Here is a 57671-nt window from a genome sequence, read left to right on the forward strand (position 1 = left end):
AATTAAAGTGCATGGGGCAAAACGCCTGCATCCATGCCTGAAACCACAAAAGTAAGCCCTGAACCGATAGCAAAAAAGAAGCGGGCCTCAAAAATGAAGCCCGCTTGCCGTCCACCCGGTTCCAGGGTCATCCGTACCCGTGGCTGGGATACCTGGTTTTTTGACTTACGGTAATTTTCGGGAATACCCGGTAAGTAGGACCGTAAAGTTTTCATAATTCGAATAATTGCCGTATTATGAGAGGGGAACACTATACCTTTTATGGAAACAGCGAGGGCAAGGCATCTTTCCAATCGACGTTATCAGCTTTTTTTATTGGTAACCGGTCTTTTCCTTTCTGCCCTTTGCCACGCCCAGGAAACCCTGTCCGGTGCACCTCAGGAGCGTGTTGAAACCAATGCCTCAATTCTAAAGCTGGAGCAGGAAACGGGCTACCGTTTTTTCTTCCTGGAAGAATGGACCAGGGATATTCCTGAGGAGGTCGATCTTTCCGGTTTAACATTGTCCGAAGCACTTGACACTTTGTTGGCGAATACCCCCCTGAACTATTACATCCTCGAAGACGAAAAGCGGGTGTTCCTACTTGAGAACACCCTCATTTACGATGAACTCCCCAAACACTTTTTTGGACGAAAAGACACCCTTGCGTCAGAAACTACCGAAGGAATAACGGCACCCCGCCCTGTCCCCTCATTTTTAGCTGAAAGTGTTCAACGCACTGCCAGGAAATACCCAATTGCAAGAATTGGCAAAGCCAGTTCGAACCAGCTACGGCAACGCTATACCCTCAGGGGGAGGGCCACCAATGAAAGCACGGGTGAACCGATTCCCGACCTCACCATTCGGCTTTCGGGCACCAACAGGGTGACCATTACAGACGAACAGGGCAATTACAGCATGGATCTGCCCCCGGGGTATAATGTGCTTTCCATAACGGCCATAGGTATTGAGAACATGGAGCGGGAAATCGTGATGTACAACGATGGGACCCTGAATTTGGCCATGGAAGAAGGCCTGGAACAGTTAGATGAAGTGGTGGTCGAGGCCGATGCCATCAGCAATGTAGAGGAAACCAGTACGGGTAAGGAAACCATTGATTTGGAAGAATCCAGGAACATCCCCCTGGTTTTGGGGGAACGCGATTTATTGCAGGTGGCAAAAGCACTCCCGGGCATTTCATCTGCCGGTGAAGGTGCGACCGGACTAAACGTTCGCGGCGGTAAAACGGACCAAAACCTGGTGCTGTTGGATGATGCCGTAATCTACAATCCGACCCACTTTTTTGGCATTTTTCAGGCCCTGAACCCTTTTACCACCAAGGGAGCGGATATCTACAAGGCAAGCGTGCCCGTGGAGTTTGGGGGGCGTTTGTCCTCGGTCTTCGACATTCGAACCAAGAATGGAAATGTGGAAAGGTTTTCGGGCGAGGGCTCCATAGGACCGGTTACGGGAAACCTGGCCCTGGAAATCCCCGTAAAAAAAGACACTTCTTCCCTGGTGGTCGGTGGGCGTGGGGCCTATGCCGATTGGATCCTGCGCTCTTTGGAGGAAGAGTCCCTTAACAATAGTGAGGCGTCATTCTTTGACGTAATTGCCAAATACCACCATCGCTTCAACGACCAAAGCGAGATCAGGGCAACAGCCTATTTCAGCCGCGATGATTTCAGTATAACGTCCGATTCCCTTTACAATTACACCAATCGGTTGGCTTCCGTACGGTGGGACCACCGGCATAGCAACAAAACCGTTGGCGCTCTAATGGCGGCCAACAGCGATTACCGGTTCGGCATTGATTTCGATGGGCAGGCCAATACCGACTTTGACCTGACCTACCGTATCAATGAGACTGAACTGAAATACAAATTGAATACGCGACTAAACGACAAACATTCTTTGGATTACGGGATTTCCTCCAAATTCTATTCCGTCAATCCCGGAAGCATTGAACCGATGGGCAGTGATTCCGATATAGTTCCCGTATTTATAGATGAAGAACAGGCAATAGAGGGCGCTTTGTTTGTGGGCGATGAAATCGCTTTGACCGATAACCTCAGTTTGGATTTAGGGCTCCGGTATGCCTTTTTTGCCGCCCTGGGTCCGGGAACCCAGCGGACCTATTTTGAAGGCCAACCGAGAAATGAAGCTACAGTGCAAGACACCCTCCGTTACAACAGCGGCGAAGTGGTCGAGACCTATGGAGGCCCCGAAGCGAGGGTATCCCTTCGGTATCTCCTTGCCCCGGATTTTTCGGTGAAGGCCAGCTTCAACAATGCCTATCAGTTCGTTCATACCCTTACAAACAATACCACGGTATCGCCCATTGACACCTGGAAACTTTCCGATTTGAATATTGAGCCCCAAACGGGGTACCAGGCTTCCCTGGGTTTTTACAAAAACTTCAACGACAACATGTATGAGGTCAGTGTGGAGGGCTACTACAAGCGCATGGACAATGTGTTGGACTTCAAAACCGGGGCCGACCTTTTTCTAAATGAGCATGTTGAAACCGAGGTACTGCAAGGGGAGGGAAAAGCCTACGGGATAGAGTTTCTGATCAAAAAGAACCGCGGTAAACTGAACGGGTGGTTGGGGTATACCTATGCGCGGTCCCTATATCGCTTTGACAGCCAATTCAGTGAGGAGCGTATTAATGGAGGGGAGTTCTTTCCGTCAAACTTTGACAAGCCCCATGACCTGAGCCTGATCGCCAATTACAAACTCACCAGGCGATACAGTTTTTCGGTCAATTTCGTGTACCAGACCGGCCGGCCGGTGACCTATCCCATTGGAACATTTCGATTCAACAATGCCGATTTTGTAGCCTTCAGCGATAGGAATGAATTCCGGATACCCGATTTCTACCGATTGGATTTGGGGATCAATATCGAGGGTAACCACAGGAAGAACAAACTGGTCCATAGTTTCTGGACGATCTCGGTATATAACGTTTTGGGGCGCAACAACCCCTATTCGGTGTTTTTTGTGACGGAAGGTGGAGAAGTGAAGGCATTGCAGAGTTCTATATTCGCAATCCCCATACCGTCTATAACTTACAATTTTAAGTTTTAAGGAACTGTTGGCTATGATGAACCCGGGTAAGCGATTTCTATTTTTCAACCTGATAATCCTTTTGGGATTTGTCGCCCAATCCTGCGTAGAAGAAGTGCCTGTTGCTGAAGACATAAAATCGAAGGTGTCCATTGAAGATATCCTAATCGTGGAAGCCACCATCACAGACGAATTCAAATCGCAGGAAATTTTATTGAGCAGGGGTTCAGGCTTCTCCGGCGAAAGTGTTGATAATTTTGAACGGAATGCCACGGTCAGGGTGTTTGATGAATTGGGCAACACCTACATTTTTGAGGAGCAATCTCCGGGCCAATATATATCCCAATCCCCCTTTTCTGCTCAACAGGGCATTGATTACCAGTTGTCGGTAATTACTCAGGACGGTGTTGAGTACCAATCCGAAACCAATCGGCTCAATGGCACTTCCAACATTGAGGACATCTATGCGGAACGTATAATCAGCGACAATGGGGTTGAGGGTATGGCCATATTTGTGGACAGTTCGAATCCTGAAGGAGATTTGAACGATTACCGCTACACGTATGAAGAAACCTATAAAATTATAGCCCCGAACTGGACGGAATTTGAATTCGAAATCCTTTCCGAAGGAGAAGTCCTGGTTGATGACACAACAGGGGAAGTAGAAATTATTTATCCGGATGTTGCCCTGGTTCCAAGGGCGCAGGAAGAACAAACATGTTACAACACGGTATCCTCCAGGGAAATCATCCTGTCTGATGGCCTGCTCGTGGAAGGAACTGAACTGAAGCGAAACCTGATACGATTTATCGGTCGCGATGACGCCATCATTTCCCATCGCTACAGTATTTTGGTGCGGCAATTGCTCCAATCGGTCGAGGCGGCCAAATTTTATCGCACTTTGCTGCAATTTTCGCAAAACCAAAGCCTCTTCAGTGAAGTCCAGCCAGGACTGATTGAAGGCAACATAACCTCAGTATCGGATGAAAACGCCGTGGCCATTGGCCTTTTCAATGTGGCCAGTATTACAGAAAGGCGATTGTTTTTTGATTATGAAGACTTTTTCCCGGGGGAAGCCCTGCCCCCGTACTTTGGAACCGTAAATTGCGAGCGGTATATCGCTCCAATACTGGGAAATCCTGAAAGAGATGGCCCAATTCCGCCAAATGAATCCTGTGGTGAGTCTTTAGTCGATCTGATTAAAGGCGAGCAGATAGAATTTATTGAATCAACTGTTCCCGGAGAGTGCGAAGGCCCGTACCTGGTTACGCAAAGGGCGTGTGGTGATTGTACGGCTTTGGGCAGCAATGTGGTACCTGAATTTTGGGTCGATGAATAGAGGCAAAACTTTTTTAAGTGCAGGGATATTCCTGATTTCCTTTCATGCCTGGTCGCAGTATGTGATCAAATCTGCAGAAGAATTGGCAACCCTTAAAAAAGTACCGCAGGAAAAGGTTTTTGTGAACCATACGGGTCCGGTACTTTTTTCGGGGGAATACCTGTACTACAGCTTTCACTGTTTTAATGCCCAAAACAACAGGTCGTCAACAATAAGCAAAGTGGGTTATGTGGCGCTGGTGAATGAAGACCGGGAATACGTTCTGGAACAAAAAATAAAATTGGATAAAGGTGCGGGCCAGGGCGACTTTTTTGTTTCTGCCGATATCCCCTCTGGAAACTATAAACTGCTGGGGTATACCCAATGGATGAAGAACAATGGGTTGGGGCAGGTTTTTAAAGATGATCTGGTGATCATCAATCCCTACGCTGCCGACCAGTCCGGACTGCTTGATACCGGTGCAGGGAGTGCCGCTATTACAGCCAATAGGCCTGGGCCGGTTAAAATGGATTCCTCCACCATCGGATTGTTTTTGAATAAAAGTGTTTTCGCCAAAAGGGAAAAAGTATCGCTTTCCCTGAGAAATTATAAAGGCTCCCTGGGCTTTGGAACCTATTCCATGAAAGTCAGGAAAAAAAGTCGGTTGAATACCCTCCCTCCCATGAATGCCGTGGCCTATGCTGCACGGTATTTGACGGTGGCCAGGGAAATCGACCTGAAGGTGGGCGACAGTCTTTTCCTTCCGGAGCAACGCGGAGAATTGCTGTACGGAACCGTGACCAGAGCCGATACAGGCGTGCCCCTGGCAGATATTCCCGTGGTGGTATCGCTGCCTGGAGCAGAATTCGTCCTGAATTCTGCCACGACCGATCAGGATGGCAACTTCTATACGTATCTGCGAAAAGATTACAAAGAACCAATAGCCGTTATACAGGTGGCGGATCCCGACCTGGAGGTGGATATTGCGGTCAAAGCGCCTCGTAAGCTCGATGTTTCGGATTTGCAATTCGGCAATTGGCAACTTGATGAAGAATCGGCCGGGGCCATTAAAAAAAGAAGCGTTTACAACCAAATAGAAAACCAGTTCTTCGGCTTGCGACCGGACTCCGTCCTGCTGGGTGACCCCACAGATCCCTTTGACGGGGGTGTGCCCGAAGTATTTATCCTGGATGAGTATACCCGTTTCCCTACCTTTCAGGAAACCCTGGTTGAGATATTAAACAATGCAGGCTATCGAAATAATCCCGGAGGGAATGATTACATCCGAATTGCCCAGGACTTTGAAACCTTTAAGGAAGCCTTCAATAGTTTTCCGGCCATTGTCCTATTTGACGGGGTCTACATTGCGAACCATGAGGCCATGAAGGAGTTTGATGCGAAAAAAATCAAAACCATACGCCTGATTCGCGATCAGTTCCAGTTGGCCAATAAAACCTACCAGGGCATCATGGCCGTGGAAACCTTCGACGGGAATTATTATGAAACGTACAACGCCCAAAACGCTGTAAAGGCGTCGATCACCAAGCCCATTCCCAAAAAAAACTACTATGTTCAAACGTATGGGACAGGCGATTTTGAACGAATTCCCGATTACCGCATGCTGCTGTTCTGGAAACCCTATTTTACCCTGGAGGGAAACAGTGCGAATTTTGAATTCTTTACCTCTGATCTGTCCGGGGAGTTTGAAATTGTGGTGGATGGTTTTACCACATACGGAAAACCAATTTCAGTTTCAACAAGCATCACGGTGGAATGATGTTTTGGGAGGGCCTTAAGAGGAACTAACACATCCCTTGCCCCCACCTGACAGGACCTTCAAGCGTACCTCACCTGGAAAACACAATGCCTTTCCTTCCAGGTGGTGTTGCAGCGAACGGAATACCCAGGGGGAAATCCAGCCCGTCCTTCGGCAGACAGGATTTTTCCTTAAACTCCGCAGGGCATAACCAGAATACCTGGCTAGCAAAAAGAAAGAGCTCCACGGCCGTGGAGCTCCTTTGTACCCCGGGTGGGAATCGAACCCACACGATATTGCTATCACTGGATTTTGAATCCAGCGCGTCTACCAATTCCGCCACCGAGGCATTTTTAATTCGGTTCGCGTCTACCTCCTCCCGATAGCTATCGGGACTATCGGGACCGCCACCGAGGCGTTCCCTGGCCCGGTGCGCCCAGGACCCACAATCTGGTCTGGGGATCGGGAACGCACGAACCGGGGGGCAAAGCTAAAAAATAATTTAATTCCCCCTCCAAATTACCACCAATTATCCTTTAGCAACCCAAATTATTGTTTAAATTTGCACCTCCTTTGAAATGAGGGAGTTCGCGAACCTGACTAATCGATTTCCAGAGGTATGTCCTACACGGTACCGGAACCGAAGATTTTTGCCTGCACCCAGAGTATGGAACTTGGCGAACGCATCGCCATGGCATACGGGGCAAAACTGGGCAATGTCATTATTTCCCGCTACAGCGACGGGGAATTCCAGCCTTCATACGAGGAATCGATACGGGGGGCCCGCATCTTTGTAATCGGGTCGACCCACCCGGGGCCGGAAAACCTCATGGAAATGCTCCTGATGCTCGATGCGGCCAAGCGCGCCTCCGCCAGGCACATCACCGCGGTGATGCCCTACTTCGGATGGGCCCGCCAGGACCGCAAAGACAAACCCAGGGTCCCGATCGCCGGAAAACTGGTCGCGAAAATGCTGGAGGCGGCTGGTGCCACCCGCATCATCACCATGGACCTGCACGCCGACCAGATCCAGGGCTTTTTCGAAAAGCCTGTCGACCATTTATTCGCCTCCACCCTCTTTCTGCCCTACCTTAAAAAAATGAACCTGGAGAACCTGACCATCGCTTCTCCCGACATGGGTGGGTCTAAAAGGGCCTATGCCTATTCCAAGGCGCTGCAAAGCGACGTGGTCATTTGTTACAAACAGCGTGCAAAAGCGAACGTCATTGAGCACATGGAGCTCATTGGAGAGGTAGAAGATAAGAATGTAGTGATGGTCGATGACATGGTGGATACGGCGGGCACCCTGACCCGGGCGGCCGACCTGATGATGGAACGGGGCGCGCGCAGCGTCCGGGCCATTACCACCCACGGGCTTCTTTCAGGCAATGCCCTGGAGCGCATCGAGAAATCAAAACTGGAGCAACTGATCGTGACGGATTCCATCCCTGTAAAGACGGGGAGCAAAAAGATAGAGGTCCTCAGCTGTGCGGATTTATTCGCCGACGTGATGCACCGGGTGCACCACAACACCTCCATCGCCTCCAAATTTATTTTATAAGTATTTATTAATTCAAACCAGATAATGAAATCAATTACAATCAAAGGATCCCAAAGAGAAAGCGTGGGCAAGAAATCGAGTAAAGCCCTACGTAATGCTGGAAAGGTCCCTTGCGTAGTATACGGGGGGGAAACACCATTGCACTTTTCAGCAGAAGAACTGTCATTCAAAGACCTGGTGTATACGCCCAATGCGCATACCGTGGTCATTGAACTCGACAACGGCACCCGCGTAAACGCCGTAATGCAGGACATACAGTTCCACCCGGTAACTGACAGCATCCTGCACGTGGATTTCTATCAACTCTTCGAAGACAAACCGGTAACCCTGAACATCCCGGTGCGCCTGGTGGGAAATTCCCCGGGGGTACGCAACGGGGGGCGCCTGCTGTTCCGCTACCGCAAGCTGCTGATCAAGGCCCTTCCGTCCAATCTGCCTGATTTCTTCAATGTGGACATCTCCAAACTCAAGATTGGGGACCTCATTACTGTAGAATCCCTGAAAAGCGACGATTTCACCATCCTCCACCCCGACAGCACCGTTGTGGTACAGGTGAAAATGGCCCGTACTGCGGTTATGGTGGCCGACGATGATGAAGAAGAAACCGAAGGGGAAGAGGCCGGGGTTGAGGCCCAGGCTGCTGAGGCTCCTGCTGGGGAAGCCGCCGAATAAGGCAGATCCCTTTCCTTTAAAAGCATCCCTCCCGGTTTCCGGTGGGGATGTTTTTTTTATCTTCAACCAAACTGAATTCCATTGAACCGTTGGTTGTCGCGGTGGTTCCTTCCGGGACCCACACTTTTGAAAGAAGATGAGGCCATGAAAAAATACCTTATCGCCGGCCTTGGCAATATCGGGGAAGAATACCGGCACACCCGCCACAACATCGGGTTCCAGGTCCTGGACCTGCTGGCCGGGGAGGCCGGGTTCTCCTTTGAACCCGACCGCCTTGGCGAAGTTGGGCAGTTCCGGCTAAAAGGGCGTTCCGTCCTGTGCCTGAAGCCGGCAACGTATATGAACCGCAGCGGGAAAGCCGTAAAGTACTGGCTGGATAAGGAAAAGATCCCCCTCGAACATTTGCTTGTGGTCACCGATGACCTGAACCTCCCCTTCGGGACCCTGCGCCTGAAAACACGGGGCAGCGATGGCGGGCACAATGGGCTTAGGGACATCCAGCAGGTGCTTGGAACCACTGAATATTCCCGGTTTCGCTTTGGGATCGGGGCAGAGTACCAAAAGGGCCAGCAGGTCGACTACGTACTGGGAAACTGGAACGAAACCGAACAGGAAACCCTCCCGGAAAGGCTCCGGCGGAGCTGTGAGCTCATCCGGTCCTTCGTCCTGGCGGGCCCGGGCCTGACCATGAATACCTTCAACGGCACCTGATCAGAGAACGCGGAAGGAGTACAATCCCGACAGGGAAGTATTTCCCTGGGCATCCCGGGAAAGGACCTGCCAGTAATACACCCCGCCTGGGGTTACCGGAACCCGGAACTGGCTGACCGGATAGCTCAGGGTGGTTAGAAGGCTCAGGGCGGAAGGGTCCTCGCCCAGATAGACCTCGCTTTCCAGCAGGTCATTGTCGACATCGGCAGCCTCCCACCGCAACAAGATCTGCCCGCCGCTGTCGGGTAGTACGGAAGCCCCCGAGGCCGGTTCCAGTACCCGTGCCGGGAAGGGCGGATAGAATTGGGAAGCGCCCGCATTGAAAAACTGCCAGACCGGGCCAGGGGTTTCTTTCCCGCTTTCCTGGTTGATCGCCGTCACCTGCCAGGAATAGGGCGTCCCTTTCTGCAAGACGACCGCAAGACTGAGTCCGGAGGTCACCTGCCGCTGGGTGTTGGAAGTCCCCAGGTGGGTTACCACCAGTTCATAGCGATCGGCATTCGAGGCGGCCAGCCACCTGAAGGTTACCTCGCTGGTGGTTACGCCAAGGGAAACCCCGGTAATGCAAAGGGAATTGTTCCCGGGGAAGACCGGGCTCACCGGACCCGGGGCTGCCGGCGGGTCATCCTTCCCGCACCCCCACAAAAGGGCCACACACAGGCCGATGTACAGGATATTTCTCATTCGCGGTAGACTTTATAGGTGGTTTCCCGGCCCTTTTGGGTAACCTGCAACAGGTACAGGCCCGTTGGCAAGGCGCCGGGTTCCAGGCGCACCCTGCCCCCTGAGTCGGGCAGGCGCCTGCCTTTCCAGACCAGTGACCCGGCGGCATTGAAAACCGCAATATCCACAGGGCCGTCGGGCCTGGGGACAATGAGCTCCAGGGCCTCCGCAAACGGGTTTGGGGAGACCAGGGGCTGTTCGGCCCGAAGGAATTCCGCCTCAAAAGATCCCCTGCAGGCAGGGATACTTTCCACCCGGAGCCGGTTGAACCCCTTTTCCAGTTCCAGGGTAAACGCCGGCCCCTTCACTGTACGGGAGCGGCCGTTGAGGGTTATTTCATACAATTCCGCCCCGTCGAGCAGCAGCTCCACCGAGTTGTAGTCCGGGGCAGTAAAGGCCTGCACGCTCAACGGATCAGGGCTGCCGATGACTACCTGGAAACACTGGGGCTCATACGCGTTGGCCCCGTCGCTGCCCCCGAGGCACACCTGGTAGGTTCCCGGGCGCAGGCCCTCAAGGTCGTAGGTGGTGGTAAAGCCCTCCAACAGGTTGGTGCCGTTGCCCGTTACCCCGATACTATAGTCAAAGGGCTGTGAAGCGGTTACCCCTATAGAACCATCGCCCGCCCCGATACAGCTTTCCGTCGATACAAGGATTTCAAACCGGTCCGATGGGAAACGCCGCACCTCACAGCCGTTGGCGTCGACCTCAGCCCCGGGGGGCGTGCCCGGGCACAGGTCATCCCCGTCATCGAAAACCCCATCGCCATCCTCGTCGGGCCTGAAGGCACCCTCCACGCATAACTCAAGGGAAAAGCCCAGGAGTTGTCCGCCGTCGTTGTCGGCCCCGTCTTCGATGGTGAGGACCCACTCCCCAAAACTGGATTCCCCCACAAAGGAGTTAAGGGAACCTGAAGGCCTGACGGTCCCGGATATGGCCGGATTGTTGGCACATACGAAAGGGGGTGCCTCTGAGTCGAAGGTGGCATTGATATCGTTAGCCTCCCCACAGGCATTCGAGACAAGGGTCACGCGGGTCCCCTGGGGGGAGGTCAGGCTGATAACGAGGTCGGCCAGGTAGCTGTGCGTGAGTTCGAGGTTCACTTTCACCCCTAACAGAAGCCTGTTGTCGGGGATGGTCAGGGAGGCGGTCACCGTTGGGGTGCCTGTGGCCGGGATCGGCACGGGAAGGCCTGAGGCGGTGAGCGTTTTGCAATCGGACTGTAACGTGCTGAAGCTGAAAGGAGTGCCGAACACCCCTTCCCCACAGGCGTTCAGGGGCCTGATCCTCCAGAAATACAAGGTATTTTCCTGCAACCGTCCCGGCTCATAACTCGTAGTGTAAATGCGCTGGCTGGCGATCGGGCTGGCGAAAGTAGGCTCTGTTGCCAATTCCAGGTCATAGGCGGTATACTCTGCTGCCCCTTCCCATTGAAGCTGGGGAAAAAGCCCCACTTCCGCAGCCGTATCTGCCGGGGAAAGCAGCGTTGCCGGCCGGAAGGCCCCGCTGGCCAGGCGCACTTCCAAAGGGACCGAAACAGCCGTAACCCCGTCGGACCCGTTAACTTCGAACGAGTAGGTGCCCGCCGGCACCAAATCGGTATTGCTCAGGGTGAGGCGCAACCGGGTGTCATCGACCTGCACGGTATCTACGGAAAAAGATGCCTGCAAGCCTTCCGGAAGGCCGGTAACCCCGAGGACCACGGGCTCCTCAAAGCCCCCGAAGGTCTGGTAGGTAAAGTCGAAGACGGCATCTGAAGGCTGGCAGGCCTGGGCCTGCAGCGCATCGAAATACAGGAGGAATGGCCGTTCGGCGATTTCGAAATCCACACTATTCAGCGCAAAGAAAATGTTATCCGCTGCCCGGACCACAAACCGCCCGGAGGGGGTGGGCACCCTGGGGATTTGCACTCGGGCCGATCCGGTATTCGGAAGGTTGGAAGCGATCTTCAGGGGGAAGCTCAGCCCCCCGTCAGCGGACAGGTAGAGGTCCACCAGTTGGGCATTGATGGGGGCGCCACCGGTGCCGGCCACGTCCCAGGAGACCTCCTGTACGCTCCCCATGTCGAATGTTTCTGCCTGCGACTGGGAGAGCACCCGGAACGGGCCCGCATCTTCCCTGACGGTTACGGTTGACTCTTCAGATGTGACCTGCCCGCCGCCGGGGGCGTTGTCGCGGACCGTCAGGGCAAAATTCAGCTCCCTCCCGATCGTGGCCACGGTTTCCCAGGCTGTTCCCGGCAGGGGGTCGGTCTGGGTGAGGTTGCCCGAGGCCACCCGGCTGAGCAGGGGGAAGAACCTCCGGGGCTCCCCGGTGGGCCTGCGCGAGCGAAAATTGGCACCGGCCGGATTCTCCGGGCCGAAGGACTCACGGGTCACCACGCCGTCATCGATCTGCTCCCAGGCATAGGTGAGGACGTCTGTCGGGTCTGCATCCGTGGCTGCCCCTTCCAGGACGAAAGCTGTCCCCTTGGGAATCACAAAATCGGGGACCGGGGTGATCTCCGGCGGGGTATTCGCCAGGGGGGTCAGGGCCGCACAACTGGTGCCCGATACGTACTGGCTGATCTGCAGGATGCTGTAATAATGGAAATAATCGTCGCCCACCGATTGCACATCGTCGTTCTGGGTGATCCCGGCGTAGCCCATGATGGTAGACCCGCTGCCGGGCTCGGCCTGCACCCCGGTACCTTCCGACTGGAAGGACCAGGTATGGTTGGCCCCCAGCTGGTGGCCCATTTCATGGGCAACAAAGTCGAGGTCGAACCGGTCGCCCTCAGGGATCACATTCCGGGCAAAGGCGCTTCCCTTTCGGCCATCGATACAGACCGAACCGATAAACCCCGCGTTTCCGGAATCACCTCCCTGGTCGAAGAGGTGGCCGAGATCATAATCCGGGGCCCCGATGAGGGAGTCCAGCGTGGCCTGCACCTCGCTGTTGGGGCTGGATTCAAAAGGGTCTGTTTCCGGGTCCGTAAAAATGACCTGGTCGTTTTCGGGGACGAGTTCCAGGGTGATGGCAAGGTCCCTCTCAAAGACCTCGTTGACCCGGGTGAGGGTGGCATTGATGGCGGCCAGGGCATCGGGGACTGTACCCCCGTGGTATTGGGTGTACTCTCCGCTGGCAGCAATGGCCACCCGGTAGCGCCTCAGCTGCTGGTCGTCCACCAGTTGCGCCGCGGTGGCCGGGGGGAGGTCCTTGCCGGTTTCTGAGGGCGTTTTGCACTTCCATCCCTGGTCGGTGGGTTGGAGGGCTGACCGGGCGAACAGGAGGTATGTGCCCGGCCGGTCCGGGTCCTTTTCCAAATACAGGGTCTGGTTTTCGTAAGGGTCCGTTACGGTGGCCTGCAACCCCTTGTGCGACAAGCTGAACCGAATCCGTGCCGGGTTGCCCTCCATCCCGTACCCGATAAAGGAACGGATGCCCGGGTACCGCCGCTGCAGCTCAGGGGCCATCACAGGGTTTTCCCGCACCCGATAGTTCCTGAGCCTTCCTGAGGCATCGGGGAAAGAGAGGGTTATCTCCCCCTGCCCCCCGGGGGCGAGGGCTTCGAGTTGTTTGCGAAAAGGTGCTTCACTCAGCACGAAAGCCTGGGCAGAACCAGGCTTGAGGACACGACCGGAAAGGGTGGGACGGGCCTGCACCTGGGCGCCGTTTTCCCAATAGATACCAGGCTGTTGGGCGCTTAAAGATAAACAGGCAAAAAGTAGGGGAATTGAGAGAACAAGACGTAACTTTGTCTTCATCAACCGGCATTTGCTGCACAAAATACGCCTTTTTATTATTTTGTATACGTGATCACCGTTCAAGGCCTTACCAACTACGACAACCCGCAACCCAGCATCGTCACCATAGGAACATTTGATGGGGTACACATCGGGCACCGCAGGATCCTGGAACGGCTCATGGAAGAAGGACAAAGGCTCCACCTGCAGGCGACCCTGCTCACCTTTTTTCCCCACCCCAGGATGGTCCTGCAGAAAGACCGGCAGATTAGCCTGCTGAATACCATAGAAGAAAAATCGGATATCCTCGGCCAGCTCGGCCTCGATTGCCTGGTCGTACATCCGTTCACCAAAAACTTCTCCCGCCTTACCGCCACGGAATTTGTACGCGACATCCTGGTCGGCAGGCTGAAGGCCAAAAAGGTGATCATCGGCTACGACCATCGGTTCGGGAGGAACCGCAATGCAAGCATTGAAGATTTAAGGAGTTTCGGGAACCTCCTCGGGTTTGAGGTGGAGGAAATCCCGGCCCAGGAGATCGACGAAGTCTCGGTAAGCTCCACCAAGATCCGCGCTGCCCTGGAAGCGGGGGACCTGGAGACGGCCAATGCCTACCTGGGCTATGCCTACATGCTCTCCGGGACCGTAGAACGGGGAAAAGGCCTCGGCCGCGACCTGGGCTTCCCCACGGCCAACCTGAAGATCGGGGCAGTGTACAAACTCATCCCTGCAGGAGGGGTATACCTGATCCGCAGTGACCTTGGGGGACGGGAGGTTTACGGGATGATGAATATCGGTACCAACCCCACGGTGGACGGGAGCCGCCAACACATCGAAGTCCATTTTTTCGATTACCAGGGCGACCTCTACGGCGCTTCCCTGAAGGTGCATTTGCTCAGCCGCCTCCGCGATGAACAAAAATTCGCTTCCCTGGAGGCGCTGAAAACCCAACTGGTACGAGACCAGGCCAGGGCGCGTGAACTCATCGGAAAACAGCCATGACCCGCCTGCTTTTTTCGCGCATCGACAACACCCCGCTCATCCTTTTCCGTGTTTTTTTTGGCCTCCTGATCAGCCTGGAGTGTTTTGGGGCGCTGGCTACCGGGTGGGTGAGGACCAACCTGGCAGAACCCGAATACACCTTTCCCTTTATCGGTTTTGAATGGCTGCAAGCCCTGGCCGGGCCCGGGATGTACCTCTACTTTTTCCTGATGGGCAGCCTGGGGATCGCGGTCACCCTGGGGTATAGGTACCGCCTGAGCATGGCTGCATTCACCCTGCTTTGGACCGGGGCCTACCTGATGCAGAAAACCTCCTACAACAACCACTACTACCTGCTGGTCCTGGTAAGCGCACTGATGTGTTTCTTCCCGGCCCACCGCGATTTCAGCCTCGACAGCCGGAGGAACCCGGCCTTGCGGGAACACCACATGTACGCCCTGGTGAAATGGATCGTCGTAGGGCAGTTGTTGGTGGTCTACACCTATGCCGCCATCGCCAAGCTGTATGGCGACTGGTTCGATTTCAGCGTGATTGCCCGGCTCCTGGAACCGAAAAAGGGGTATATCCTGATCGGGCCGCTGCTCCAGGACCACACCATCCACCAGGCCATCGGGTTTTTCGGGATCGCCTTCGATTTCCTGATTATCCCCCTGTTGCTTTTCAAACCCACCCGAAAAGCAGCCTTTGCAGCCTCCCTGTTTTTCCATGGTTTTAATTCGGTGGTCTTCCAAATCGGCATCTTCCCCTTCCTCTCCCTGGCCTTTACCGTCTTTTTCTTCGAGGCGGAAACCCTGCGCAGGATCTTTTTCCGCAGGAAAACAAACCCTGTTCCCCCACCCTTCAAAAAACCGCGCTGGGCCCGGGCGGCCACCCTGGTCCTCGGCCTCTATTTTATCGTGCAGGTGGTCCTGCCGGTCAGGCACCACTTCATTGAAGGGGACGTACTCTGGACCGAAGAAGGGCACCGGCTGAGCTGGCGCATGATGCTGCGCGTGCGCAGCGGCAACCTCCGGTTCAGGGTCGTGGACCGGGAAACAGGCCAATCCTGGCAGGTTTCCCCCGGGGAATGGGTAACCCCCAAGCAAGCCCGGAAAGTGGGGGCTTACCCCGATTTCGCCTGGCAATTCGCCCAAATCCTCAAAAAACAATACGCCCGGAAGGGCCAACAGGTGGCCGTTTATGCCCGGGGCCAGGTACAGGTGAACGGCCATGCCCCGGCCCCCCTTATCGACCCGGAAACCGACCTGGCTTCTGAACCCTGGGACCCCTGGAGGCACCACCCCTGGATCCTCCCCCCGCCACCCTGGCTGCAGGCTGACACCCCGGGGGCCGGGGAATAATCCTCCTTTAACAATTGCCGATTTGTCGCTACCTTTGGCGGCGAAACCCGTAGAAGACCATGTTGCCATTACAAACCATCCGCGAAAGAGCCGAAGCACTGGCCATAGCCCTTGACAAACGGGGCCTTGATGCCCGCCCCCTGCTCTCCAGGGCCCTGGGGCTGGACCAGGAACGCAGGAACCTGCAAACCCGCCTGGACCAAACCCTGGCCGAAGCCAACCGGCTGTCGAAGGAGATTGGGGTCCTGTTCAAATCCGGAAAAGGGGAAGAAGCCCAGGCGCTTCGCGAAGAATCGGCCCGGCTGAAGGAGGTGGCAAAAGAGCTGCAGGACCAGTTGGGGACTGCCGCGGAAGCCCTGCAGGAAACCCTCTACCTGTTGCCCAACATCCCCCACGCTTCCGTGCGACCAGGGCAAAGCGAGGCCGACAACGAGGTTGTTTTCGAATCGGGGGAGATCCCCAAGCTGCCCGAAGGCGCCCAGCCCCACTGGGAACTCGCAAAGCAGTACGACCTGATCGATTTTGAACTGGGCGTAAAAATAACCGGGGCCGGCTTTCCGGTCTATAAAGGCAAGGGGGCCCGCCTGCAGCGTGCCCTGATCTCCTATTTTCTGGACTGCAATACCGCAGCCGGGTATCAGGAACTCCAGGTCCCGCACCTGGTCAACGAAGCATCCGGGTATGGCACCGGCCAGCTCCCCGATAAGGAAGGGCAGATGTACCAGGTGCCGGAAGACGGCCTATACCTGATCCCCACAGCCGAGGTGCCGGTGACCAACCTGCTTCGGGACGTTATCCTGGACCGGTCGGAACTGCCCGTAAAATACACCGCCTATTCCCCCTGTTTCCGAAGGGAAGCCGGAAGTTACGGGGCCCACGTGCGCGGCCTGAACCGCCTGCACCAGTTTGACAAGGTGGAAATCGTAAGGGTGGAAGAACCTGAAAATTCCTATGCGGCCCTCGAGGCCATGGTGGAACATGTAAAGGGTATCCTGGATGCCCTCAGGCTGCCGTACCGCATCCTCAGGCTCTGCGGGGGGGACCTCGGGTTTACCTCAGCCCTTACCTACGATTTCGAAGTGTATTCCACCGCCCAGGAGCGCTGGCTGGAGGTCAGTTCGGTTTCCAATTTCGAAGCCTTCCAGGCCAACCGGCTCAAACTCCGATACCGCGATGCAGGGAACAAGCCGCAACTGGCCCATACCCTGAATGGCAGTGCCCTGGCCCTTCCCAGGATCCTGGCCGGGATCCTGGAAAACTACCAGGATGCGGAAGGGATCCGTATCCCGGAAGTCCTGGTGCCCTACACGGGCTTCGACCGCATAGGGTAAGGCCCGCCCACCCTTTTGAGATTCTTAACGCCGGGCAGGGCTTCAAGTTCGTATCTTTGCGAAAAGCCCTGTTGTGAAGCGTGCCCTTGCCTTACTGCTTTTCCTCCTGGCCCTGCCCCCCCTGCAGGGACAGCAGGATTTTTTGGCCAAGCAGTATTACGCCGATGGCGAATTCGACAAGGCAGTGGTCTTTTACGAAAAACTGGTAAGCGCCAACCCAAGGCGGATGGAGTATTTGGAACAGCTGGTCAGTTGCTACCACCAGCTCGAGCAGTACGATAAGGCGATTTCCATGCTCCGGGAGCGGATTGAAAACGGGACGGCCCATCCCACAACGTACATCGACCTGGGGTACACCCATTTCCTTAAAGGAGACCCGCAGGAAGCGGAACGGTGGTACGAAAGCGGCATGGAACTCATAGAGGCCAACCCGGGCTACGGGTATATGCTGGGTTTTAAATTCCAGCGCTACACCCTGCTCGATTACGCCCTCCGGGCCTATCGGAGGGCCATGGAACTCAACCCGGAACTGGATTACAATACCCAGGTAGCCCGCATTTATGGGGAACAGGGGAACATCGGGGCCATGTTCGGGGCCTATCTCGACCTGATGGCCGAACGGGAAGCCATCAAGCCTAATGTGCTGCGCATCCTGGAGGATTTCGTCTCCACCGACCCCGGGGCAGAGAACAATGTGCTGCTGAAACAGGCGCTGCTGGGCAGGGCCCAGGAAAACCCGGATCCGCTTTGGAATGAAGTCCTCAGCTGGCTCTTTGTGCGCCAGCAGCAATTTGGCAGTGCCCTGGTCCAGGAGAAAGCGCTGTACCGCCGCCTGGAAGGAGCAGGCCTCGACCGGCTATCCACCCTCGGCCGGATTGCAGAAGGCGCCGGCGATTATACTGCCGCCCGGGCTGCCTTCGATTTCGTGGTAAAGGAAAGTTCGGACCCGGTGGCCCGCCTTAACGCCCAACTCCACCTTCTCGACATCACCCTGGAGGAGCGACCGGACCCCAACCTGAAACAGGTGCAAAAATCCTATGAAGACCTGATGGAGGCGTATGGGTACAATCCCGGTACCCTGCAACTGCAAATCAGTTATGCCAACTTCCTTACCTTCCGGCTGGGGGAGCCCCTGGAGGCTATCGCCATCCTCAAGAAAAGCCTGGAACTTCCCATCTCGAATTACACGGAGGGCTACCTGAAAACCACCCTTGGGGATGTGCTGGTCTATACCCGGTCCTTCAACGAGGCGCTGATCCTGTATTCCCAGGTACAGAAGCTCCTGAAAAACGACGTGATGGGGCAACAGGCGCGCTTCAAGGTGGCCCAGACCAGCTTTTACAAAGGCGATTTTGAGTGGGCCCAGACCCAGTTGAAGGTACTGAGGAATTCCACCTCCCAGCTCATTGCAAACGACGCCATGCAACTCAGTTTGGTCATTTCGGATAACTCCCTGGAAGATTCCACCCAGGCCGCCCTGCGCAAATACGCCCGGGCAGACCTGTTGGCCTATCAGCAAAATCGCAGGGAAGCCCTGGCCCTGCTCGATGAACTGCTGCTCCAACACAAAGGGGAACGCATCGAAGACGAAGCCCTGCTGATGCAGGGAAGGTTGTTGGAGGCCGAAGGGGACTACGCCGGGGCGCGCTTCAGCTATCTTAAAATCATTGAATTCTACGGGCAGGACATCCTTGCCGATGATGCGCATTTTGCCCTGGGGGAACTTTACCGTACCCGCCTGGGGGAACCCGAAAAAGCCATGGAACAGTATCAGGAAATCCTGTTCCGCTACCAGGACAGCTATTATTTCCCGGAAGCCCGAAAACAATTCCGAACCCTCCGGGGTGACCCGGTCCAGTAACCTGCAAGCCAAATAGCCCCGACCATGTATATCTACAATGTAACCGTCCATGTCGCCCACCCCATCCGGGATGCCTGGCTGGAGTGGATGCGGCACACCCACATCCCCCAGATGCTTGCCACCGGAAAATTCAATGAGGCCCGGCTTTGCAGAGTCCTTTCGGAAGAACAGACCGGGGGGGTTACCTACGCCGTCCAGTACCGGACGGAGCACCGGGAACTCCTCGAACGGTATTACCGGGAAGACGCCCCCCGCCTTAGGCGGGAAAGCGAAGAACGTTTCGGCGACCAGTGCCTGGCCTTCCGCACCGAACTGGAACTCATCAGCGAGCACTGATGGCCGGTGAACAGGAATTCCTCTTTGCCTATGGCACCCTGTTGGAAAACCGGGTGCAACAGGCGGTCTTCGGCCGCCTGATAGAAGGGGAGCCCGATATCCTCCCCGGGTACGAAAAGCAGGATGGCATGGTGCTGGGGACCTATCCGGGCCTGTTCCGTGCCCCGGGCACGAAGGGCCGGGTAGCCGGCAGGCGGCTGCCCCTTACGGCAGGGGAGTTCCGGCAGGCCGATGCCTATGAAGGGGCCCTTTACCGCAGGGCCTACCTGGAACTGGCCTCAGGGCACAGGGCCTGGGTATACCTCCCTGTGGCAAACACTGCATTATGAGAAAAAAAAGCGACAGGTCGACCGGAAGAAAACCCGCGGGAAAAAAAGACCCGGCAGGGGTCCGTCCAAAAAAACAGCTCGGCCAGCATTTCCTGACAGACCTTGGCATTGCCCGAAAAATCGCCGGCACCCTTTCCCTGGAGGCGACCTCTAACGTAGTTGAAATAGGGCCGGGCACAGGGGTATTGACCCGCCTGTTGCTGGAACGGCCCGTAAGCCTGCTGGCAGTGGAACTCGACCCGGAAGCCGCGGGCTACCTGCAGCATTCCTTTATCCCCGGCCTTGCCGGACAGGAGCTCCCCTACCAAAGCTTCGAAGTACTGCAGGCCGATTTCCTCAGGATGGACCTGGAAGGCCTTTTCCCCGGCGAACCCTTCGCCATCACGGGGAATTTCCCTTATAATATATCCACCCAAATCGTCTTCCGTTTACTGGAAGCCCGTGCCCGTGTCCCCGAATTCAGCGGGATGTTCCAGAAGGAGGTTGCCGAACGGATCTGTGCAGGCCCGGGGAGCAAAGCCTACGGCATCCTTTCGGTTTTGGTGCAGGCCTATTACGAGGCCACCTATTGTTTTACCGTCCCGCCCGATGTATTCCACCCTCCCCCCAAGGTCGACTCCGGGGTCCTGTACCTGAACCGGAAAGCCATCTCCCTGCCGGGCCTGGATGAAGCCTTTTTTTTCCGCCTCGTGAAAACGGCCTTCAACCAGCGGCGCAAAACCCTCCGCAACAGCCTTAAGGGCCTTGGCCTTTCCGATAATCTAAAAGAAGATGCTATCTTTGACAGGCGCCCCGAACAACTGAGCGTTACAGAATTCATCGCCCTTTCAAAGAGAATCTCGGATGATCCCGTTTAAACTGACCGAGGAGCTGCTCAGTGAAATCGAACAGCTCATCGACGACCGCCAGGATGATGCCCTCCATACCATGATGGAGGAGGTCCACTATGCGGATATCGCCGAGATCATCAATGAACTGAACGAGGACCAGGCCACCTACCTTATCAAGCTCCTCGACAGCGGTAAAACTTCAGACGTCCTTACCGAACTGGATGAGGATGTGCGCGAAGCCATCCTGGGGAACCTCTCTTCCAAGGAAATCGCCGGGGAGCTGGAGGAACTCGATACGGACGATGCGGCCGACATCATTGCCGAACTCCCAAGGGAAATCGTGCAGGAGGTCATTTCGGAAATCACCGACCGGGAACATGCCCGCGATATCGTGGACCTGCTCCGCTATGACGAGAATTCGGCCGGGGGGCTTATGGCCAAGGAACTGGTAAAGGTCAATGAGAACTGGACCGTGCTCACCTGCGTGCGGGAAATGCGGCACCAGGCCGAAAACGTCACCCGGGTACATTCCATCTACGTGGTCGACGACGAAGGCATCCTGAAAGGGCGCCTGTCGCTGAAAGACCTGCTGACTGCTTCTACCAAAGCACCCATCCGGGAGGTGTACATCCCGAAAGTGGATTTTGTGAATGTGAATGAAAAACCGGAGGAGGTGGCCAAAATCATGTCGAAGTACGACCTCGAGGCCATCCCCGTGGTGGACGAGATCGGGCGCCTGGTAGGCCGCATTACCATTGACGACATCGTGGACGTGATCCGTGAGGAAGCCGACAAGGACTACCAGCTGGCGGCGGGGATTTCCCAGGACGTGGAAGCCGACGACAGCATCTGGGAACTCACCCGGGCCCGGCTGCCCTGGTTGTTCCTGGGCCTGGTGGGCGGGGTCGGGGCGGCTGCCATTATGGGTGGCTTTGAATCCCTGATCAGCCAGCATGCCATCCTCTTTTTCTTTACGCCCCTGATCGCGGCCATGGCGGGTAACGTGGGGGTGCAGTCGAGCGCAATCATCGTGCAGGGTCTGGCCAATGACGACCTCAAGGGGAGCATTACCCAGAGGCTGGTGAAGGAAATGATGCTGGCAGCCCTGAACGGGTTAATCCTGGCGGCCGTTCTGCTGCTCTTTACCTGGTTCTGGAAGGGGAACCTCCCAACGGCCCTTGCCATTTCGATCTCCCTGATTGCCGTAATTGTAGTGGCGGGGATCGTGGGTACCTTTATCCCCCTTTTCCTGCACAGGAGGGGCATCGACCCGGCCATCGCCACGGGGCCGTTCATCACCACGAGTAATGATATTTTCGGGATCCTGATCTACTTCTGGATTGCCAAACTGCTGCTGGGCATCGGATAGGGCCCGGCAGGCGTAAAACCCATACCGCTGTGTCAACCCCAAAAGTACTCCACCTTGACGAAAACCACCCCTTCCTGCTGCAGGGGCTGGAACAACTCGGCTTCGAGAACCACCTCGACTACACCGGAACCCGGGAAACCATCCTTGGCAAAATCGGTCACTACCAGGGACTGGTGTTGCGCAGCCGGATGCCCGTGGACCGGGAACTCCTCGACCGGGCCACTGAGCTGAAATTCATTGGGCGGGTCGGGGCAGGCCTGGAAAACATCGACGTGGCCTATGCCCGGGAAAAAGGGATTTACCTGGCTGCCGCCCCGGAAGGAAACCGGACCGCTGTGGGGGAGCATACCCTGGGCATGCTGCTCGCCCTGTTCAACAAGCTTCATACGGCCGATGCCGAGGTACGGAGGGGGCTCTGGAGGAGGGAAGAAAACCGCGGCTGCGAAATAGAGGGGAAAACCATCGGCATTATCGGGTATGGGCACATGGGCAAGGCTTTTGCCCGCCGCCTGAGGGGTTTTGATGCCGAGGTGATCTGCTATGATATTGTCGGGGGGGTTGGCAACGAGGATGCGCGGCAGGTGGGCATCCTGGAGCTGCGGAAAAAGGCCGATGTGATAAGCCTCCATGTCCCGGAAACCCCGGAAACCATCAGCATGGTCGATGAAGCCTTCATCAACGCCTTCCAAAAACCCTTCTGGCTGCTAAACACGGCCCGGGGAAAATGCGTGCGCACTGCAGACCTGGTACAGGCCCTGCGCAGGGGAAAGGTGCTCGGGGCTGGGCTCGATGTGCTCGAATATGAGAAAAGCTCTTTTGAATCGCTCTTTAAGGAAGGGGAAATGCCGGAGGACTTCCGGTACCTCATCGAAGCCCCGAACGTCCTGTTGAGCCCTCATATCGCAGGGTGGACCCTGGAAAGCAAGGAAAAGCTGGCGCGAACCCTGGTGGTGAAAATTAGGGAACACTTTTCCTATCTTTCAGGAAACTAAGCCCCCGGCAAAGGCCGGAAGTGGCATCCGCCTTATGAAAAATATCCTGTTGATCCCTGCCCTGCTCCTGTGTGCGGGAAGCCTTGCCCAGGGCAAGGACCGTCCCCTGTTTGTGAGGGACAGCCTCTTCCAAACCCTTTCGGAGCGCTGGGAAATCGATCCTGAACACTATTTGGGAAACTTCCGGATCACCCCGTACAAACCTACCTATATCGTGCTTACCCGGTGGACTTCTGACACCAACCGGCAGCCGGCGAGTTTCAATCCCGACTATGTCGCAGAATCCCCCCTGGACCTCAATGCCACGGAACTGCGCTTCCAGATCAGCTTCAAGACCAAAATCATCAGGAGCTTCCTTCTGAGGAACCTCGATTTATGGGTAGCCTATACACAGAAGTCCCACTGGCAGGTGTATAATGCGGAAACCTCCCGCCCTTTTCGGGAAACCAATTATGAACCGGAATTGATCCTCAATTACGGCATGAGGGTCCCTGTGCTGGGTTTTGACCTCAGGATGGCCGGCCTTTCTTTCACCCACCAGTCCAACGGCCGGTCCCTCCCCCTTTCCCGAAGCTGGAACCGCATCATCTTCCATCTGGCCATGGAACGCGAAAACTGGCAAGTGACCCTAAGGCCCTGGATCCGCATCCCGGATTCGGATGATGAAAACCCGCTGATCGAGGACTATTACGGCCGGATGGAAGGAATCGTGACCCGCCAGCTGGGGAACCACCTGATTACCCTGGAGGGAACCCACTCCCTGAGGTTTGGTCCTGACAACCGGGGCAGCCTGCGCCTGGGCTGGGTCTTCCCCATCGATGGGTTCCTCAGGGGGCATATTGAAGTCTTTGAAGGATACGGGGAAACCCTCATCGATTATAACCACCGGCAATTTACCATAGGGCTGGGGTTATCCCTGGTGGAATGGCGTTAATTTAAGCCGGTTGTTTTCCCTCGCATGCAAGCTTTTCCTGCTACCCTTCCAGGCCGGGTTAAATAACGGTTAAGAACAGGACGGGGTTTCAGGAATAGAAATATTTTTCTACATTGTATGGGAAATCAACCAATCATACACCACCATGTCAGACGAAAAGAAAGACCTGGGCGATCAGGCCGAAGAAGCCTTCGACAAAGCCCGGGAAAAAGCCAAAGAAATCAAGGACGAAGCCAAAGATAAGGCCGAAGAGCTCAAGGGCGAAGCCCGGGAGACCTTCGAAAAAGCAAAGGAAAAAGCCAGGGAATTCAAGGAGGAGGCCAAAGAAACAGGCAGTGAATTCAAGAAGGAAACCAAAAAGACGGCCGAGGAGTTCCGGGAGGGCCTTCGCAGCGCCGGGGGCGACAACAAGAAAATCCTGGCCGGAATCCTTGGCATCGTAGTCGGTTGGGCAGGGGTACACAAGTTCGTCCTGGGGTACCAGAAGGAGGGGATCATCTTACTGGTGATTTCCATTGTGGGCTTCGTGCTGAGCTGTATCGGCATCGGGGTTTTCCTGGTCTGGGCCACCGCCCTGATAGGCCTCATTGAGGGCATCATCTACCTGACCAAATCAGACGAGGAATTCTATAACACCTATCAGGTGGGCCGCAAACCCTGGTTCTGACCGGGGGAAACACCATTGTATTTCAACAGGCACAGGGCACAGGGGATTCAGATAAGGGCATACAAGCCCTTTAGTCCCCTGCATGTCCTTCTGCCACCTTGCGCTCCAATTCGGCCTGGAATTCTTCCATCACCGGCTTTACCGTGCTCTCGGGGAGGTCCGAGATTTTAATGTACATCAGGCCGTCCACGGCATTGTTGAAGAGGGGGTCGACGTTAAAGGCCACCACCCGGGCATTCTGTTTGATGTATTTCTTGATCAGTACCGGAAGGCGGAGGTTCCCGGGTTCCACCTCCTCGATCAGTTTGTCGAATTTGTTCAGGTCGGCGCGGGCCTCGTCGAACACGAACTCTTTGTCCGCATCCTTCAGCTTTACCTTGAACTCCTTTTTGGGCCGGATGTACTGGGCCACGTAGGGATCCCAGTAATTCGACTTCATAAATTCGATCATCAGCGACTTGGAAAAATTGGAGAACTGGTTGCTGATGCTTACCCCCCCAATGAGGTATTTGTGCTCCGGGAACCTCAGGGTGGTGTGCACAATGCCCTTCCACAACAGGAAGAGGGGCATGGGGCGTTGCTGGTATTCTGCGATGATATAGGCCCTTCCCATTTCTATGGAACGGCTCATCATGGGGTAGAGTTCCGGCTCGAAGCGGAACAGGTCCTGCAGGTAGAACCCGTCTATCCCGTATTTCTCGAAAATTTCTGCCCCCAGGCCCATCCGGTAAGCCCCGACGATTTTTTTCTCGGCATCGTCCCAGAGGAACAAATGGTGGTAATATTCATCGAAGCGGTCCAGGTCGACCGATTTGTTCGTCCCCTCCCCAATGGCGCGGAAGGTAAGCTCCCGCTGCCTGCCGATCTCCTGGAGGATAAAGGGGATATCCCTTTTCTGGGCAAGGAACACTTCGTAGTTGCGGCTTTGAAGCAGCCGGCATTCCTTCTCCCTGAGTATTTCAATTTCGCCCTCTATGACCTCGGTACGCACTGCCGAGGCAATACGCCTTGGGGTTTTGGGGATTTTAATGGTCCCGGGGAGCTGGTCGATCAGCCGTTCCTTTTCATAAGCATGCGACAGGATATAGGTCTTGCGGCGCAGGAGTTCGGTGAATTCTTCCAGCGTCTCCTGTTCCTCCTGCATCTCCACCGTAATTGGCTGCCCGATCCGGACCTTTATGCTCCGGTTGCGCTGGCTGGAAAGCTCGGAAGGGAGCTTTGCCGTGCGGAAGATATGGTGCAGGCGCGAGAGGTAGTAAAACAAGCGGCTGTTGCGCGCGTGGAAATAGATGGGCACTACCGGCACCCCTGCCCTTCGGATGAGTTTAAGGGCCGCCTCTTCCCAGGGTTTGTCGACAATCAGCCGCCCGTCCTTGTAGGTGGAAACTTCCCCGGCAGGGAAAATCCCAAGGGGGTGCCCCTGGTGCAGGTGTTCCAGGGCGCGCTTGAATCCGGCCACGGAATTATTGGCGTCCTTCCGGCCTTCAAACGGGTTCACAGGAAGGATATAGGGCTTCAGGGGGGCGATCCGGTGCAACAGGAAATTTGCGATGATCTTGTAATCGGGCCGTTTCTCTAACAACAGCTTAAGGAGCAACACCCCGTCTATCCCGCCCAGGGGGTGGTTGCTGATGGTGATGAAAGGGCCTTCTTTAGGAAGCCTTTTGAAATCTTCCTCGGGGATTTCAAAATCGATCTCATAGTATTCCAGGATGGCCTCCAGGAATTCCGGGCCGGGGAGGTCCCTGTGTTTGTCGTATACCCGGTTGATAGAGGTTATTCGGGTTAACCGCATCAAAACCCAGCCCATAAACGTACCCAGGGGTCCATATCGGTCCAGGTGGATGGCCCGCGCTACTTCCTTGGCAGTGACTAAACTCATTGGGGATGTTTGTTGCAGGGGTTAAAGATAGGAAAATTGGCCGCGGCTCGGAGGTATTTTCCCATCTGAGGCGTTGCCTGACTTAGCGGACCACCAGTTGTACGGTTTCCTTGCTGCGCTGTTCAAGCAGCACTTCCTTTCCATTCTGCAGGCTTTCAATGGCCCGGGAGTTGAAATGCCGGATGGTGTACAGGGAGACCCCCTCGTGGTGGTCTACCTTGTATTTGCCGCTGAGCTGTTGCAGCAGTTCAGGAAGGCGGCCGAACCGGTTATCCACACAAACCGAAAAGCTGATCGCGGAATTCTGGATCAAATCCACCTTCATCCGGTGGTCGTGGAGTAGCCTGAACAATTCGCTGATGTTATCTTCCACCATAAAGGAAAAGTCAAGGGCGGAAAGCTTCATGAGCACCTGGTTTTTCTTCACGATGAAGCAGGGGGTCAGGGGCTGGATCCCCTTACCCTTGCCCACCGTGGTCCCCGGGTTTCCAGGGTTCATAAACGACCTTACATGAAGGGGGATTTCCTTTCGCTGCAGGGGCTGCAGCGTTTTGGGGTGGATCACGCTTGCCCCGTAGAAGGCCAGCTCGATGGCTTCCTGGTAGGAAATCTGCTCCAGTAGCTGCGCTTCCTTGAAATACCGGGGGTCTGCACTGAGCACACCAGGCACGTCCTTCCAGATCGTTACCGACTCGGCATTCAGGCAATAGGCAATGATCGCAGCGGTATAATCGGAGCCCTCCCTGCCCAGGGTGGTGGTAAAGTTGTTGTCATCACTGCCCAGGAAGCCCTGGGTAATGAACAACTCGGAACGGCCCGAAAGGGAGGCCATGGCTTCCTGGGTGCGGTCCCAGATGACCCTGACATCGCGGTAGTTGGCATCCGTTTTGAGGTACTGCCTGATGTCGAGCCAGGTATTGGAAATCCTGGCCTGCTGGAGGTAATGGCTTACGATGGTGGTGGAGAGCAGCTCCCCGTAGCCCACAACCTGGTCGTAGACAAAGCCGTAATTCGGCGACTTGTTCCAGGCCAGGAACCCCCTTACCTCCTCAAACAGGGCCCGGGTGCGCGCGTATACGGGGTGGGTGGCCGAGGGGAAAAGGTCGGCGATGATTTTGAGGTGGTAGTCCTCCACGTCCTGCAGCAACCCCGGGTAAGCGGCCCGGTCGCCAAAATAGGCATCTACCACCGCTTCCATGGCATTGGTGGTTTTACCCATGGCAGAAACCACCAGGAAGGTATGGTCTGTGCCGGTGTGCTCCAGTACCCGTACCAGGTTGCGGACCCCCTCGGCGTCCTTAACCGAGGCACCCCCAAATTTAAATATCCGCATAGCGTTCAAGATAGGATTTCATTCCACGGGCATCGAGTTGGACCACATCCCAGTCGCGGAGCACCCTTGCGCCCCGGGACTCATAAAAGTCGATCGCCGGCTCATTCCAGTCCAGGACCTCCCAACTCACCCTTTTTGCACCCTGTTGTTGGGCGTACCGCACCACGGCGGTGAGCAGGGCGGAACCCAGGCCCAGGCCCCTGCGGGCTTCGGTGACAATCAGGTCCTCGAGGTGGATGACCAGCCCCTTCCATGTGGAATACCTGGGGTAACACAGCGACATGCCCGCGATCTTCCCGTTTACTTCCGCAACAAAACACTGGAAGCGGGGACCGGGACCAAAGCCATCCCGTTCCAGGTCGGACCGGGTGACCTCAACGGCGTGGGGTTCCCTTTCATATACAGCCAGTTCCCGGATCAGCTCCAGGACGGCCCCCATGTCTTCCCGTTGTGCCGGGCGAATACTATAATTCTCCATTTGTTACAAATAAAACATAAAGTTATATAACTAAAAAAGTGGCCGGGTCCGAAATCGATTTAGTTTCACAAAATAAGCGATATTTGTGGGGATATTAACGGAACCTGTTCCCATGACCAAAAAGAACAAAACCCTGGGGGAATTCATTATTGAAAACCAGGCGGAATTCCAGTATTCCTCCGGGGAGCTTTCCAAACTCATCAACGCCATCCGACTTGCCGCAAAGGTAGTGAACCACGAGGTGAACAAGGCCGGGCTGATCGATATCCTTGGTGCGGCCGGGGACACCAACGTGCAGGGCGAAAGCCAGCAGAAGCTCGATGTGCTGGCCAATGAAAAATTTATTCAGGCCCTTAAAAACCGTGAAATCGTCTGCGGGATCGCTTCCGAGGAAGAAGAAGACTTCATCAGCATCAACAGCCAGGACCACCGGCACCAGAACAAGTACGTAGTGCTGATCGACCCCCTGGACGGGTCGTCCAATATCGATGTAAACGTTTCTGTCGGTACCATTTTCTCGATTTACCGCCGGGTAACCCCCATCGGGACCCCGGTTACCCTGGAGGACTTCCTCCAGCCGGGCGTCAATCAGGTAGCCGCCGGCTACATTATCTACGGCACCTCCACGATGCTGGTTTACACCACCGGTCACGGGGTGAACGGGTTCACCCTGAACCCGGCAATCGGCACCTTTTACCTCTCCCACCCGAACATGACTTTCCCGCAAACCGGCAAGATCTATTCCATCAACGAGGGGAATTACATCCACTTCCCGCAGGGGGTGAAGGACTACATCAAATACTGCCAGATGGAAGAAGGGGACCGCCCCTATACCTCGCGCTATATCGGTTCCCTGGTGTCGGATTTCCACCGGAACATGATCAAAGGGGGCATCTACATCTACCCGAAAAGCAGCCTCAACTCCGATGGCAAACTCCGGTTGCTCTACGAATGCAACCCCATGGCCCTGTTGGCCGAACAGGCCGGGGGGAAAGCCTCGGACGGCTACGGCAGGATCCTGGAAATCGAACCCACCGAACTGCACCAGCGGGTACCCTTTTTCTGCGGGAGCCTGAAAATGGTGGAAAAGGCGGAGGAATTCATGGCGCGGTACGCCTGAATGAACCCCCGATTATTTGGAGATCAGGTACAGGTAATCGTCAAAGGAAATCCGTCCGGTAAAAATATCGATGGTCTTCTGAACCACGATTTTGGCTTGCTTGGGCGAGAACCCCAGGGCAATGGCGTACTTTTCAACCATCCCTAACTGCTCGTCCTGAATATCGAGGTCCGAAACGATCACGCGGAAGAAATCAAACAGCCGTTCCAGGCGTTCCTCCCGGGTCAGGGGTGATTCTATGGGGTATTTGTTTTCCTCCTTCATCACCTCCTTGTATTCCGCCTCCGTGATCCCGAGTTTTTCAGCGAAATAATCCAGGATATTCCTCTCTTCCGGGGTAATGATCCCGTCCGCTGCGGCAAGGGAAGCCATGGCGGCAAAATGGGCGAGGTTGCTCCGCCCCTGCCCGTGTTTATATAAATCGATGATAGGCATCTTGGAACTATTTTGGGGGCAAATATACCGCTTTCGGGGCGTATCCGCACAGGGCGGGAGGCCATTTCTTTAAGATGCCCCCTAAGGCGCCCCTGTTTTCCGGGGAGGAGAATATTGTGTAACTTTCCCCAGCTATGAAAAGCCCCCTCCTGGAATTTACCGAAAAGGGGATCTATTGCCCCCCTGCCGACGTATACCTCGACCCCTGGAAACCAGTGGACCGGGCCCTGATCACCCATGGCCATGCCGACCACAGCCGCCCGGGCCATGGCCATTATATCACACACCACAGCAACATCCCCATCCTGCGGCACCGCCTGGGAGGGCTTTCAGCCCGGGGGCTTGAATGGGGGGAATCGCTGCGGGTCCGTGGGGTTCGCTTCAGCTTCCACCCCGCCGGCCATATCGTGGGTTCTGCGCAAATCAGGGTCGAATCCCGGGGGGAGGTCTGGGTGTTTTCCGGGGATTACAAAACCGGGGTGGACGGCCTGTCCACCCCGTTTGAACCCCTTCCCTGCCATACCTTTATCACGGAATGCACCTTTGGCCTCCCGGCCTTTTCCTGGCGCCCCCAGGACGAGGTCATGGGGGAAATCAACTCCTGGTGGGCACGGGTGAAGGCAGAGGGAAAGACCGCTGTCCTTTTTGCATATTCCCTCGGAAAGGCGCAGCGCCTGCTGGCCCACCTGGACCCCTCCCTCGGGACCGTGTTTACCCACGGGGCCATTGAAAACATGAACGAAGTCGTCAGGGGGCTTGTGCCCCTGCCGCCTACCCGGAGGATTACCCCGGAAACAGGGTCCGGGGAGTTGGCCGGCAACCTGGTCCTGGCCCCGCCCGGCGCCCACGGCAGCGCCTGGATCAGGAAGATGGCCCCTTTCGAAACCGGCATGGCCAGCGGCTGGATGGCCTTCCGGGGCGCCCGCCGCAGGCGGGCTGTCGACCGGGGTTTCGCACTTAGCGACCACTGCGACTGGCAGGGGCTGCTGGACAGCATATCGGCCACAGGGGCCGAACGCATCATCTGCACCCACGGGTATTCCGACATCCTGTCGCGCTACCTCCGGGAACAGGGTTTCGATGCCCGGACAGAAGCCACCCAGTACAGGGACGAAGACGGGGAGCCGGAAGGGGAGCTAAAACCCGGAGAGCCATCATGAAAGCCTTTGCCCACCTGGTAAAAACCCTCGACGGGACCAACAAAACCAACGCCCGCGTGGCGGCCCTGGCCGCATACTTCCGGGAGGCCCCCGATGCAGACAAGGTGTGGGCCATCGCCATCCTGTCACACCGCCGGCCCCCGAGGCCCGTCAATACCCGCCTGCTCCGGGAATGGGCCGCCGAACTGGCCGGCATTCCCCTGTGGCTCTTTGAGGAAAGCTACCATATCGTGGGTGACTTGGCGGAGACCATCGCCCTGGTGGCCCCCATCAAACAAGGCCCTGCAGGGGGCACCCCTTCCCTGGCCCGGTACCTCGAAGACCTGATCGTCCTGAAGGGGCAACCCGAAGAAGCTAAAAAGGCATACCTCCAAAAACAGTGGCAGCAACTGGATTACTATGAACGCTTCGTGTTTACCAAGCTTTTTACGGGGGGCTTTCGCATCGGCATCAGCCAGAAACTGATGACCCGGGCCCTTTCCCTGGCCACCGGCATCGACCCGGATGTCCTGGCCTATCGCCTGATGGGCGGCTGGGACCCTTCGAAGACCTCTTTTCGGTCGCTGGTGCTGGAACCCCAGGAAGAGGAACGGGATTCCCGGCCCTATCCCTTTTACCTGGCCTATGCCCTGGAAGGGGAGCCGGAAGCCCTGGGCGACCCTGCTGACTGGATCATGGAACACAAATGGGACGGAATCCGGGCACAACTCATCGTTCGCAACCGCAACCTGTACCTCTGGAGCCGGGGGGAGGAGCTGGTGACCCCATCCTTCCCGGAATTCCAGGCCCTGCGGGATGCCCTCCCCGATGGGACTGTACTCGACGGGGAAATCCTCCCCTATCCCCGGGGGCAGGTGGGCAGTTTCAACGACCTGCAGAAAAGGCTGGGGAGGAAAACCATAAGCAAGGCCCTCCTGAAAAACGTCCCCGTCATCCTCAGGGCCTACGACCTGCTCGAGTGGCAGGGGGAAGACCTGCGGCAACAGCCCTTTTTAAACCGCAACCGCCTGCTTACCACCCTGGTCGCCCCCCTGGCCGGCGACCCCGCCCTGCCCCTGGACCTCTCCCCCGCCCTGGAAATCCCCGGTTGGGATGCCGTCCACAAGGAACGCGGGCGCTCCAGGGATTGGCGCTCGGAGGGGCTAATGCTCAAAAAAAAGGACGCCCCCTACCAGGTAGGGCGCAAAAAAGGGGACTGGTGGAAGTGGAAGGTGGCGCCCCTGACGGTGGACGCGGTACTCATCTATGCCATGCGCGGGCACGGGCGGCGGAGCAACCTCTTTACCGATTATACCTTTGCCGTCTGGGACGAAAAGACAGACGGGCAGCGTGAGTTGGTCACCTTTGCCAAGGCCTATTCCGGGTTGACTGATGCAGAATTCAGGGAAGTGGATGCGTGGATCAAAAAAAACACCCTGGAGCGGTTCGGGCCGGTGCGCTCGGTGACACCCACGCACGTTTTTGAGATCGCCTTCGAGGGGATTGCCCGCTCAAACCGGCATAAGAGCGGCGTGGCCACCCGATTTCCGCGCATAGTCCGCTGGCGGAAAGACAAGCCCATCGAGGAAGCCAATACCCTGGCGGACGTCGTAAACCTGATCCCATGAAAGAAGGCGAAAAACCAGGCCTCGAAGCCCTGGTTGGGCAGGCAAAACAGTGGTTCCGGAGCCAGGGGTGGGAGCCCTTCCCCTTCCAGGAGCAAACCTGGCAAGCCTTCCTGCAGGGAAAGCACGGCCTGCTCAATGCCCCGACGGGCAGCGGGAAGACTTATGCCCTTTGGTTTCCCATCCTGCTGCATTACCTCAGGGAGTTCCCCGATGCCAGGGAACGCCCCCGGCCGGGCCTGAAAGCCATTTGGGTAACGCCCCTCCGGGCTTTGAGCCAGGAGATCCGGCAGTCGGCTGAACGGATCACCGCAGACCTGGAAATCCCCTTTTCCGTCGGGATCCGCACCGGAGACACCCCCCAGCCGGAAAGGGCCCGGCAGCGCAAAAGCATGCCCGACCTGCTGATCACCACCCCGGAAAGCCTGCAGCTGTTGCTGGCCACCCCTGGGTACCCCAAACTCTTCAACTCCTGCTATGCCGTGGTGGTGGATGAATGGCACGAACTGCTGGGCAGCAAGCGCGGGGTGCAGATGGAACTCGGCCTTTCCCGCATGAAGAGCGTCTGCCCGGCCCTTCGGATCTGGGGGATTTCCGCCACCATCGGCAACCTGGAACAGGCCCGGGAAGTGCTCCTCGGGCCGGGTTCCGAAGCCCTTCAAAACTCCACCCTGATCCGGGCGCGGCTAAACAAAAAGATCACCGTCAAAAGCCTGCTTCCCGACCGGATGGAGACCTTCCCCTGGAGGGGGCACCTCGGGCTGCACCTGTTGGAGGCGGTAATGCCGATCCTCCGGGAAAGCAAAACCACCCTGATCTTTACCAATACCCGCAGCCAGTGCGAGATCTGGTTCCAGAAACTCCTCGAACACCATCCGGAACTGGCCGGGGAAATCGCCATGCACCACGGGAGCATCGACAAAGACACCCGCCTGTGGGTGGAACAGGCCATCCGCCGCGAAAGCCTGAGGGCCGTGGTGTGCACATCCAGCCTTGACCTGGGCGTAGACTTCGCCCCGGTGGAAACCGTCGTGCAGATCGGCGGGCCCAAAGGCGTGGCCCGCTTCCTGCAACGGGCGGGCCGCAGCGGGCACAGGCCAGGAAAGGAGAGCCGCATTTATTTCCTGCCCACCCACGCCATTGAACTGGTTGAGGCGGCCGCCCTGCAACGCACCGTGGAGGGGGAAGGGGTGGAAGACCGCATCCCCTACCTGAACAGTTTCGACGTCCTGGCCCAGTACCTGACCACCCTGGCCGTTTCCGACGGCTTCCTGCCCGAAGAAACCTACCGGGAAGTAGCACAGACCTTTTGCTTTCAGGCCATGACGCGGGACCAGTGGGAATGGCTGCTGAACTTCCTGGTCCTGGGCAGCCAGAGCCTGCAGACCTACGATGAATACAAAAAGGTGGAACGCCTCGGGAACGGGATTTTAAAGGTAACCAACAGGGGGGTGGCCATGCGTCACCGGTTCCAGATTGGCACCATTGTGGGCGATACCGACCTGGTGGTCCGCTACCAGAAGGGCGGGTATATCGGCACCATCGAAGAGTGGTTCATCTCCCAACTGCAGCAGGGCGATGTCTTTACCTTTGCCGGTCGCAACCTGGAATTCATCCGCATCCGCGAAATGCAGGCGCTGGTGCGAAATACCTCCAAAAAGTCAGGGAAGGTGCCCAGCTGGATGGGGGGAAGGCTAACCCTCTCGGCCCAGATGTCGCAACTGCTTCGGGAGGAACTGTATTCGGCTTCCCTGCCCCCTGAGCAGCAGTCGGAGGAGATCCGCGCCCTCGCCCCCCTTTTTGAGTGGCAGCGAAGCGAAAGCATCGTGCCGGGGCCTGGGGAATTCCTGATCGAAACCTTTAAGACGCGGGAAGGATGCCACCACCTTTTTTACCCGTTCGAAGGGCGCTTCGTGCACGAGGCCATGGCCAGCTTGCTGAGTTACCGCATCAGCCTGCTTTCGCCCATCACGTTTTCCCTGGCCTATAACGACTATGGGTTTGAACTGCTTTCAGACCAGGAGGTGGACATCGGCCTTGTGCTGGACAATGACCTGTTGAGCCCCCTATACCTGGCAGATGACTTGCAGAAAAGCCTGAATGCCACCGAAATGGCGCGGAGGAAATTCCGCGATATCGCCGTGATCAGCGGGCTGGTCTTTACAGGCTACCCCAACAAGGGCATCAAAATGAAACACCTGCAGAGCAATTCCCAATTGCTTTTTGAGGTGTTCCGCGACTGCGAACCCGACCACCTCCTTTTCCAGCAAGCCTTCAGCGAAACCTTCGAGCACCAGCTGGAAGAAGGCCGGCTCCGCCAGGCCCTGGAGCGCATTGCCACCCAGGAGGTGGTGTGGAAGGCCTGTGAAAGCCCCACCCCCTTCTCCTTCCCCATCATCACCGACCGGCTTCGGGAGAAGCTCTCCAGCGAAAAACTGGCCGACCGAATCCGCCGGATGACCAGGGCCCTTACCCGCCCGAAAAAACGCTGAACGCCCCGGGCCTTTCCCAACGCCCGATTTTGATACCTTTGCCCCATGACCCATACCCTGGAATTCGGAGGGGAACTCCTGGAGCTCCACCCATGGGGGGTCCTGTACTGGAAACGGGAATCCCTCCTGATCGTCAGCGATGTGCACTTCGGAAAAGTAACCCATTTCCGGAAGTACGGTGCTGCCGTACCCCAAAAGGCGCTTGAGCGGAATTTCATCCGGATGGATTGCCTCTTGCAGGATTTTCGCCCGGCACGGGTTTGCTTTTTGGGCGACCTGTTCCACTCGCACCTCAACCGGGAATGGGACCTGTTCAGCCAGTGGGCCGTCGGGTGCCCGGCTGCCCTCGAACTGGTGCTGGGGAACCACGACATCCTCTCCCCGACGCGGTATGAAGCCCTGGGGATCCGCTGCGGGGAATCCTTCCGGGAAGGGCCCTTCCTGTTCACCCATTATCCGATGGACGCCTTTGAGGGTTTCAATATTGCCGGGCATATACACCCGGCCGTTCGACTGAAAGGCCCGGGGAAGGAACGGCTGCGGCTGCCCTGTTTTTTCATCCGGGGGCGACAGCTGATCGTGCCGGCATTCGGGGCATTTACGGGCAGCCATGTGCTGGAACCCCGCAAAGGGGACCGCGCCTTTGCCCTGGCAGGGGAGGCCGTAATCGCGCTTGACGAAGCTGCTCCGGGGAGGCCCTGACCGTAAATTTGGGTCAGGTTTTGCCGGGGCGGGAAATGCCTTGTATTTTTGCACAAATTTTATGGCCTTTTGAGTCTGGAAAACATCCGGCAGCGTTTTATACAGGCCCCTGCATTCAGGGATCTGCAGGAGGCGCTTGCCCGGCCCCAATGCCGCATCAGGCTTTCCGGCCTCAGCGGGTCGGCCCTCTCGCTGCTGGTGGCCGAGTCGTTCCGGGAACAGCAGCTCCCATTTTTACTGGTGCTGGACGACAAGGAAGAAGCCGCCTACCACCTGAACGACCTCGAGCAACTCCTTGGGCCACAGGAAGTGCTATTCTACCCCGGAAGTTACCGCAGGCCCTACGAAATCGAAGAAACGGACAACGCCAACGTCCTGCTGCGGGCTGAGGTGCTCAACCGGATCAATTCCCGGAAAAAGCCCGCCCTGATCGTGAGCTACCCCGATGCCCTTTTTGAAAAGGTGGTCACCCGGAAACAGCTCGAGAAGAATACCCTGAAGGTACATACCGGCGATACGATCTCCCTGGATTTTCTCAATGAGGTCCTCTTCGAGTATCACTTCAAACGGGTGGATTTTGTCACCGAGCCCGGGGAATTCTCCGTGCGCGGCGGCATTGTGGATGTGTTCTCCTTCTCCCACGACGAGCCGTACCGGATCGAGTTTTTCGGGGAGGAGGTAGACAGCATCCGCACCTTTGACGTGGAGACCCAGCTCTCCACCGAACGGGTGAAGAAAATCTCCATTATCCCCAACCTGGCCGACAAGGTCTTCCTGGAGGTTCGGGAATCCTTCCTGGAGTATATTTCCGCCAACACCGTCCTCCTGGTGAAAAACCTGGCCCTGTGCGAAGGGCGCCTCGACCAGCTCTTCGCAAAAGCCCGGGAAGCCCACGAAAAAACCAGCGGGGAAGTCCGCCACGCACAGCCGGAAGCCCTTTTCCTGAGCGGGGCGCAACTTGGCGACGCCGTCAGGAAGTTCCGCCTGGTCGGCCTGGAAGGCCCATTGCCGGAAGGCGCTTTGGAAGTCTCTCTGCCCACCCGTCCGCAGCCCGCCTTCAACAAGCATTTTGAGCTGTTGCTGGATACCCTGAAAAAAAACCACCGGGAAGGGATGGAAAACTACCTCTTCTGCGCCTCGCAGCAACAGGCTCAGAGGTTTCGCGACATCTTCGGGGAAATCGGGCAGGAGGTCCCGTACACCACGATCGTCCAACCGCTGTACCAGGGGTTTGAAGCCCCGGGCCTTGGCCTGTGTTGCTATACCGACCACCAGATCTTCGAGCGGTACCACCGCTTCCACCTGCGCAACGGATACGCCAAGAAACAGGCCATTACCCTGAAAGACCTCAACAAGCTGGAGGTAGGGGATTACGTCACCCATATCGACCATGGGATCGGGAAATTCGGGGGTTTGCAGAAAATAGACGTTGAAGGCAGGAAACAGGAAGCCATAAAACTGGTGTACGGAGACCGCGATATCCTCTACGTAAGCATCCATTCCCTCCACAAGATCGCCAAATACAACGGGAAGGACGGCACCACCCCCAAAATCTACAAACTGGGCTCCGGCGCCTGGAAAAAACTCAAGCAAAAGACCAAAAGCAGGGTCCGGGAAATCGCGTTTGACCTGATCCAGCTCTACGCCAAAAGGCGGCTGGAACAAGGCTATGCCTACGGGCCCGACAGCTACCTGCAGCACGAACTGGAGGCTTCCTTCCTCTTTGAGGACACCCCTGACCAGAGTTCGGCCACGGCAGACATCAAAAAAGATATGGAAAGCCCGCAGCCCATGGACCGCCTGGTTTGCGGGGACGTTGGGTTTGGGAAGACCGAAGTGGCCATCAGGGCTGCCTTCAAGGCCGTGGATAATGGGAAGCAGGTGGCCGTGCTGGTCCCAACCACGATCCTGGCGTTCCAGCATTTCCGGACCTTTTCGCAGCGCCTGGGCGACATGCCCGTTACGGTGGATTACCTCAACCGGTTTCGCACCGCAAGGGAACGCAAGGACCTGCTCGAGCGGCTGGCCTCCGGAACGCTGGACATCGTTATCGGGACCCACCAGCTGGTGGGCAGGAACGTCGCCTTCAAAGACCTGGGCCTGCTGATCGTGGACGAGGAACAAAAATTTGGCGTGGCCGTCAAGGACAAGCTCAAGGCCCTGAAAGAAAATGTGGACGTACTGACCCTGACGGCCACCCCCATCCCGCGGACCCTGCAATTCAGCCTCATGGCCGCCCGGGACCTCTCGGTCATCAATACCCCGCCCCCCAACCGCTACCCTATTGAAAGCCATGTCATCCGGTTTGAAGAGGCGGCCATCCGCGATGCGATCTCCTATGAGATCCAAAGGGGCGGGCAGGTGTTTTTCGTGCACAACCGGATCGAGAACATCCGGGAAGTCGCCGGGATGCTGCAGCGCCTGGTCCCGGACGCCAAAATCGGGATCGGGCACGGGCAAATGGAGGGAAAACGCCTGGAACAGCTCATGCTTTCGTTTATGAACGGGGAGTTCGACGTGCTGGTATCGACCACCATCGTCGAAAGCGGGCTGGATGTTACCAATGCAAACACCATCTTCATCAATAATGCGAACAACTTCGGCCTTAGCGACCTCCACCAGATGCGGGGCCGGGTGGGGCGGAGCAACAAAAAGGCGTTCTGCTATTTCATCACCCCGCCCTATGAGGTAATGACCCCGGAAGCGCGCAAGCGGATGCAGGCCCTGGAGCAATTCACCGAGCTGGGCAGCGGCTTCCACATTGCCATGAAGGACCTTGAAATCCGGGGGGCGGGAGACCTGCTGGGGGGGGAGCAAAGCGGCTTCATCAACGAAATCGGGTTTGAAACCTACCAGAAGATCCTTGCAGAAGCCGTGGAGGAGCTCAAGGAGAACGAATTTAAGGAGCTTTACAGCGGCGTTTCCGATGGCAAAAAGAACTACGTGAAGGATATCCAGGTCGACACCGATTTTGAACTGCTCTTTCCCGACGACTATATCAACAATGTTTCGGAACGGCTCAGCCTGTACACGGAACTAAATGACCTGAAGGACGACGCAGGGTTAGCCAGCTTCCGGGAACACCTGTCGGACCGTTTCGGGCCCCTTCCCTCCCAGGCGGAGGACCTGCTCGATTCCGTTCGCCTGAAATGGATCGCCGCAGGCATCGGCCTGGAGAAACTGGTGTTGAAACAGGGGAAATTGCTGGGCTACTTCCTCGGGGAGCAGGACGCCCCATTCTACCAGTCGGAAGGTTTTTCCCGCCTGTTGCAAACCGTACAGCGCTACCCGGGGCAATTCCGGTTGAAGGAAAAACAAACCCGACAGGGGTTGCGGCTGATGCTTATCCTGGAACCCGTGAAGTCCATCGGGCAGGCCCTGGAAAAAATTGCCCCCCTCCAGGCTGCATTTGAAGGCGTCACCCAGACGGCCTAAAGCGATTTGAGGTCCTTGATCACGGTAAAGGCGCGGTCGACCTGCTCCTCGTCGACCAGGATGGTAAATTCATTGGTTGTGGAAATCACTTCGTACAGGATAATTCCTTCCCAGGCAAGGCGCTGGAAAATAAAGTAATAAATCCCGGGGACCGAAACGTTTTCGGCGGGCAATTTGACCGAGATGGAGGAAAGGTTTTCGGCCTTCTGGGTCAACCGCTCCTGTTCAAAAAAGGCTTCCACCAGGGAATTCAGGCTGCTGCTGACCACAATGTTCAATTCGTTGACCCCCCTGGAGGAGGTATAGAACGCATCCTTTTGCGGATGGATTTCCCTGAGCAGGCGCATCTGGTTCTGCAGGATGGACTCGGAGACCAGGAAGGTGTAGTCTGTAAGGGCAGACCTTACCGTAATCTCCCCGATATCCTTCAATACTTTTATAATCCGGTGGGTGGCCCGGAATTCCAGGTCGTCCGACAGGCGCTTAAGGGCCATCACCACGGCCCCGTTGCGGACCTCCTTCCCCAGCTGGGCCTCGATGTCGGGCTTCACCTGACGGGCCAGGGAAGTGAGGTTGATGATCCCCTGGGACAGGGCCGTTTGTAAAAAAGGTTTCCCTTTGATGTACTGCTCCACGGCCGACGAGATGGTTTTCATGCTCCCTGTTTTGAACAAATATAACAATTTGTTATACCGTGAACAATTCCTCAGAAAAAGTAGAAGGCATCCGGGATGTGGACCAGGCAAAACCTCCCCGGGCTCCCGGTGATCTGTATAATATCGAAACGCACTTCCACGTCCAGGCCCGAATGCCGCACAAAATGGTCGGCTGCCATCACCAGCCGCCTCACCTTTGCCCGGGGCACGCTGTCCGCAAGGGATTCGTAAAAAGGCCCTTTGCGGGTCTTCACCTCCACCACGGCAAGGCAATTGCCGTGTAATGCCAGCACATCGATTTCTGCCTTGCGGTACCGGTAATTTCGCCCCAGGATCCGGTACCCTTCGGAGAGGAGGTACCTTACGGCTTCCTCCTCCCCGGCCATTCCCCGGTCATAACTGGCCAAATGGTCCTGTTCCTCCATACGTTTCGGATCGCTTATGCATTTCATCGAAAAAAAATGCATTTCACCGCAATTTTATAGCAAGGACGATATCTTTAGGAGGTATTCATCGAAAACTTAATTCATGAAATACTAACCCCCGAACCCCTGGCGTTCAACTGTAGCCCCAATTGCATGGACGCCCTGAAAGCCTACTACTATGGAATACTTTGTGAATTGTAACACGGCGCCTCTGACGCCGTTTACAACTCCGTTGGACCGATCCCGGGTACAGCACCTTTTCAGGAGGGTCGGATTCAGCGCCACTATAGCCCGCGTCAACCAGGCCATTGGCCAGGATGCCGGAACACTGGTCGACCAAATCATAGCCGATGCCCTGAGCCTGCCACCCCAGGCCGCCCCGCCCTGGGCAGGCTGGAACCGCGACAACTACCCTGAAGATGACGACCTCGCCCGGCAGACGGTCCGCACCCAGACATCCAGCTGGGCCCTGGACTATACCCGCGGCCTGCTGAACAACACCCTTCGCGACCGGTTGAGCTTTTTCTGGAGCAACCACTTTGTTACGGAGCTCGACTTTTACGAAAGTCCGGGCTTTTTGCATGAATACACCGAGTGCCTGCAACGCAATGCCCTGGGGAACTTCAAGACCTTCGTTTCGGAAATCGGCCTCACCAATGCCATGTTGTTTTATCTGGACGGTGCCTTCAACAACGGCAACAACCCCAATGAAAACTATGCCAGGGAGCTCTATGAACTCTTTACCCTCGGGGAGGGCAACGGGTATACCGAAGAAGACGTCATTGAAACCTCCAGGGCCCTTTCCGGCTACACGGAGCGGGGCGATGTCCGCTGGACCCCGGTTACCTTCGACCCGACCAGCTTCGATGCCGGCACCAAAACCATCCTGGGCCAGACCGGGAACTGGGGATACGACGACGTAATCGACATCCTCTTCGAGCAGCGCCAGAATGAAATTGCCCGCTTTATCTGCGGGAAGCTCTACGAATTTTTTGTGCACCCCGATTCCGATGACCTGGAGGGCAATGCCCAGCAGATCATCTCCGGGATGGCCAGCACGTTTATCTCAAACAACTTTGAAATCGCCCCGGTGCTGTCGCAGCTATTTAAAAGCCAGCACTTCTTTGATGAAAACGCCATAGGGGTTATTATCAAGAGCCCGTTTGACCTGTTCCTTAATTTCATCAACGAAAGCGGCTTTCCATATACCGACACCACCCTGTCCTTTGCGATGGAATCGTCGCGCCTGCTGGGGCAGGAAGTATTCGACCCCTATGACGTGGCCGGCTGGCAACGCGACCGCAGCTGGATCAACACCAATTTCATCATTGGGCGGTGGCTGACCAGCGAAGTGCTCATCCAGGGCTTTTTCCAGGAAAACCCGGAACAATTCCGAAACCTGGCCATGGAAGTCGTTGGCCCGGCCGAGAGCAATACGAGCAACCCGGAAACGGTGGTGGCCGCCCTGGTAAACAAATTCCTGCCCAAGGGGTTGCTGACCCCCCAGGATTTTGAGAATGCCCTGTCTGTTTTCAAAATTGAGGATGTGCCCGGCAATTATTACGGCCCCGACTATGTAGAAGGGGGCCTCGGCCTGTGGATGCTGGCCGTGAGCATGGAGGTGCCCCAACAGGTATTCCTCCTGCTGATGCACCTTTCCCGCCAACCCGAATTCCAGCTAAAATAAACCTACTGCTATGTGCAATACCCATGTAACCCCACCGAATCACCGGCTCACCGCCCATGACCAGGAACACAAATACTGGAGCCGCCGCTCCTTTTTGCAGGCCCTGGGGATCGCGGGGTCCGGATCGCTGATGCTGGGCAGCAACGTGCTGACCGCTTCTGCCCCATCACCCCTTACCGCGGCCATCGCCGGGGCAGAGGGAGACGGCATCCTGATCCTAATCCGCCTGTCAGGGGGGAATGACGGATTGAGTACCGTAATCCCCATCGAGCAGTACGACACCTATGCAAATGCCCGGCCGAACATCTATATCCCTGAGAGCAAGGTGCTTAAGCTCACCGATTCCTACGGGATTCCCTCCTATATGCAGGCCCTGCAAGGGCTGTGGGGGGAAGGGCAGTTTAAGGCCGTCCATGGGGTTGGCTATGAAAACCAAAGCTTGTCGCATTTTACAGGGTCGGATATCTATGCCAATACGGACCTCACCACCACGGGCTTTTCCGGCCTGAATACGGGGTGGATGGGACGCCACTTCGAAAACCTGTACCCCGACTACCTTATCAACCCCCCGGCGGCCCCTGCCGCCATCCAGATCGGAAATTTCGGGAACCTGGTTTTCCAGGGGGAGGAAACCAATTACGCCTTTGTGACCTCCAACATCAACCAGCTCGAGGAAATTGCGGAATCGGGGGTGCAGTACAGCCTCGATGCCCAGCTATTCGGGGATTGCATGTACGGCGACCAGCTCCGCTTCCTGCGGGGGGTGGCGAATACGACCTACGAGTACGCCGGGATCATCCACCAGGCCTATGAGCGCGGACAAAACCAGGTGGAATACCAGGACAACGGCTTCGCCCGCCAGCTGGCATTGCTCGCCCGGCTGATCAAGGGGAACCTGGGCACCCGGGTCTACATGATTTCCATGGGGGGCTTCGACACCCACGGCAACCAGCCCCTGGTGCACGAGCGCCTGATGACCAACCTTTCGGTGGCGGTAAGGGATTTCTACGAAGACCTTACTTTTACCCAGCAGGACGACAAGGTGCTGAGCATGACCTTCTCGGAATTCGGCCGCCGGATCTTCGAAAACGGCTCCAACGGCACCGACCACGGCAAGGCCGCCCCCACCCTGTTCTTCGGGTCCGGGCTCAACGGCAGTGCTTTTGTGGGGGAACACCCCTCCCTGGCCGACCCGAACGGCCGGGGGAACCTGGAATACACCATGGATTTCCGCGACCTGTACGCCACCGTGCTGGCCGAATGGCTTTGTGTACCCATCCCCCTGGTGGAACAACACCTGCTCGGGCATGCCTACAACCCCGTGAACCTCGGGTTCAATTGCAGCGGGGTGGAATTCCCCGACATCGCCTACAATGACGAGCCCTTTACGCCCCCCACGACGCCCGGGGACAACCCGAATACCCCTCCCCCGGGAGACCCGCTGCTGGACGCCATCGTACACCGCCCCTTCTACCCGACCGATTCGAACCCGCACATCCACGTGGAATTGCCCTTTACGGCCCATGTCGACATCACCCTGTTCAATATCCTGGGCCAGAAAGTGGCTACCCTTTACAACGAGATGATGTTCGAGGGCCAGCTGGACCTCAATATCCGCGACCGGGTGCCGCACCACCTGGCCACGGGGAAATATATCTACCGCATTGAGGTACAGGACCGCCGCCTCGCCAAGTCGATTATGGTAGCCTGAGGCATGCCCTGACCTTACGCCAATACCCCCGGACACCGGATGCCCCCTGATCTTCGGATCAGTCCGGTGTTTCCGGGGTTTTTTCTTTCCTTCCCGGAGGGGATAGGCCCCCGTCCAAATTTGGTTATTTTTGCAGAACCATAACCGAATCAAATGCCAACTCCTCCCGGTACCTGTAAACGGACCACCGTTACCGCCGCCCTTCCCTATACCAACGGACCCATCCATATCGGGCACCTGGCCGGGGTATATGTGCCCGCCGACATCTATTGCCGCTACCTGCGACTCCGGAATGCCGATGTCCTGTTCGTGTGCGGGAGCGATGAGCATGGGGTGGCCATCCCCATGAAGGCAAAAAAGGAGGGGATCAGCCCCCGGGAACTGATCGATAAGTACCACCATATCATTAAGGATTCCTTCGCCCGTTTTGGAATTTCCTTCGACAACTATTCCCGTACCTCGGCGGAGATCCACCATGAAACGGCTTCCGAATTCTTCAAAAAGCTGTACCGGCAGGGCGACTTTATCGAAGAAACCGGGGAACAGCTATACGATGCAGAGGCCGGGCAATTCCTGGCCGACCGCTTTGTGACGGGGACCTGCCCGAAATGCGGGTACGACCAGGCGTATGGCGACCAGTGCGAGCAATGCGGTACCTCCCTGAACGCCACGGACCTGATCGGGCCGCGTTCGGTGCTTACCGGGGCCACCCCCGTGCTTAAAAAAACCAAACACTGGTTCCTGCCCCTCGACCGCTATGAGGGGTTCCTGAAAGAGTGGATCCTGGAAGGGCACCAGGCCGACTGGAAACCCAACGTATACGGGCAGTGCAAGTCCTGGATTGACGATGGCCTGAAACCCAGGGCGGTCACCCGCGACCTGGACTGGGGCATCCCGGTGCCCGTGGAAGGGGCCGAAGGCAAGGTTCTTTACGTGTGGTTTGACGCCCCCATCGGCTACATTTCGTCTACCCGTGAATGGGCCCAGCGGGAAGGCAAAGACTGGGAACCCTACTGGAAGGACCCGCAAACCCGGCTGCTACACTTTATCGGGAAGGACAATATCGTATTCCACTGCATCATTTTCCCCAGCATGCTGAAGGCCCATGGCGGCTACATCCTTCCGGACAACGTACCGGCCAACGAATTCCTGAACCTCGAAGGGCAAAAGCTTTCCACCTCGCGCAACTGGGCGGTGTGGCTTCATGAGTACCTGGAGGATTTCCCCGACATGCAGGATGTGCTCCGGTACGTGCTGACGGCCAATGCCCCGGAAACCAAAGACAACGATTTTACCTGGAAGGATTTCCAGGCGCGCAACAACAATGAACTGGTCGCCATTTTCGGGAACTTCATCAACCGGGTTGCCGTACTCACCCAGAACTATTTCGGGGGAAAAGTCCCCCCCGCCGCCCAGTTGCAGCAAACAGACTTGGATACCCTGGGCCAGCTCAGGGAATATCCCGGGCGCATCGGCGATTGCCTGGAACGGTTCCGATTCCGGGAGGGCCTGCAGGAATTGATGAACCTCGCCCGGTTGGGCAACAAATACCTGGCGGAGGAAGAACCCTGGAAGGTAATCAGGGAAGACCCTGAACGGGTAGGCACCATTCTCAATACGGCCCTGCAACTGGCAGGGGGGCTGGCCGTGCTGGCCGAACCCTTCCTCCCCTTTACGGCAGTAAAACTCCGCAAAATGCTTGGTTTTAAGGCCCTTGACCCCCTACCTGACTGGGGATCTGTGGGAAGCGACGCTACCCCTGTACTGCCTGAAGGGCATTTGCTCGGGGAATCGCGGCTGCTGTTCCGTAAAATAGAGGACGCTGAAATACAGGCGCAACTGGAAAAACTGGAAAACACCAAAAAACAGAATGCCATGTCGGATACCCCGCTCCCTTCCCAAAAGGAAACCATTGTATATGAAGATTTTGCGAAAATGGACCTCCGGGTCGGCACCATCCTTACAGCCGAAAAAATGCCCAAGGCCAATAAACTCATGGTCATGCAGGTAGACACAGGCCTCGACACCCGCACCATCGTCTCGGGCATTGCCGAACACTTCACCCCGCAAGAACTGGTGGGGAAAAAAGTCACCGTACTGGTCAACCTCGCCCCCAGGTCCCTGAGGGGGGTGGAAAGCCAGGGGATGATCCTGCTGGCGGAAAAACCAGACGGAAAACTGGTATTCGTGGGCCCGGAAGATGCCGATACGGGCAGCGGGTCGACGATAACCTGAAACCACCCGGGTCGGCGTCCCGTTTTGTGGGTCACCCGGGCGCACGTTACATAGCCAAGGGACCAGTGGGTAATGCTTTTTTCTGTATCGCATATAATTTATATCTTTAAGAAAAAAAGCTATGACCCTGATAAAGGCTTGCCTGCTGCAGTTGGTCCTCCTTTCCTTCATTCCCCAAGGGCACGCACAGCAACTGGACGTGCTGGACCGGATTCTCGATGACTTTACGCTGTATAGCGAACTTCCCCGGGAAGTCGCCTTTGTGCACCTGAATAAATCGGTCTTTATCAAGGGGGAAAACCTCGGTTTCAAAGCGTATGTCCTCGACAAAGGCGCCAAAAAGCCCTCCCTGGAAACCCGGAATCTGTATTGTGTGTTAGCCGACTCCAACGATCGCATGATAAAGTCCCAAATGGTCCGCATTACCGGGGGGGTCGGGCAGGGGGTTTTTGAGCTTGACAGCCTTTTCCATACCGGGAAGTATACCTTCAAGGCCTACACCAACTGGATGCGCAACTTTTCGGAAGCGAACTATTTTCAGCAGTCCATCGACCTGTTGGACCCGGAAACCCATCCCACCCTGCCCGTCACCCCACAACCCGCTGACCTGGAGGTCCAAATCCTCCCGGAAGGCGGCCATGCCGTGGCGGGCCTCCCTGCGGTCTACGGGATAATCATCAAGGATACCGGGGGATTTGGGGTCCCCGGGGTGGAAGGCCACATTACGGACGGTTCCGGGATAGAAATCACCCGATTTAAGGTAAACCCGTTCGGGATCGGGCGCATAGGGTTAACCCCAGACAAGGGAACCTTGTATTTTGCCCACTTCCGCTATGGAAACCGCGAACACCGCATTCCCTTCCCCCCTGCACAGCCTGAAGGGGTGGGCCTTCGGCTGACCGAAGTCAATGACAAGGTCGCCATCGAACTGAATGCCCGTTTCAGGGACCCTTCTTGGGCAGAAACCCCCTTTTTCCTGACCATCCATAATGGGGACAACCTGAAGGGAATCCCGGTTTCCTTCCGGGATGGCCTGGAACAGCTAAAGGTGTTCCCGAAAGAAGACCTCTACCCCGGCATGAATGTGTTTACCCTGTTTGACCCGACCGGGAAACCCCTGCTGGAGCGCCTTTTCTTTAACCCCCTGGGGCTGGCCTTTCATGAAAATGTCGTCGCATACCCAAGCCCGGCGGGCGATTCCCTGGACATCCGACTGGGAATCCCCGGGTTGCAACCGGGCACCTTCAACAGCCTGAGCGTTTCCATCCTTCCCGCCGGAAGCCAGTCGAACCGGAGCCACCACAACCTGGGGTCCTATACCCTGTTACAACCTTACGTCAGGGGCCCTATCCAAAACGCGGGGTATTATTTTCAGGAGGGAAGTGCCGTTAAACGCCGCGAACTGGATGACCTCCTGCTCACGCAGGGGTGGAGCAGCTACGACTGGAACACCGTTTTCAACCATCCCCCCCGGTACCGGTTCGATTTCGAAAAAGGGGTTTCCTACACGGTAGGGTTCAATGCGCGCAGCAGCGATGCCTTTTATATCTTCCCGACCTTCAACAACCCTTCGCAGCTCCTGGAACTGGAGCCCGGACAGGAGGAATTCACCGTGGAAAACTTTTATCCCCTGGAAGGGGAAAAACTGGCGCTTACCGAAATCCGGGGGAATTTGAAGTCAAGCCCTGCCGGGGCTTATGTACATTTCAAGCCCGCAGGGGTGCCCCGGATGGATTCCCATAAGGCCACCCTCTTACCCAACCGACTGGGGCCGCGGTTCGCAGCCATAGAAGTGCCTCCCGTCTCCTTCGAAAACCTGAAAAGGCTTCAGATGCTCGATGAAGTGGTGGTCTCTGAAGTAAGGAGGATACAGCGACTGGAGCAATTGCGCGACCGTTCCCCGGGTCGGGTGGACATCTTCGCGAAAGACGACCCCAGGCGGATGATGTTCCTCGACGCCTACCTGAGCGGACGCGGGTATAGAGTCATAGAAGGGCTTGGAACCCTCGATATTCTGGCCGGAAACCCCAATTCCCCAAGTAACCCCCGCCCGATCGTCTACCTCGACGGGGTCCTGCTTACCGATTTTGACCTTCTTTGGCGGTTCCGCCTCGATATTGTGGATTATATAGAGATAAATCCCACAGGGATTGGCTCGGGGATTTATGGCGGGGGAGGTGTCATCCGCATCGTGACGAACCCGGCGATGGCCAGGGACCCCCTGGCCACCAAGGCCTTCCAGTCATACGCGATCCCCCTGGTTTTTGGGCAAAAGAAACAGTTTTACACCCCGGTGTATTCCTCCTACAGCAGCGATTTTTTCAGGGCCTTTGGGACCCTGGGCTGGGTTCCTGACCTTCAGGCAGACCCCACGGGGGCCATTGCCTTTAAGGCTAAGCCCCATGGCGTGGAAGCGTTGGAGCTTTATGTGGAAGGGATCATCAACGGGAATGAATTTGTCTCAAGCCGGGTTTTGCTTGAAACGAAGGCCCCTTAGGTTCCCTCCGGTTACATGCTGAAAATAGCCTTCCACCCGCTTTACACGCACCCCCTCCCGGACGGGCATCGCTTCCCGATGCAGAAATACGACTTGCTTCCGCGGCAGTTGCTGCACGAGGGTACCTGCCGGGCCGAAAATTTTTTCGACCCCGGCCTCCCGGCAACGGAAGACCTGTTGCGGGCACACCGTCAGGAATATTACCAGGCACTTTGCGAGGGGACCCTTTCGCCCCGTGAAATGCGGAAAGTGGGGTTCCCATGGAGCCGGGAGTTGGTCCTTCGGGAGCGCACCATTGCCCAGGGGACCATCCGGGGATGCCACTATGCCCTGGAGTACGGGGTCGCCATGAATATTGCCGGGGGCACCCACCACGCCTATTCCAACAGGGGCGAAGCCTTCTGTATGCTCAACGACCAGGCCATAGGCGCCCATTACCTGCTGGCCCATTCCCTGGCAAGCCGGATCCTGATCCTCGACCTGGACGTGCACCAGGGCAATGGCACGGCCGAGATCTTCCAGGGGGTACCGGAGGTTTTTACCTTCTCAATGCACGGGCGCACCAATTACCCGTTTCGAAAGGAAACCTCCGACAGGGATGTGGCCCTGGAGCCGGGGACCTCCGACCGGGAATACCTCGACCTTTTGGAGGTCCACCTTGCCGCGCTCAGGACGGAATGGAAACCCGATTTTATCTTCTACCTCAGTGGCGTGGATGTCCTGAAAACCGACAAATTGGGCACCCTGGGCCTGACCCTGCAAGGGTGCCGGCAACGGGACGAAATGGTTTTCCGTTGGTGCCGGGACCTGGGGGTGCCCGTGCAATGCAGTATGGGCGGGGGCTATTCCCCCCAGCTCAGGACCATCGTGGAGGCCCATGCAGCCACTTTTCGCCTGGCCCGGGCGCTTTACTTCTAAAAGCGATCCCCACACCCTCCCTCGAAGCAAAAAGCCCGGACGCAAGAATATTCCCGATCTGCACTGGCAGGAACACGCAGATACGGCTGGTTTTTGTACCTTTATACAAACTTTATTCACGATGTTAACCGAAAAAATGGAAAAGGCCCTGAACGCGCAAATCAGGGTAGAAGCAGAGTCGTCCCAAACCTACCTCTCAATGGCCTCCTATGCGGAAGTCAAAGGCCTTGAGGGGATTGCCACCTTCATGTACAAGCACTCCGATGAGGAACGCATGCATATGCTGAAACTCATCAAATATGTGAACGAACGGGGAGGACATGCCGTGGTCTCAGAGCTCAAGGCCCCAAAATCGGATTTCGGATCCTTCCAGGATATGTTCCGCGAGCTGCTGGAGCACGAGATCTACGTCTCCCAAAGCATTAATGAGCTGGTGCACATCACCCTTCAGGAGAAGGACTATGCCACCCACAACTTCCTCCAGTGGTACGTGGCTGAACAGATCGAGGAAGAAGCCCTTGCCCGCAACATCCTCGACAAAATCAACCTTATCGGGAATGACAAGGGGGGTCTGTACCTCTTCGACCGCGACGTGCAGCAGATTACCGTGGAAAGTGCCGCGGGAGCCCCCGGCGCCTAGAGTGTTAAATTTTATTTAGATTTAATTTAAATTGATAGCTTTGTGGGAGTCTATCCAACCTCCCATGGGCAAAAAGAAGGACAAAGCGCCGGAAAAGCTGCAGAAGAAGCGGGAAAAAAGGCTTCAGGAGCTCGCCCAGACCCAGTGCCCGCCTGAGGGCTGCAAGACGAAATGCTGCAAAAAATATAAAAAGTGCGAGAGCAAACGCTGTAAAAAATGCCCGTGCCTGGATTTGCTCAAACAAATCCGAAGCACTGCCCCCGGGCTTCAGCGGGTAGCCTGATCCTGCGACCCCAGCAAAAAAAAAGGGCTATCCAGCCCTTTTAACCCATCAAGCCAAAAGCGTTCATTTGCCCAGCAGGAGCAATTCCATGCAGCGGACTTCCGTGACGTACTTTTTTTCCCCTTCTGGAGTATCGTAGGCCCTGTGGATGAGCTTTCCCTCCACGGCCACCTCCTTACCCCGGGCCAGGTAATTTTCGACAATTTCTGCGGTTTTGCCCCAGGCAACCACCTGGTGCCACTGGGTGTCTGTCACCTTCTCCCCCTTGGCATTCCGGTAGGTTTCATTGGTGGCAATGGAAAATTTCGCCAGTTTGTTCCCGCTCTCCAGGACCAGGACCTCGGGATCCTTCCCCAAATTGCCGATCAGCAAGACTTTGTTTCTAAGTGCATTCATAACTTTAAGGTTTACGTTCCGGGCAAAAGTCGCAGCGTATCCTGCCAAGCCAAAGCAGGGAAAAACGGATTTTATTGCCCGAATGCGTATCTTTAAGAACTTCAAAAACCAACCCCCTTTTATGAAAAACCGGATCCAAACCCTCCTGATCGCACTCAGCTTACTGATACAACCCCTGTCCGGCATCAGGGCGCAAGGCGTAGAGGCAGTCGTATCCCAAATTGAAACCGAAGCCACGGAAAATTCACAGTTGCAGGCGCTTGCCCATGAGCTCATGGATGTTATTGGCCCACGGCTGGTGGGCACCCCACAAATGAAAAAAGCCCATGACTGGGCCGTCCAGACCTTTTCTGGCTGGGGCATTGAGGCCTCCAACGAACCCTGGGGCACCTGGCGCGGCTGGGAACGCGGGATTTGCCACATCGACCTGCTGGCCCCCAGGGTAGTATCCCTGCACGGCAGGCAACTGGCCTGGAGCCCGGCCACCCCGCCAGGCGGGATCACCGCCGGGGTCATTACCCTGCCCATGGTTGCGGACTCCCTTGCCTTTGCACGGTGGCTCCCCCAGGCCCGCGGGAAATGGGTTTGCGTTTCCATGCCCCAGATTACGGGGCGGCCCGATGAGAACTGGGAAGAGTTTGCCACAGAGGAATCGTTTGAAAAAATGAAAAGCCGCCGGGAAGCGGAAACCGCCGCCTGGCAACAAAACCTGCGCAATTCCGGGTATACCGCCCAAACCCTGAATCAGGCCCTGGAAGCCGCCGGGGCAGCCGGCATCCTGCAATCGAGGTGGTCCAATGCCTTCGGGGCCAATAAAATCTTCAGTGCGAACACCGAAAAAATCGCGGTAGTGGACCTGTCCCTGGAAGATTATGGTATGGTGTACCGTATGGCGGAGCATGGGGATGAGCCCAAAATCCGGGTTGTGGCGGAATCCAGGGAACTCGGCAGGGTGCCGACCTTCAACACCATTGCGGTGCTGCCCGGAAAGGAGCTTCCCGATGAATACGTGGTTCTGTCGGCCCATTTCGATTCCTGGGACGGGGGCACCGGCGCCACCGACAACGGTACCGGGACCCTGACGATGATGGAAGCGGCCCGGATCCTGAAAAAAGTATACCCCAACCCCAGGCGCACCATTGTGGTGGGGCTCTGGGGCAGCGAAGAACAGGGGTTGAATGGCTCCAGGGCCTACGTGGAGGACCACCCCGAAGTAGTCGCCGGGTTGCAGGCGCTTTTTAACCAGGACAACGGTACCGGAAGGGTGGTGCGCATAAACGGGCAGGGATTCCTCCATGCCTATGCCTTCCTGGGGCGCTGGCTTGGGGCCGTCCCCGACTCCATCACCCGGCATATCGAAACCACCTTTCCCGGCAACCCTGGGCGCGGGGGGTCTGATTACGCTTCATTCGTCGCCCACGGGGCCCCGGCCTTCTCGCTGTCTTCCCTGAGCTGGAGCTACTGGAATTACACCTGGCATACCAACCTTGACACGTATGACAAGATCGTCTTTGACGACGTGCGGAACAATGTGATCCTTACTGCTGTTCTGGCCTACATGGCCAGCGAAGACCCGCAGCGCACCTCCCGGGAACAGGCGGAATTGCCGCTGGACCCCGAAACGGGCAAACCGCGCGAATGGCCGACCCCCAGGGCGCCAAACCGGGAAGGAGGCAGGGAATAAGGCGGCCGGCAATTTTCAACAAATGCCCAGGGGCCCCTCGGGCATCCTTCAATGATCGAATAACCTTAAATCTTCAAGTATGAGAAAACTTTTCCTCACGGCTTCGGCCCTCCTGATGGTCCTTGCGGTAGCCTATCCCCAGCGCAGAAAACAGAATCCCGCCCCAGCCGTTTTGGCAGATACCCTTTTCCATGGGATGAAATGGCGCAACATCGGCCCCTTCAGGGGTGGGAGGTCTGTGGCAGCCACCGGGGTTGCCAGCCAGCCGGGAACCTATTATATGGGCAGCACCGGGGGTGGCGTATGGAAAACCACCGATGACGGCCTGCACTGGAAAAACATCTCTGACGGTTTTTTCAAAACGGGCACGGTTGGGGACATCGCCGTGAGCGAAAGCAACCCCAACCTGGTGCTGGTAGGCATGGGCGAACACGCCGCACGCGGGGTGATGACCTCCATGGGCGACGGGGTCTACCTGTCAAGGGACGCCGGACAGACCTGGACGCACCTTGGACTCGACAAGAGCCGGCACATTTCGGATGTGATCATACACCCCAGGGATGAAAATACCTTCTATGTCGCGGTACAGGGGCCCCAATACGGGCCCGGCGAAGAAAGGGGCGTATACCGGTCTACCGACGGGGGGGCTAGCTGGGAGCGGGTACTCTATGTTAACCCGACCACGGGAGCCTCTTCCCTCAGCATGGACCCGAACAACCCCCTGGTGCTGTATGCAGCCCTGTGGGACCACCAGCGCTATCCATGGACCATGAAGTCAGGGGGGGCAGGATCCGGGCTGTACAAATCCACGGACGGGGGCACCCGGTGGGAAAAACTTAAGGAAGGACTCCCTGAAGCCTTTGGGAAAGCGGGGATTTCCGCTTCCGGGGCCCAACCGGGCCTGGTTTACGCCGTAATTGAGGCGGAAGGCGAGAAATCAGGGGTTTACCGCTCCGACGATTGGGGAAAAAAGTGGCGGCAGGTGAACCGCGACCGCATCAACGTGACCCGTTCCTGGTACTATATGGAAATCTTTGCAGACCCGCAACAGGCCGAAACAGTCTATGTCCTCAATGCGCCCGTGACACGCTCCATTGACGGGGGCAAGACCTTCCAGCCCCTGCCTACTCCCCACGGCGACAACCACGACCTCTGGATCAACCCTTCCGACAACCGGAAGATGATCAATGCCAATGACGGCGGGGCAAACATCTCCAACAATGCCGGCAAAAGCTGGAGCACCCAGGAAAACCAGCCTACCGCCCAGTTTTACCGGGTCATCACCGACAACCTCTTCCCGTACCAGGTATACGGCGGGCAACAGGACAATTCCGCCATCGCCATCGTGAGCCGCACCAACGACGGGGGGATTGACTGGAAGGACTGGCATTCCGTGGCCGGTTGTGAAAGCGCCTACCTGGCCTTTGACCCCGACAACCCTGAGGTGGTCTTTGGCGGGTGTTACCAGGGGATCATCGAAAAATGGGTGAAGGCGACCCGCGAAGGCAAGCCCATAAAGGAATACCCGGAGCTTTCCCTGGGGAATGCCCCTGAAAATTTCAAATACCGCTATAACTGGAATGCCCCAATATTGGCCGACCCACATGACCCTTCGATCATCTACCACGCCGGGAACGTGGTCTTCCGGTCTGAAGATGCCGGCCAGCACTGGACGGTGATCAGCCCCGACCTGACCCGGGACGAGCCCGAAAAGCAGGGGCCCGGGGGAATTCCTTACACCAATGAGGCCGCGGGGGGCGAAAACTACAATACCATCATGTACCTGGCCGCCTCGCCCCACGAAAAAGGGGTGCTCTGGGCCGGCAGCGATGACGGGCTGGTACACCTGACCCGAAACGGGGGAACTTCCTGGGAAAACGTAACCCCCGAAGGCATGGAAGAAGGCATCGTCAACAGCATTGAGGTGTCTCCCCACGACCCGGCCACGGCGTACCTGGTGCTGATGCGCTATAAATTCATGGACCTCAACCCTTATGTCTACAAGACTACGGATTACGGCAAAAGCTGGTCGCTGCAGGTGCGCGGGCTGGAAGACCCCAACGGCTTTGTAAGGGTAGTCCGCGAAGACCCCAACAGGCCCGGCCTCCTTTACGCCGGTACTGAAACAGGGTTATACCTTTCTTTCAACGGCGGGGGGTACTGGCAACCCTTCCAGTTGAACCTGCCCGTGGTCCCCATCACGGACCTAACCTTTCGCCACAACGACCTGATCGCATCAACCGCAGGCCGTGCCTTCTGGATCCTGGACGACCTTTCTGTCCTGCAGCAGCAAAGGCAGGAAGGCAGCGGGATATTCCTGGCGGCCCCCAGGGACACCTACCGCTTCGAGGGGGGATATTCCGAAACCCCGGCCCCGGGCCTCGGACAAAACCCCAGATCGGGGGTAATCCTAGACTACTACCTCCCCAAGGCGCCTGATTCCACCGGGGTGACCCTGGAAATACTGCAGGGTGACCAGGTGGTCCGGACCTATTCCAGCCTGCCCGAAAAGGACTTCAAAACCTGGCCCGGGGGCCCGCCAAAACCCGAAGTCCTCCCTGCCAAACCAGGCTATAACCGCTTTGTCTGGGATTTTCGAAGGGATGCCCTGCCAGCGGTCGAAAAGGTTTTTGTAATGGGTGACTACCGGGGTTCCCGCCTGGCTCCAGGGCGCTACACGGCACGACTGAGCTCAGGAGCTGAAAAAATCGAGCGCGAATTTACCCTTTTGCCGCATCCGGGGGTGGAGGCCAGCCCTGCAGACTACCAGGAGCAACAGGCTACCCTGTTGGCCATCGAAGGGGCCATTGGGGAGATGCACCAGGGGGTGAACCGCCTCCGCTCGGTAAGCCGGCAATTAAAGGCCCAGGAGAAGCTCCTGGCCGGAAACCCGGAAGCCGCGGCCCTGGTGGAAAAAGGGAAGGCCCTGATGGAACGCATCAGCGCCTGGGAGGAATCCCTTATACAGCCGAAGCAGGAAACCTTCCAGGACGTCATCAATTTCAACAACCGCCTCAATGCGGAATTAATGGAATTAAAGGCATTTGTAGATGTTGCCGAACCCAAGGTTACCCAAGGGGCAAAGGAACGCCTGGCCGACCTGCTGAAGGAGTGGGAAAGCCTCAAAACGGAACAGCAGGGGATCGTCCGCGAGGGGATGGCCGAATATAACCAGCTGTATCTCCAGCTGGGACTGCCTGCCCTGATCATGGAAGAAGAGTAGCCCGCCCCGGACAGGAAAAAGCCGGGCCCCGGGAGGTAATTCCCTCCGGGGCCCGGCTTATCTTTTTTTACCCCTGGTTATTTCCAGTTCTGGGCGTTGAGCTTAAGGGCCGCAATAACGATGTCCTTACGGCTGATCTGCCCGATCAGCAGGCCGTCCTTCATGACCGGCAGCCGCCGGCGGTTGTTTTTATGGAAAACCCCTGCGGCATCGAAAATACTCATGTCGTGCGGGATGGTATCCACATTTTTGGTCATAAAGGATTCCACGCTTTTGTCCAGGATAGGCTGGTTGAAATAACGGCTCTCCGAAATCTGTTTCATGCAGTCGGCCTCAGAAATGATCCCTACCAGAAACCCATTATCATCCAAGACAGGCCCCCCGGAGATCCGGTGTTTCGTGAACGCCTCCATTACCTCCAGAATCGACTGGTCGGGCCTGAAGGTCACGAGCTTTCTGGACATATAGTCGGTAACCAGGATGGGGGCGTCATATTCCTTCTTTGACGCCTCCCTGGACCTGCGGCCCTGAAAACTTTTTATGCCCATACTATTGCTTTTTAAAGGATTAGGTAATTACTAAAGATACCAATTTCCCCTGTACTTCCTAAAATTAAGTCGATAAAATACAACGGGCCTTGAGAATTTCATACTTTTAAAAGTCAAAGCACACCCATGAAGCCAACCGTTTCCGTCCTAACTTTTCTGGGGTTCCTGGGCCTTTCCTATTGGGCCTTCCTGGCAGCCACCCCCCCCTATACCCCCGACTCAGGGCTGCCGGAATCTGAATTTTCGACCGACCGGGCCATGGAGCACGTCAAAAGCATTTCCACCCGGCCCCATGGGGTCGGCTTCCCGGCCCACAGCGAGGTACGCCGGTATCTTGTGGAACAATTGAAGGCCATGGGCCTGGAGCCACAGATCCAGAGCGGCTACACTGCCGGGGACTGGGGAAACCTCAGCAAGGCTGTCAACATCCTGGCGCGGATTCCGGGGACGAAACGGGGCAAAGCCCTGGTCCTCCTCTCCCACTACGACAGCAGCCCTCACTCCTCCTTTGGGGCCAGCGATGCGGGCAGCGGGGTAGCGACCATCCTGGAGGGGGTACGGGCCTCTCTCGCCCGGGGCAAAGCCCACCAAAACGATATCATAATCCTCTTCACCGATGCAGAAGAACTGGGCCTGAACGGGGCCGACCTCTTTGTGAACCAACACCCATGGACCAGGGATGCCGGCCTGGTCCTGAATTTTGAAGCCCGGGGCAGCGGAGGCGCCTCCTACATGCTGATCGAGACCAACCGGGGCAATGCCAAACTGATCGAGGCCTTCTCCGAAGCAGACCCCCCCTACCCGGTGGCGAATTCCCTGGCCTACAGCATCTATAAAATGCTGCCCAACGACACGGACCTCACGGTGTTCCGCGAAGATGCCGACATAGAAGGCTTCAATTTTGCCTTTATCGACGACCATTACGACTACCACACCGCCCTTGACCGGGCCGACCGCCTCGACCCGGGCACCCTGGCCCACCAGGGGTCGTACCTGATGCCCCTGCTGGCGTATTTCGCAGAGGCAGACCTCTCGGCCCTAAAAAGCCTCGACGACCGGATCTATTTCAATGTACCCCTTTTCGGGCAGGTTTCCTATCCCTTCGAATGGATCTGGCCCCTGATGGCCCTGGCTGGAGTCCTTTTCCTGTCCATCCTGGGGTATGGTTTCAGGAGCGGTAAATTGCGCCTGAAAGGGGTCGCCGCAGGCTTTGCCCCCCTGGGGCTTCTCCTGGCTTTGAACGGCCTGGCCGGATATTTCGCCTGGCCCCTCCTGAAAGCCCTGTATCCGGCCTATGCCGATATGCTCCACGGCTTCACCTACAACGGCCACCTTTACATCGCGGCCTGGAGCGCCCTGGCCCTGGGGCTTTGTTTCTGGGCCTACTCTCTCTTCCAGAAAATCGCCCTGCGCGACCTCCTGGTGGCCCCCACCCTTTTTGTCCTGTTGCTTTGTGCAGGGCTCAGCGCATATTTGCCCGGGGCGGCCTTTTTCCTCATCCCGGCCTTCGGCCTGCTCCTCGGGTGGATGATCGTGCTCTCGCAGGACTACCCCAACCCCTACCTCCTCGCATTCCTGGGCCTTCCCGCCCTGTGGGTGTTTGCGCCTTTTGTGCAGATGTT

General features: G+C 56.7%; 42 protein-coding genes and 1 tRNA gene (1 of these 43 cut by a window edge). 32 read left to right on the plus strand and 11 right to left on the minus strand.

All coding sequences use genetic code 11. The features are described 5' to 3' along the window. The first annotated feature begins 261 nt into the window (after positions 1-261). Genes NG653_RS09425 through NG653_RS09435 form a run of 3 tightly spaced genes read left to right on the plus strand, consistent with a single transcriptional unit; the run spans position 262 to position 6143 of the window. Entirely contained in the window at positions 262-3069 is a 2808-nt protein-coding gene (locus NG653_RS09425; protein WP_252741446.1) for a TonB-dependent receptor, read from the plus strand. 13 nt (positions 3070-3082) lie between these two features. Beyond that, the gene (locus NG653_RS09430) at positions 3083-4387 is read left to right on the plus strand and encodes a DUF4249 domain-containing protein (protein WP_252741447.1); all 1305 of its coding nucleotides are present in this window, start codon (positions 3083-3085) and stop codon (positions 4385-4387) included. Beyond that, on the plus strand, positions 4380-6143 hold the full coding sequence (locus NG653_RS09435) for a hypothetical protein (protein ID WP_252741448.1): 1764 nt from the start codon (positions 4380-4382) through the stop codon (positions 6141-6143). The genes NG653_RS09430 and NG653_RS09435 overlap by 8 nt, the downstream gene beginning before the upstream one ends. Before the next feature lie 244 nt (positions 6144-6387). Here NG653_RS09435 and NG653_RS09440 read toward each other — a convergent pair. Continuing rightward, positions 6388-6471 (minus strand) — tRNA-Leu (locus tag NG653_RS09440). A gap of 270 nt (positions 6472-6741) precedes the next feature. Between NG653_RS09440 and NG653_RS09445 the strand changes: the two genes are divergently transcribed. The 3 genes from NG653_RS09445 (at position 6742) to pth (ending at position 9066) form a co-directional block, all read left to right on the plus strand. Next, positions 6742-7683, plus strand: a complete 942-nt coding sequence (locus NG653_RS09445) for a ribose-phosphate pyrophosphokinase (RefSeq protein ID WP_252741449.1) — start codon at positions 6742-6744, stop codon at positions 7681-7683. A 24-nt stretch (positions 7684-7707) separates the two neighbouring features. After that, the gene (locus NG653_RS09450) at positions 7708-8355 is read left to right on the plus strand and encodes a 50S ribosomal protein L25/general stress protein Ctc (protein ID WP_252741450.1); all 648 of its coding nucleotides are present in this window, start codon (positions 7708-7710) and stop codon (positions 8353-8355) included. Positions 8356-8499: 144 nt separating this feature from the next. Further along, positions 8500-9066 carry an aminoacyl-tRNA hydrolase gene (gene pth / locus NG653_RS09455; RefSeq protein WP_252741451.1) on the plus strand — a complete coding sequence of 189 codons (567 nt, stop codon included), beginning with the start codon at positions 8500-8502 and terminating at the stop codon, positions 9064-9066. Here pth and NG653_RS09460 read toward each other — a convergent pair whose 3' ends face one another. Further along, positions 9067-9750 carry a hypothetical protein gene (locus NG653_RS09460; protein ID WP_252741452.1) on the minus strand — a complete coding sequence of 228 codons (684 nt, stop codon included), beginning with the start codon at positions 9748-9750 and terminating at the stop codon, positions 9067-9069. Then, positions 9747-13433, minus strand: a complete 3687-nt coding sequence (locus NG653_RS09465) for a reprolysin-like metallopeptidase (RefSeq protein ID WP_252741453.1) — start codon at positions 13431-13433, stop codon at positions 9747-9749. Before NG653_RS09465 ends, NG653_RS09460 begins: the two co-directional genes overlap by 4 nt. Positions 13434-13583: 150 nt before the next feature. Between NG653_RS09465 and NG653_RS09470 the strand changes: the two genes are divergently transcribed. The 11 genes from NG653_RS09470 to NG653_RS09520 all read left to right on the plus strand — a co-directional run bounded on the left by NG653_RS09470 (position 13584) and on the right by NG653_RS09520 (position 24505). Next, positions 13584-14516: a bifunctional riboflavin kinase/FAD synthetase gene (locus NG653_RS09470; protein WP_252741454.1), complete on the plus strand. Its 933-nt coding sequence runs from the start codon at positions 13584-13586 to the stop codon at positions 14514-14516. Further along, complete coding sequence (locus NG653_RS09475; protein WP_252741455.1) at positions 14513-15856, plus strand: HTTM domain-containing protein; 1344 nt, start codon at positions 14513-14515, stop codon at positions 15854-15856. Before NG653_RS09470 ends, NG653_RS09475 begins: the two co-directional genes overlap by 4 nt. A gap of 59 nt (positions 15857-15915) precedes the next feature. Further along, entirely contained in the window at positions 15916-17187 is a 1272-nt protein-coding gene (gene serS, locus NG653_RS09480) for a serine--tRNA ligase (protein WP_252741456.1), read from the plus strand. A gap of 73 nt (positions 17188-17260) precedes the next feature. After that, positions 17261-19048 carry a tetratricopeptide repeat protein gene (locus NG653_RS09485; protein WP_252741457.1) on the plus strand — a complete coding sequence of 596 codons (1788 nt, stop codon included), beginning with the start codon at positions 17261-17263 and terminating at the stop codon, positions 19046-19048. 24 nt (positions 19049-19072) lie between these two features. Continuing rightward, the gene (locus NG653_RS09490; protein WP_252741458.1) at positions 19073-19384 is read left to right on the plus strand and encodes a DUF4286 family protein; all 312 of its coding nucleotides are present in this window, start codon (positions 19073-19075) and stop codon (positions 19382-19384) included. Continuing rightward, positions 19384-19713 (plus strand): gamma-glutamylcyclotransferase family protein, encoded by a 330-nt coding sequence (locus NG653_RS09495; RefSeq protein WP_252741459.1) that lies wholly within the window; start codon positions 19384-19386, stop codon positions 19711-19713. Before NG653_RS09490 ends, NG653_RS09495 begins: the two co-directional genes overlap by 1 nt. Then, positions 19710-20570, plus strand: coding sequence for a 16S rRNA (adenine(1518)-N(6)/adenine(1519)-N(6))-dimethyltransferase RsmA (rsmA, locus tag NG653_RS09500; RefSeq protein ID WP_252741460.1), 861 nt, complete (start codon positions 19710-19712; stop codon positions 20568-20570). The genes NG653_RS09495 and rsmA overlap by 4 nt, the downstream gene beginning before the upstream one ends. Then, complete coding sequence (gene mgtE / locus NG653_RS09505) at positions 20557-21912, plus strand: magnesium transporter (protein WP_252741461.1); 1356 nt, start codon at positions 20557-20559, stop codon at positions 21910-21912. Before rsmA ends, mgtE begins: the two co-directional genes overlap by 14 nt. A 29-nt stretch (positions 21913-21941) precedes the next feature. Then, the gene (locus NG653_RS09510; protein WP_252741462.1) at positions 21942-22904 is read left to right on the plus strand and encodes a 2-hydroxyacid dehydrogenase; all 963 of its coding nucleotides are present in this window, start codon (positions 21942-21944) and stop codon (positions 22902-22904) included. A 34-nt stretch (positions 22905-22938) separates the two neighbouring features. Next, a complete protein-coding gene (locus NG653_RS09515) occupies positions 22939-23838 on the plus strand; it encodes a phospholipase A (RefSeq protein WP_252741463.1) in 900 nt (299 codons plus the stop codon). A 145-nt stretch (positions 23839-23983) separates the two neighbouring features. After that, the gene (locus NG653_RS09520; protein WP_252741464.1) at positions 23984-24505 is read left to right on the plus strand and encodes an NINE protein; all 522 of its coding nucleotides are present in this window, start codon (positions 23984-23986) and stop codon (positions 24503-24505) included. Between the two features lie 70 nt (positions 24506-24575). On the opposite strand, the gene NG653_RS09525 is transcribed toward NG653_RS09520, so the two are convergent. From NG653_RS09525 to NG653_RS09535, 3 genes are all read right to left on the minus strand, one after another. Next, positions 24576-26387 carry a GNAT family N-acyltransferase gene (locus NG653_RS09525; RefSeq protein ID WP_252741465.1) on the minus strand — a complete coding sequence of 604 codons (1812 nt, stop codon included), beginning with the start codon at positions 26385-26387 and terminating at the stop codon, positions 24576-24578. Positions 26388-26469: 82 nt separating this feature from the next. Next, on the minus strand, positions 26470-27720 hold the full coding sequence (locus NG653_RS09530) for an aspartate kinase (protein WP_252741466.1): 1251 nt from the start codon (positions 27718-27720) through the stop codon (positions 26470-26472). Further along, on the minus strand, positions 27707-28198 hold the full coding sequence (locus tag NG653_RS09535) for a GNAT family N-acetyltransferase (RefSeq protein ID WP_252741467.1): 492 nt from the start codon (positions 28196-28198) through the stop codon (positions 27707-27709). Before NG653_RS09535 ends, NG653_RS09530 begins: the two co-directional genes overlap by 14 nt. Positions 28199-28310: 112 nt before the next feature. Here NG653_RS09535 and fbp point away from each other — a divergent pair, with 112 nt between their 5' ends. Then, positions 28311-29318, plus strand: coding sequence for a class 1 fructose-bisphosphatase (gene fbp, locus NG653_RS09540; RefSeq protein WP_252741468.1), 1008 nt, complete (start codon positions 28311-28313; stop codon positions 29316-29318). Between the two features lie 12 nt (positions 29319-29330). Here fbp and NG653_RS09545 read toward each other — a convergent pair whose 3' ends face one another. Continuing rightward, entirely contained in the window at positions 29331-29753 is a 423-nt protein-coding gene (locus tag NG653_RS09545; protein WP_252741469.1) for a tellurite resistance TerB family protein, read from the minus strand. A gap of 134 nt (positions 29754-29887) precedes the next feature. Here NG653_RS09545 and NG653_RS09550 point away from each other — a divergent pair, with 134 nt between their 5' ends. The 5 genes from NG653_RS09550 (at position 29888) to mfd (ending at position 39146) form a co-directional block, all read left to right on the plus strand. Further along, positions 29888-30913, plus strand: a complete 1026-nt coding sequence (locus NG653_RS09550) for a ligase-associated DNA damage response exonuclease (protein WP_252741470.1) — start codon at positions 29888-29890, stop codon at positions 30911-30913. Further along, the gene (locus NG653_RS09555) at positions 30910-32520 is read left to right on the plus strand and encodes an ATP-dependent DNA ligase (protein WP_252741471.1); all 1611 of its coding nucleotides are present in this window, start codon (positions 30910-30912) and stop codon (positions 32518-32520) included. The genes NG653_RS09550 and NG653_RS09555 overlap by 4 nt, the downstream gene beginning before the upstream one ends. Further along, positions 32517-35009: a ligase-associated DNA damage response DEXH box helicase gene (locus NG653_RS09560; RefSeq protein ID WP_252741472.1), complete on the plus strand. Its 2493-nt coding sequence runs from the start codon at positions 32517-32519 to the stop codon at positions 35007-35009. The genes NG653_RS09555 and NG653_RS09560 overlap by 4 nt, the downstream gene beginning before the upstream one ends. Positions 35010-35054: 45 nt before the next feature. Then, positions 35055-35711, plus strand: a complete 657-nt coding sequence (gene pdeM, locus NG653_RS09565; RefSeq protein ID WP_252741473.1) for a ligase-associated DNA damage response endonuclease PdeM — start codon at positions 35055-35057, stop codon at positions 35709-35711. Positions 35712-35780: 69 nt separating this feature from the next. Continuing rightward, positions 35781-39146 carry a transcription-repair coupling factor gene (gene mfd / locus NG653_RS09570; protein ID WP_252741507.1) on the plus strand — a complete coding sequence of 1122 codons (3366 nt, stop codon included), beginning with the start codon at positions 35781-35783 and terminating at the stop codon, positions 39144-39146. Here the strand turns inward: mfd and NG653_RS09575 are convergent. After that, positions 39143-39802: an aspartate kinase gene (locus NG653_RS09575; protein ID WP_252741474.1), complete on the minus strand. Its 660-nt coding sequence runs from the start codon at positions 39800-39802 to the stop codon at positions 39143-39145. The genes mfd and NG653_RS09575 overlap by 4 nt on opposite strands. A gap of 50 nt (positions 39803-39852) precedes the next feature. After that, a complete protein-coding gene (locus NG653_RS09580; RefSeq protein ID WP_252741475.1) occupies positions 39853-40254 on the minus strand; it encodes a YraN family protein in 402 nt (133 codons plus the stop codon). A 151-nt stretch (positions 40255-40405) separates the two neighbouring features. Here NG653_RS09580 and NG653_RS09585 point away from each other — a divergent pair, with 151 nt between their 5' ends. The 6 genes from NG653_RS09585 to NG653_RS09610 all read left to right on the plus strand — a co-directional run bounded on the left by NG653_RS09585 (position 40406) and on the right by NG653_RS09610 (position 49915). Continuing rightward, positions 40406-41914, plus strand: a complete 1509-nt coding sequence (locus NG653_RS09585; protein WP_252741476.1) for a DUF1800 domain-containing protein — start codon at positions 40406-40408, stop codon at positions 41912-41914. Between the two features lie 10 nt (positions 41915-41924). Next, entirely contained in the window at positions 41925-43625 is a 1701-nt protein-coding gene (locus tag NG653_RS09590; protein ID WP_252741477.1) for a DUF1501 domain-containing protein, read from the plus strand. 153 nt (positions 43626-43778) lie between these two features. Continuing rightward, positions 43779-45860 carry a methionine--tRNA ligase gene (metG, locus tag NG653_RS09595; RefSeq protein WP_252741478.1) on the plus strand — a complete coding sequence of 694 codons (2082 nt, stop codon included), beginning with the start codon at positions 43779-43781 and terminating at the stop codon, positions 45858-45860. A gap of 121 nt (positions 45861-45981) precedes the next feature. After that, positions 45982-48357: an RNA-binding protein gene (locus tag NG653_RS09600; protein ID WP_252741479.1), complete on the plus strand. Its 2376-nt coding sequence runs from the start codon at positions 45982-45984 to the stop codon at positions 48355-48357. A gap of 15 nt (positions 48358-48372) precedes the next feature. Continuing rightward, positions 48373-49275 (plus strand): histone deacetylase family protein, encoded by a 903-nt coding sequence (locus tag NG653_RS09605; protein ID WP_252741480.1) that lies wholly within the window; start codon positions 48373-48375, stop codon positions 49273-49275. Positions 49276-49396: 121 nt separating this feature from the next. Beyond that, complete coding sequence (locus tag NG653_RS09610; RefSeq protein WP_252741481.1) at positions 49397-49915, plus strand: ferritin; 519 nt, start codon at positions 49397-49399, stop codon at positions 49913-49915. A 346-nt stretch (positions 49916-50261) separates the two neighbouring features. Here NG653_RS09610 and NG653_RS09615 read toward each other — a convergent pair whose 3' ends face one another. Beyond that, a complete protein-coding gene (locus NG653_RS09615) occupies positions 50262-50594 on the minus strand; it encodes a single-stranded DNA-binding protein (RefSeq protein ID WP_252741482.1) in 333 nt (110 codons plus the stop codon). A 121-nt stretch (positions 50595-50715) separates the two neighbouring features. Between NG653_RS09615 and NG653_RS09620 the strand changes: the two genes are divergently transcribed. After that, complete coding sequence (locus NG653_RS09620) at positions 50716-52278, plus strand: M20/M25/M40 family metallo-hydrolase (protein WP_252741483.1); 1563 nt, start codon at positions 50716-50718, stop codon at positions 52276-52278. Positions 52279-52357: 79 nt separating this feature from the next. After that, positions 52358-55501: a VPS10 domain-containing protein gene (locus tag NG653_RS09625; protein WP_252741484.1), complete on the plus strand. Its 3144-nt coding sequence runs from the start codon at positions 52358-52360 to the stop codon at positions 55499-55501. Positions 55502-55578: 77 nt separating this feature from the next. On the opposite strand, the gene NG653_RS09630 is transcribed toward NG653_RS09625, so the two are convergent. Beyond that, positions 55579-56049: a CBS domain-containing protein gene (locus NG653_RS09630; protein WP_252741485.1), complete on the minus strand. Its 471-nt coding sequence runs from the start codon at positions 56047-56049 to the stop codon at positions 55579-55581. Positions 56050-56175: 126 nt separating this feature from the next. Between NG653_RS09630 and NG653_RS09635 the strand changes: the two genes are divergently transcribed. Further along, positions 56176-57671, plus strand: the 5' portion of a protein-coding gene (locus tag NG653_RS09635) for a M28 family peptidase (RefSeq protein WP_252741486.1). Its footprint extends 790 nt past the window's final position; the window shows 1496 of its 2286 coding nt (coding positions 1-1496); its start codon is at positions 56176-56178; the stop codon falls past the right edge of the window.

This window comes from Robiginitalea marina, assembly GCF_024006985.1.
GTDB classification, from domain to species: Bacteria; Bacteroidota; Bacteroidia; order Flavobacteriales; family Flavobacteriaceae; genus Robiginitalea; species Robiginitalea marina.

Bases quoted from the DNA above. Each gene is read 5' to 3' on its own strand.
- NG653_RS09550 (WP_252741470.1), top strand. From the start codon at position 29,888: ATGAAAAGCCCCCTCCTGGAATTTACCGAAAAGGGGATCTATTGCCCC.
- NG653_RS09530 (WP_252741466.1), bottom strand. From the start codon at position 27,720: ATGCGGATATTTAAATTTGGGGGTGCCTCGGTTAAGGACGCCGAGGGG.
- fbp (WP_252741468.1), top strand. From the start codon at position 28,311: ATGACCAAAAAGAACAAAACCCTGGGGGAATTCATTATTGAAAACCAG.
- NG653_RS09445 (WP_252741449.1), top strand. From the start codon at position 6,742: ATGTCCTACACGGTACCGGAACCGAAGATTTTTGCCTGCACCCAGAGT.
- NG653_RS09450 (WP_252741450.1), top strand. From the start codon at position 7,708: ATGAAATCAATTACAATCAAAGGATCCCAAAGAGAAAGCGTGGGCAAG.
- NG653_RS09460 (WP_252741452.1), bottom strand. From the start codon at position 9,750: ATGAGAAATATCCTGTACATCGGCCTGTGTGTGGCCCTTTTGTGGGGG.
- NG653_RS09520 (WP_252741464.1), top strand. From the start codon at position 23,984: ATGTCAGACGAAAAGAAAGACCTGGGCGATCAGGCCGAAGAAGCCTTC.
- NG653_RS09425 (WP_252741446.1), top strand. From the start codon at position 262: ATGGAAACAGCGAGGGCAAGGCATCTTTCCAATCGACGTTATCAGCTT.
- NG653_RS09580 (WP_252741475.1), bottom strand. From the start codon at position 40,254: ATGAAATGCATAAGCGATCCGAAACGTATGGAGGAACAGGACCATTTG.
- NG653_RS09560 (WP_252741472.1), top strand. From the start codon at position 32,517: ATGAAAGAAGGCGAAAAACCAGGCCTCGAAGCCCTGGTTGGGCAGGCA.
- NG653_RS09585 (WP_252741476.1), top strand. From the start codon at position 40,406: ATGGAATACTTTGTGAATTGTAACACGGCGCCTCTGACGCCGTTTACA.
- serS (WP_252741456.1), top strand. From the start codon at position 15,916: ATGTTGCCATTACAAACCATCCGCGAAAGAGCCGAAGCACTGGCCATA.
- NG653_RS09495 (WP_252741459.1), top strand. From the start codon at position 19,384: ATGGCCGGTGAACAGGAATTCCTCTTTGCCTATGGCACCCTGTTGGAA.
- NG653_RS09630 (WP_252741485.1), bottom strand. From the start codon at position 56,049: ATGGGCATAAAAAGTTTTCAGGGCCGCAGGTCCAGGGAGGCGTCAAAG.
- NG653_RS09545 (WP_252741469.1), bottom strand. From the start codon at position 29,753: ATGCCTATCATCGATTTATATAAACACGGGCAGGGGCGGAGCAACCTC.
- NG653_RS09620 (WP_252741483.1), top strand. From the start codon at position 50,716: ATGAAAAACCGGATCCAAACCCTCCTGATCGCACTCAGCTTACTGATA.
- NG653_RS09590 (WP_252741477.1), top strand. From the start codon at position 41,925: ATGTGCAATACCCATGTAACCCCACCGAATCACCGGCTCACCGCCCAT.
- mgtE (WP_252741461.1), top strand. From the start codon at position 20,557: ATGATCCCGTTTAAACTGACCGAGGAGCTGCTCAGTGAAATCGAACAG.
- NG653_RS09535 (WP_252741467.1), bottom strand. From the start codon at position 28,198: ATGGAGAATTATAGTATTCGCCCGGCACAACGGGAAGACATGGGGGCC.
- pth (WP_252741451.1), top strand. From the start codon at position 8,500: ATGAAAAAATACCTTATCGCCGGCCTTGGCAATATCGGGGAAGAATAC.
- NG653_RS09600 (WP_252741479.1), top strand. From the start codon at position 45,982: ATGACCCTGATAAAGGCTTGCCTGCTGCAGTTGGTCCTCCTTTCCTTC.
- NG653_RS09605 (WP_252741480.1), top strand. From the start codon at position 48,373: ATGCTGAAAATAGCCTTCCACCCGCTTTACACGCACCCCCTCCCGGAC.
- pdeM (WP_252741473.1), top strand. From the start codon at position 35,055: ATGACCCATACCCTGGAATTCGGAGGGGAACTCCTGGAGCTCCACCCA.
- NG653_RS09515 (WP_252741463.1), top strand. From the start codon at position 22,939: ATGAAAAATATCCTGTTGATCCCTGCCCTGCTCCTGTGTGCGGGAAGC.
- NG653_RS09615 (WP_252741482.1), bottom strand. From the start codon at position 50,594: ATGAATGCACTTAGAAACAAAGTCTTGCTGATCGGCAATTTGGGGAAG.
- NG653_RS09490 (WP_252741458.1), top strand. From the start codon at position 19,073: ATGTATATCTACAATGTAACCGTCCATGTCGCCCACCCCATCCGGGAT.
- NG653_RS09625 (WP_252741484.1), top strand. From the start codon at position 52,358: ATGAGAAAACTTTTCCTCACGGCTTCGGCCCTCCTGATGGTCCTTGCG.
- NG653_RS09610 (WP_252741481.1), top strand. From the start codon at position 49,397: ATGTTAACCGAAAAAATGGAAAAGGCCCTGAACGCGCAAATCAGGGTA.
- NG653_RS09525 (WP_252741465.1), bottom strand. From the start codon at position 26,387: ATGAGTTTAGTCACTGCCAAGGAAGTAGCGCGGGCCATCCACCTGGAC.
- NG653_RS09430 (WP_252741447.1), top strand. From the start codon at position 3,083: ATGATGAACCCGGGTAAGCGATTTCTATTTTTCAACCTGATAATCCTT.
- rsmA (WP_252741460.1), top strand. From the start codon at position 19,710: ATGAGAAAAAAAAGCGACAGGTCGACCGGAAGAAAACCCGCGGGAAAA.
- metG (WP_252741478.1), top strand. From the start codon at position 43,779: ATGCCAACTCCTCCCGGTACCTGTAAACGGACCACCGTTACCGCCGCC.
- NG653_RS09555 (WP_252741471.1), top strand. From the start codon at position 30,910: ATGAAAGCCTTTGCCCACCTGGTAAAAACCCTCGACGGGACCAACAAA.
- NG653_RS09575 (WP_252741474.1), bottom strand. From the start codon at position 39,802: ATGAAAACCATCTCGTCGGCCGTGGAGCAGTACATCAAAGGGAAACCT.
- NG653_RS09475 (WP_252741455.1), top strand. From the start codon at position 14,513: ATGACCCGCCTGCTTTTTTCGCGCATCGACAACACCCCGCTCATCCTT.
- NG653_RS09435 (WP_252741448.1), top strand. From the start codon at position 4,380: ATGAATAGAGGCAAAACTTTTTTAAGTGCAGGGATATTCCTGATTTCC.